This is a genomic window from Pedobacter sp. TM02 (assembly GCF_059705275.1).
The window spans coordinates 748,212-805,882 of record NZ_AP046530.1 but is presented as its reverse complement, the minus strand read 5'-3'; the positions used below and the strand labels follow the sequence as shown (position 1 = coordinate 805,882).

47 protein-coding genes and 1 tRNA gene (2 of these 48 cut by a window edge) are annotated in these 57,671 nt (G+C 45.1%); 25 read left to right on the top strand and 23 right to left on the bottom strand.

The genetic code is table 11. The features are described 5' to 3' along the window. The 3 genes from AC6H1S_RS03510 to uvrA form a co-directional block, all read right to left on the bottom strand. Window positions 1-1,193, bottom strand: the 5' portion of a protein-coding gene (locus tag AC6H1S_RS03510) for a TlpA family protein disulfide reductase (RefSeq protein ID WP_497565130.1). Its footprint begins 220 nt before the window's first position; the window shows 1,193 of its 1,413 coding nt (coding positions 1-1,193); the start codon lies at window positions 1,191-1,193; its stop codon lies off the left edge, out of view. A 113-nt stretch (window positions 1,194-1,306) separates the two neighbouring features. Beyond that, window positions 1,307-1,921: a LysE family transporter gene (locus AC6H1S_RS03505; protein ID WP_497565129.1), complete on the bottom strand. Its 615-nt coding sequence runs from the start codon at window positions 1,919-1,921 to the stop codon at window positions 1,307-1,309. A gap of 57 nt (window positions 1,922-1,978) precedes the next feature. After that, window positions 1,979-4,780, bottom strand: a complete 2,802-nt coding sequence (uvrA, locus tag AC6H1S_RS03500; protein ID WP_497565128.1) for an excinuclease ABC subunit UvrA — start codon at window positions 4,778-4,780, stop codon at window positions 1,979-1,981. Window positions 4,781-5,049: 269 nt separating this feature from the next. Here uvrA and AC6H1S_RS03495 point away from each other — a divergent pair, with 269 nt between their 5' ends. Continuing rightward, the gene (locus tag AC6H1S_RS03495) at window positions 5,050-5,637 is read left to right on the top strand and encodes an RNA polymerase sigma factor (protein WP_199141906.1); all 588 of its coding nucleotides are present in this window, start codon (window positions 5,050-5,052) and stop codon (window positions 5,635-5,637) included. A 173-nt stretch (window positions 5,638-5,810) separates the two neighbouring features. Next, the gene (locus AC6H1S_RS03490) at window positions 5,811-6,002 is read left to right on the top strand and encodes a hypothetical protein (RefSeq protein ID WP_199141907.1); all 192 of its coding nucleotides are present in this window, start codon (window positions 5,811-5,813) and stop codon (window positions 6,000-6,002) included. Window positions 6,003-6,108: 106 nt separating this feature from the next. On the opposite strand, the gene AC6H1S_RS03485 is transcribed toward AC6H1S_RS03490, so the two are convergent. Both AC6H1S_RS03485 and AC6H1S_RS03480 read right to left on the bottom strand, forming a co-directional pair. Continuing rightward, window positions 6,109-6,648 carry a hypothetical protein gene (locus AC6H1S_RS03485; RefSeq protein ID WP_497565127.1) on the bottom strand — a complete coding sequence of 180 codons (540 nt, stop codon included), beginning with the start codon at window positions 6,646-6,648 and terminating at the stop codon, window positions 6,109-6,111. Between the two features lie 22 nt (window positions 6,649-6,670). Next, window positions 6,671-7,255, bottom strand: coding sequence for a hypothetical protein (locus AC6H1S_RS03480; protein ID WP_497565125.1), 585 nt, complete (start codon window positions 7,253-7,255; stop codon window positions 6,671-6,673). Between the two features lie 209 nt (window positions 7,256-7,464). Between AC6H1S_RS03480 and AC6H1S_RS03475 the strand changes: the two genes are divergently transcribed. The 3 genes from AC6H1S_RS03475 to recA all read left to right on the top strand — a co-directional run bounded on the left by AC6H1S_RS03475 (window position 7,465) and on the right by recA (window position 10,278). Continuing rightward, window positions 7,465-8,421: a helix-turn-helix domain-containing protein gene (locus AC6H1S_RS03475; RefSeq protein WP_497565124.1), complete on the top strand. Its 957-nt coding sequence runs from the start codon at window positions 7,465-7,467 to the stop codon at window positions 8,419-8,421. Between the two features lie 51 nt (window positions 8,422-8,472). Beyond that, on the top strand, window positions 8,473-9,117 hold the full coding sequence (nth, locus tag AC6H1S_RS03470; protein WP_497565122.1) for an endonuclease III: 645 nt from the start codon (window positions 8,473-8,475) through the stop codon (window positions 9,115-9,117). Window positions 9,118-9,261: 144 nt separating this feature from the next. After that, window positions 9,262-10,278, top strand: a complete 1,017-nt coding sequence (recA, locus tag AC6H1S_RS03465) for a recombinase RecA (RefSeq protein ID WP_330107712.1) — start codon at window positions 9,262-9,264, stop codon at window positions 10,276-10,278. A 325-nt stretch (window positions 10,279-10,603) separates the two neighbouring features. On the opposite strand, the gene AC6H1S_RS03460 is transcribed toward recA, so the two are convergent. Both AC6H1S_RS03460 and tsaD read right to left on the bottom strand, forming a co-directional pair. Continuing rightward, window positions 10,604-10,819 (bottom strand): hypothetical protein, encoded by a 216-nt coding sequence (locus AC6H1S_RS03460; protein ID WP_199138992.1) that lies wholly within the window; start codon window positions 10,817-10,819, stop codon window positions 10,604-10,606. 11 nt (window positions 10,820-10,830) lie between these two features. Continuing rightward, complete coding sequence (gene tsaD, locus AC6H1S_RS03455; RefSeq protein WP_497565121.1) at window positions 10,831-11,832, bottom strand: tRNA (adenosine(37)-N6)-threonylcarbamoyltransferase complex transferase subunit TsaD; 1,002 nt, start codon at window positions 11,830-11,832, stop codon at window positions 10,831-10,833. 87 nt (window positions 11,833-11,919) lie between these two features. Here tsaD and AC6H1S_RS03450 point away from each other — a divergent pair, with 87 nt between their 5' ends. Continuing rightward, on the top strand, window positions 11,920-16,320 hold the full coding sequence (locus AC6H1S_RS03450) for a translocation/assembly module TamB domain-containing protein (RefSeq protein WP_497565120.1): 4,401 nt from the start codon (window positions 11,920-11,922) through the stop codon (window positions 16,318-16,320). A 104-nt stretch (window positions 16,321-16,424) separates the two neighbouring features. Here the strand turns inward: AC6H1S_RS03450 and AC6H1S_RS03445 are convergent, their stop codons facing one another. The 3 genes from AC6H1S_RS03445 to AC6H1S_RS03435 form a co-directional block, all read right to left on the bottom strand. Further along, window positions 16,425-17,633 (bottom strand): bifunctional 3,4-dihydroxy-2-butanone-4-phosphate synthase/GTP cyclohydrolase II, encoded by a 1,209-nt coding sequence (locus AC6H1S_RS03445; RefSeq protein WP_199138996.1) that lies wholly within the window; start codon window positions 17,631-17,633, stop codon window positions 16,425-16,427. 125 nt (window positions 17,634-17,758) lie between these two features. Then, window positions 17,759-19,201, bottom strand: a complete 1,443-nt coding sequence (locus AC6H1S_RS03440) for an LptF/LptG family permease (RefSeq protein WP_199138997.1) — start codon at window positions 19,199-19,201, stop codon at window positions 17,759-17,761. 31 nt (window positions 19,202-19,232) lie between these two features. Next, entirely contained in the window at window positions 19,233-19,613 is a 381-nt protein-coding gene (locus tag AC6H1S_RS03435; protein WP_199138998.1) for an START-like domain-containing protein, read from the bottom strand. Window positions 19,614-19,740: 127 nt separating this feature from the next. Here AC6H1S_RS03435 and AC6H1S_RS03430 point away from each other — a divergent pair. Next, window positions 19,741-19,814, top strand: a tRNA-Met gene (locus AC6H1S_RS03430). A gap of 443 nt (window positions 19,815-20,257) precedes the next feature. Here AC6H1S_RS03430 and AC6H1S_RS03425 read toward each other — a convergent pair. From AC6H1S_RS03425 to AC6H1S_RS03415, 3 genes are all read right to left on the bottom strand, one after another. Next, the gene (locus AC6H1S_RS03425; RefSeq protein WP_497565119.1) at window positions 20,258-21,673 is read right to left on the bottom strand and encodes a recombinase family protein; all 1,416 of its coding nucleotides are present in this window, start codon (window positions 21,671-21,673) and stop codon (window positions 20,258-20,260) included. Continuing rightward, window positions 21,576-21,827: a recombinase family protein gene (locus tag AC6H1S_RS03420; RefSeq protein ID WP_497565118.1), complete on the bottom strand. Its 252-nt coding sequence runs from the start codon at window positions 21,825-21,827 to the stop codon at window positions 21,576-21,578. Before AC6H1S_RS03420 ends, AC6H1S_RS03425 begins: the two co-directional genes overlap by 98 nt. An 85-nt stretch (window positions 21,828-21,912) precedes the next feature. Continuing rightward, window positions 21,913-22,557 (bottom strand): SEC-C metal-binding domain-containing protein, encoded by a 645-nt coding sequence (locus AC6H1S_RS03415; protein ID WP_497565117.1) that lies wholly within the window; start codon window positions 22,555-22,557, stop codon window positions 21,913-21,915. Between the two features lie 690 nt (window positions 22,558-23,247). Between AC6H1S_RS03415 and AC6H1S_RS03410 the strand changes: the two genes are divergently transcribed. The 5 genes from AC6H1S_RS03410 to AC6H1S_RS03390 all read left to right on the top strand — a co-directional run bounded on the left by AC6H1S_RS03410 (window position 23,248) and on the right by AC6H1S_RS03390 (window position 33,818). Beyond that, the gene (locus AC6H1S_RS03410) at window positions 23,248-27,252 is read left to right on the top strand and encodes a DUF5977 domain-containing protein (protein WP_497565116.1); all 4,005 of its coding nucleotides are present in this window, start codon (window positions 23,248-23,250) and stop codon (window positions 27,250-27,252) included. 13 nt (window positions 27,253-27,265) lie between these two features. Continuing rightward, window positions 27,266-30,472: a DUF6443 domain-containing protein gene (locus AC6H1S_RS03405; RefSeq protein ID WP_497565115.1), complete on the top strand. Its 3,207-nt coding sequence runs from the start codon at window positions 27,266-27,268 to the stop codon at window positions 30,470-30,472. An 83-nt stretch (window positions 30,473-30,555) separates the two neighbouring features. Next, window positions 30,556-31,011, top strand: coding sequence for a hypothetical protein (locus AC6H1S_RS03400; RefSeq protein ID WP_497565114.1), 456 nt, complete (start codon window positions 30,556-30,558; stop codon window positions 31,009-31,011). Window positions 31,012-31,420: 409 nt separating this feature from the next. Beyond that, entirely contained in the window at window positions 31,421-33,196 is a 1,776-nt protein-coding gene (locus AC6H1S_RS03395; RefSeq protein ID WP_497565112.1) for an RHS repeat domain-containing protein, read from the top strand. 31 nt (window positions 33,197-33,227) lie between these two features. Then, window positions 33,228-33,818, top strand: coding sequence for a DUF416 family protein (locus AC6H1S_RS03390; RefSeq protein WP_497565111.1), 591 nt, complete (start codon window positions 33,228-33,230; stop codon window positions 33,816-33,818). Here the strand turns inward: AC6H1S_RS03390 and AC6H1S_RS03385 are convergent. Then, on the bottom strand, window positions 33,805-33,963 hold the full coding sequence (locus AC6H1S_RS03385; RefSeq protein WP_497565110.1) for a hypothetical protein: 159 nt from the start codon (window positions 33,961-33,963) through the stop codon (window positions 33,805-33,807). The genes AC6H1S_RS03390 and AC6H1S_RS03385 overlap by 14 nt on opposite strands. A gap of 128 nt (window positions 33,964-34,091) precedes the next feature. Further along, a complete protein-coding gene (locus AC6H1S_RS03380) occupies window positions 34,092-34,418 on the bottom strand; it encodes an ImmA/IrrE family metallo-endopeptidase (RefSeq protein WP_497565109.1) in 327 nt (108 codons plus the stop codon). A gap of 45 nt (window positions 34,419-34,463) precedes the next feature. Between AC6H1S_RS03380 and AC6H1S_RS03375 the strand changes: the two genes are divergently transcribed. From AC6H1S_RS03375 to AC6H1S_RS03355, 5 genes are all read left to right on the top strand, one after another. Then, a complete protein-coding gene (locus AC6H1S_RS03375) occupies window positions 34,464-34,961 on the top strand; it encodes a hypothetical protein (RefSeq protein WP_497565108.1) in 498 nt (165 codons plus the stop codon). A gap of 174 nt (window positions 34,962-35,135) precedes the next feature. Next, window positions 35,136-35,933, top strand: coding sequence for a hypothetical protein (locus tag AC6H1S_RS03370; RefSeq protein ID WP_497565107.1), 798 nt, complete (start codon window positions 35,136-35,138; stop codon window positions 35,931-35,933). A 155-nt stretch (window positions 35,934-36,088) separates the two neighbouring features. Further along, entirely contained in the window at window positions 36,089-36,694 is a 606-nt protein-coding gene (locus tag AC6H1S_RS03365; RefSeq protein WP_497565106.1) for an AbiV family abortive infection protein, read from the top strand. A gap of 1,136 nt (window positions 36,695-37,830) precedes the next feature. Next, the gene (locus AC6H1S_RS03360) at window positions 37,831-38,739 is read left to right on the top strand and encodes a hypothetical protein (protein ID WP_497565104.1); all 909 of its coding nucleotides are present in this window, start codon (window positions 37,831-37,833) and stop codon (window positions 38,737-38,739) included. Window positions 38,740-39,522: 783 nt separating this feature from the next. Beyond that, window positions 39,523-40,254: a YoaK family protein gene (locus tag AC6H1S_RS03355; RefSeq protein WP_497565103.1), complete on the top strand. Its 732-nt coding sequence runs from the start codon at window positions 39,523-39,525 to the stop codon at window positions 40,252-40,254. Between the two features lie 404 nt (window positions 40,255-40,658). Here AC6H1S_RS03355 and AC6H1S_RS03350 read toward each other — a convergent pair whose 3' ends face one another. Both AC6H1S_RS03350 and AC6H1S_RS03345 read right to left on the bottom strand, forming a co-directional pair. Next, the gene (locus AC6H1S_RS03350; RefSeq protein WP_199139000.1) at window positions 40,659-41,153 is read right to left on the bottom strand and encodes a glycosyl-4,4'-diaponeurosporenoate acyltransferase CrtO family protein; all 495 of its coding nucleotides are present in this window, start codon (window positions 41,151-41,153) and stop codon (window positions 40,659-40,661) included. A 205-nt stretch (window positions 41,154-41,358) separates the two neighbouring features. Then, a complete protein-coding gene (locus tag AC6H1S_RS03345) occupies window positions 41,359-41,772 on the bottom strand; it encodes a VOC family protein (RefSeq protein ID WP_199139001.1) in 414 nt (137 codons plus the stop codon). A gap of 313 nt (window positions 41,773-42,085) precedes the next feature. On the opposite strand from AC6H1S_RS03345, the gene AC6H1S_RS03340 reads away from it, so the two are divergent. The 8 genes from AC6H1S_RS03340 (at window position 42,086) to AC6H1S_RS03305 (ending at window position 47,482) form a co-directional block, all read left to right on the top strand. After that, a complete protein-coding gene (locus AC6H1S_RS03340) occupies window positions 42,086-42,901 on the top strand; it encodes a helix-turn-helix domain-containing protein (RefSeq protein ID WP_497565102.1) in 816 nt (271 codons plus the stop codon). 40 nt (window positions 42,902-42,941) lie between these two features. Beyond that, window positions 42,942-44,504, top strand: coding sequence for an FAD-dependent monooxygenase (locus AC6H1S_RS03335; protein ID WP_497565101.1), 1,563 nt, complete (start codon window positions 42,942-42,944; stop codon window positions 44,502-44,504). A 77-nt stretch (window positions 44,505-44,581) separates the two neighbouring features. Further along, a complete protein-coding gene (locus AC6H1S_RS03330; RefSeq protein ID WP_497565100.1) occupies window positions 44,582-44,905 on the top strand; it encodes an ArsR/SmtB family transcription factor in 324 nt (107 codons plus the stop codon). A 6-nt stretch (window positions 44,906-44,911) separates the two neighbouring features. Then, entirely contained in the window at window positions 44,912-45,379 is a 468-nt protein-coding gene (locus AC6H1S_RS03325) for an SRPBCC family protein (RefSeq protein ID WP_497565099.1), read from the top strand. A gap of 6 nt (window positions 45,380-45,385) precedes the next feature. Then, window positions 45,386-45,763, top strand: a complete 378-nt coding sequence (locus AC6H1S_RS03320) for a DoxX family protein (RefSeq protein WP_497565098.1) — start codon at window positions 45,386-45,388, stop codon at window positions 45,761-45,763. Window positions 45,764-45,800: 37 nt separating this feature from the next. Further along, entirely contained in the window at window positions 45,801-46,301 is a 501-nt protein-coding gene (locus AC6H1S_RS03315; RefSeq protein WP_497565097.1) for a hypothetical protein, read from the top strand. 1 nt (window position 46,302) lies between these two features. Then, complete coding sequence (locus AC6H1S_RS03310) at window positions 46,303-46,881, top strand: YdeI/OmpD-associated family protein (protein ID WP_497565096.1); 579 nt, start codon at window positions 46,303-46,305, stop codon at window positions 46,879-46,881. Between the two features lie 34 nt (window positions 46,882-46,915). After that, the gene (locus tag AC6H1S_RS03305) at window positions 46,916-47,482 is read left to right on the top strand and encodes a DUF4256 domain-containing protein (protein WP_497566017.1); all 567 of its coding nucleotides are present in this window, start codon (window positions 46,916-46,918) and stop codon (window positions 47,480-47,482) included. A gap of 253 nt (window positions 47,483-47,735) precedes the next feature. Here AC6H1S_RS03305 and AC6H1S_RS03300 read toward each other — a convergent pair whose 3' ends face one another. The 6 genes from AC6H1S_RS03300 to AC6H1S_RS03275 form a co-directional block, all read right to left on the bottom strand. After that, a complete protein-coding gene (locus AC6H1S_RS03300) occupies window positions 47,736-49,445 on the bottom strand; it encodes a hypothetical protein (RefSeq protein ID WP_497565095.1) in 1,710 nt (569 codons plus the stop codon). Between the two features lie 27 nt (window positions 49,446-49,472). Further along, window positions 49,473-50,765 carry an MFS transporter gene (locus AC6H1S_RS03295; protein ID WP_497565094.1) on the bottom strand — a complete coding sequence of 431 codons (1,293 nt, stop codon included), beginning with the start codon at window positions 50,763-50,765 and terminating at the stop codon, window positions 49,473-49,475. After that, a complete protein-coding gene (locus tag AC6H1S_RS03290; RefSeq protein ID WP_497565093.1) occupies window positions 50,755-51,813 on the bottom strand; it encodes a glycoside hydrolase family 130 protein in 1,059 nt (352 codons plus the stop codon). Before AC6H1S_RS03290 ends, AC6H1S_RS03295 begins: the two co-directional genes overlap by 11 nt. Window positions 51,814-51,961: 148 nt before the next feature. Beyond that, a complete protein-coding gene (locus tag AC6H1S_RS03285; RefSeq protein ID WP_199139022.1) occupies window positions 51,962-53,446 on the bottom strand; it encodes a RagB/SusD family nutrient uptake outer membrane protein in 1,485 nt (494 codons plus the stop codon). Between the two features lie 63 nt (window positions 53,447-53,509). After that, window positions 53,510-56,581 (bottom strand): SusC/RagA family TonB-linked outer membrane protein, encoded by a 3,072-nt coding sequence (locus AC6H1S_RS03280; protein ID WP_497565092.1) that lies wholly within the window; start codon window positions 56,579-56,581, stop codon window positions 53,510-53,512. A 183-nt stretch (window positions 56,582-56,764) separates the two neighbouring features. Beyond that, a protein-coding gene (locus tag AC6H1S_RS03275; RefSeq protein WP_497565091.1) for a two-component regulator propeller domain-containing protein crosses the window boundary here: on the bottom strand, window positions 56,765-57,671 show its end. It continues 3,191 nt past the right edge of the window; the window shows 907 of its 4,098 coding nt (coding positions 3,192-4,098); its start codon lies off the right edge, out of view — the gene reads right to left on this strand; the stop codon is at window positions 56,765-56,767.

Below are 57,671 nucleotides of genomic sequence, written 5' to 3'. Positions count from 1 at the left end.
GCATCAAAAGCCGCAATGCTGATGACCTGAAGCTTATCATTACCTTTATATTGATCGTATATTTTTTTGAGGAAAGGCGTTTCCTGCTTGCACGGGCCACACCAGCTGGCCCACAAATCAATGTATACAACCTTGCCCCTAAAACTTTCCAAATGGTGCAGCGTGCCACTGGTATCGGGCAGATTGAAAACCGGCGAAACATTTCCAGCTTGCAGCCCCGTGGCCGTTTTGACCCGATCGGCCTCTAGGTCTTTAAGTTTTTGCTTCAAGCTACGGTCGGTTATTTTTTCAATGTAGGGACTTAGCTTGTAGATATCGTCGAGCTTGTAAACAGACGACATATTCCGTTGTAAGGTTTGCGAAGCCACATAATCGTATACATTGCCCTTAAACAACTTAGCGGTAAGGTACAATGTATAATTGCCTTTTTGCTTCTGCGTGCTGTCGGCCGGAAAGGCATAATACTCGCTGCAATAGAAAGGATATTCGGAAACAAAATAGGAGAAAGAGCTGCTCGACAAATTGGCCTCGTTGTTCAGCTCTTTTTCCAGGGCTTTAAACCCCAACTGCTTCACCATTTTTTGAAGCTGCGCCCATTGTAGCTTATTTACATAGGCATATGAACTGAACAGCCCGATAAGTGGGCCAAACTTTTTGTCGAGCAAAAGCGATTGCCTAAAATAATCGGCATAGGGTTCGTGGTTGTTGGCATCGAATATTTTATCGATTAGCGTATGGTCGTTCGCAAAGGAAAGCTGGTGTGCCAGGTAGGTCTCAGCATCTTTTTTGTTCCAATTTATGGTATCAGGCTTGGCTTTGCCATTGCCTTCTTGCCAGTAGCTGTTGGTTTTAGCGCCAATTCCGGTATAAGCAAGCGTTGATTTGGCCGTTTGATAATCTTTTACATCAGCATTGAGCTGCAAATTGTAGCCTGGCGCCAAAAAGAGCTGCACCTGGATTTGTTTCCGGTTGGTGAGGTTAGCGCGAAAAGGCTCAGTAATTTTAGCGGTTTCATAGCTGAAACTGCCATCGGCATTAACCAGAATACTGTCTTTAAAATCGCCAGTACTAGGCACCAGTTCCAATACCTTGTCTTGGCAGTTGATGAGTTTTCCGGTAATCCGGGTCTTTTGTTGCGCTTTGCTGGCCATGGTAGTCAGGCACAGCAACATCAAATAGATTGTCTTTTTCATTTTCGGCATTGTTGATGTTTCAAAATTCATCAATCTACCTTTGCCAAAAAAGCTAAAAACAGTATATGGGCCGTCTGTAAAAGTATCTGATCCGCTACCAACAGTATTTGAAACTACCTCAAATAAATAACGGCTTGCTTAATGATCAGGTACAAGGCCAATACCCACAGAAATATGGCAATCGATTTATTGATCAAATGGCTGCTCAGCGCAAATTTTTCCTGGATGTAGCGGGCAAAATGAGCATAGCCGTAAAGCGCCAGTGCCGAACCTATACCCGAACCCAAGCTGAAAATAACGAGCGACAGGTAGTCGGTCCTGATCCACTCGTGCAGGATAACATAATTGCCAAAGAAGAGCCAAAATGGAATTTGAACCGGATTTAAAACCCCGAGCAACATGCCATAAAATACGCTGCCTCTTTTGCTGGTATCATTGCTGTCTTTGGTTTTGGGCAACTTATTGCGGTTGATCCAGGTAATGGTACCCATCACCACAAAAAGCAGGATCATAAAGGCATCTACATAAGTGCCCAGCCTTACTTCGTTGATATTGGCATCGAGGTTTACATCACTCGATACCCAGCGCGCAAAACGCATCATGCCAAAGGTAAAAAGAACTTCAACACAAGAGAAAGCCAGGATAAACGACCACGCTTGGCGCATGCCCTTATTGATAGTGAGCTGTGCAACTGTCAGGTTGATGTTTCCAGGCGGTATATAGCCCATGGCATTTAACAATATGCCGATAATTAAGGTCAAAAAGAGCATAAGTTCGCTAAGATACTATTTCAAATGAGCTTTTAAAAATTGACCTGTATAAGAATCCTTTGCCTGGCGCAAATCTTCTGGCTTGCCTTCAAATACAACGTTTCCGCCTTTATCGCCACCTTCGGGCCCGATATCGATTACCCAATCGGCGCATTTGATCATGTCCATGTTATGTTCGATCACTAAAATGGTATTGCCTTGTTCGATCAAGGTATTCAGGGCTTTCAGCAATTTTTTGATATCGTGGAAATGCAAACCTGTGGTAGGTTCGTCAAAAATGAACATGGTTTTTTGCGCATTGTTGCCTTTGATTAAGAAGGAAGCCAATTTGATGCGTTGCGCCTCCCCGCCCGACAGCGTATTTGACGATTGCCCCAGGTGTACATAGCCCAAGCCCACATCGACCAGGGGTTGCAGTTTTTGCAGGATTTTGGGTTCCTTGGCAAAAAACTCGACGGCCTGATCGATGGTCATATCCAAAATATCGGATACATTTTTGTCCTGATAAGTAATATCGAGCACCTGTTGCTTAAATCTCCGGCCTCCACAGGCTTCGCAAGGCAAAAAGATATCGGCCATAAACTGCATTTCAATCTTCACCTCGCCTTCGCCCTGACAAACTTCGCAACGGCCGCCTTCTACGTTAAAAGAGAAGGCCGCAGGTTTAAGTCCGGCAGCCTTTGCCGATGGCAATGCCGAAAACAAGGCCCTGATATCGTCCCAAGCCTTTACATAAGTGACCGGATTAGAACGCGACGAACGGCCGATCGGGTTTTGGTCTACCATTTCTACGGCACTAACCAGGTCGATATGCCCAAAAAGTCCGTCGTAAGCACCCGTTTGCTCGCCGGCATAATTGCCTATGGCTTTTTGCAGGGCGGGATAAAGTATTTTTTTAACTAGGCTGGTTTTGCCAGAACCCGATACGCCCGTTACACAGGTAAATACACCCAAAGGAAACTTGACGTCGATATTTTTCAGGTTGTTTTCGCGGGCACCTTTTACCAGGATATGGTCGCGCCACTCCCTTCTTTTGGCAGGGACGGCTATTTCGTCCTTGCCGGCCAAATACCTACCGGTAAGCGAGTTTTTGTCTTTAATAATTTCTTTATAGGTGCCGCTAAAAACCAGGTTGCCGCCATGTGTACCTGCTTCGGTACCAATATCTATAATATGATCGGCGGCCTTCATCATTTCTTCTTCGTGCTCAACCACCAAAACGGTATTACCCACATCGCGCAATGATTCGAGTACCCCGATCAAACGGTGCGTATCTCTTGGGTGCAGACCAATGCTCGGTTCGTCGAGCACATACACCGAACCCACCAAACTGCTGCCCAACGACGTGGCCAGGTTAATGCGCTGGCTCTCTCCTCCCGACAGGGTATTCGACAAGCGGTTGAGGGTGAGGTAGCCCAAACCTACGTTGTTGAGGTAAAGCACCCGATTGGAGATTTCGGCCAGCAAACGCTTGGCAATTTTTGCCTGTGTGGCGCTAAGATCGAGCTGCTCGAAAAAGGGCAACAAAGTAGACAAAGGCATCAGCACCATTTCTAAAATAGACTTGCCTCCTATTTTCACATAAGAAGCATCTTTGCGCAGGCGCGTGCCTTTGCAATCGGGACAAACCGTTTTGCCACGATAGCGCGAAAGCATTACGCGGTACTGTATTTTATAGGTTTGTTCTTCCAATTCCTTAAAAAACTGATCCAGACCCGCAAAATAGCTATTGCCTGTCCATAACAGCTGCTGCTGTGCCTCGGTCAGTTCGCGGTAAGGCCTGTGGATGGGGAAGTCGAATTTCTCGGCATTTTTAACCAAGCGTTTCAGCCATTCGCCCATTTTTTCGCCACGCCAGGGGGCAATGGCATTATCGTAAATGCTTTTGCTCTTGTCTGGAACAACCAGGTCTTCATCTATCCCGATTACATTTCCATAACCCTCGCAGCGTTTGCAGGCCCCATAAGGGTTGTTGAAACTGAAGAAATTTGGGCTAGGCTCTTCGAACTTCATGCCATCCAGCTCAAAGCGGTCGCAGAAGAAGGTCTGTTTGCCATCATGTTCTACATAACAATCGCCTTTGCCTTCAAAAAATGCGGTCTGTGCCGAATCAGCCATGCGGCTTAGAGTTTCTTCCTCTTCGTTAACCACAATGCGGTCTATCAAAATCTTGATGGTATCGCTATCGGCCAGTTTAACGTCTTTGATGGATTGATCTTCGAGGATATCCTCTATTTTGGTGATCTTGTTATTGAAATAAACCCGCAAGAATCCTTTTTGCAACAATACAGCCAATTCTTCTTTAATGGTTCTATTGTTGTGTGGATGCAAAGGGCAGAATACCGTAGCTACACTATCGGTACCCAGGCTTACGATAAAATCGACAACCGTACTTACGGTGTCCTTTTTAACCACCTGACCCGAAATGGGCGAATAAGTGGTACCGATACGCGAATAAAGCAGTTTGAGGTAATCGTATATTTCGGTTGAAGTACCTACGGTTGAGCGCGGATTGGAGGTAATTACCTTTTGTTCGATGGCAATGGCCGGCGCAATACCTTTGATGTAATCTACATCGGGCTTGTTCATCCGCCCCATAAACTGGCGCGCATAGGCCGACAGGCTTTCTACATAACGACGCTGGCCTTCGGCATACAAGGTATCAAAGGCCAGAGAAGATTTTCCGGAGCCCGACATGCCGGTAACCACCACGAGTTTATTCTTCGGAATGGCTACGTCGATGTTTTTGAGGTTGTGTACCCTGGCGCCTTTGATAATGATATGATGGTGTGGATCTTTCTCTATTTCCTTGCTCATGTGCCGCTTGCTTAGCTCTGATTTAATATAACCCCAAAATTACGATTTTGGTTTCAACCCCTCTAAAAATAAGCGGCCTTTTATAAAATTTTACAAATTTTAGCAGATTTATTGTTGGATATTCAAAAAAAAGTCTTTCTTTTGAATTTATAACTCACACGAATTAGGAACTGTATTTTAAAAACAAGGAGAGCTGCTATAGATTAAAAAGCTACTTATTTATTATTTTAATTTAATAAAACGAGAAGAATTTTAGTATACGCACTCCTATGAAATTACAGCAGCATAGTGATCAGGATTTGGTGAAGCTATATCTTAACGGAGAAGAATCTGTATTAGAAGAATTACTTCGTAGGCATAAATCCAAAATATATACCTCCATTTATTTATTGGTAAAAGACCAGTACCTGGCCGAAGACATCTTTCAGGATGCCTTTATCAAGGTCATCAATACTTTACGCAGTGGACGCTACAATGAAGAAGGCAAGTTTTTGCCTTGGGTAATGCGCATTGCGCACAACTTGGTAATCGATTATTTCCGCCGCGAGAAACGCGCACCGGTCATTACCAGCGCCGACGGCACAGATGTGCTCAATCTTTTGCAGATACACGAAGAAAGTGCCGAAGAACGCATGTTGCGCGAACAAACCCACCTCGATCTAAGAGCAATGATACACCTGTTGCCCGACGAACAGAAAGAGGTGCTCATTATGCGCCATTATGCCGACCTGAGCTTTAAGGAGATTGCCGACCTCACCGACGTAAGCATCAATACCGCCCTGGGACGCATGCGCTATGCACTCAGCAATTTGCGCAAAATGATGAAGGTGAAAGAGGTAAGTCCGCGAGGACTTTAAGCAGGCTGAGTACTAATCTTTTAACAGCCAGGTAGTGTATAATTTTGCCCATTGAGCACATGTGGGCCTCTTGGAAAATTTAATTTGGAAAATGTTAAAATTTTCTGAAAGGCCACGAAATAAAACATACGCAATTACGTTTACTTTGTAAACATTAAATAAATGCACTGCGTATGACAAAAACCTCTACACTAAATGATCTTTCCAACTTCTCGAGTCTGCAACCTGTAGAAAAGGCGGTTGATGAGGGCGACCAACAGAATCTGTTGTTCTACAACAGCATCAGGTCTAAGCTTGACCAATTGGTTAAAGAGCCTTCCAACGAAACCATCCAAAAAATTTTGGATTACTCGAAGAAAAAGTAATTAAAAGTCCCGCGCAAGAGCCGGGACTTTTTTATTGGCCCAAAGCTATATCCCAGCAGTGATATAGCTTTCATAACCATATTTTAAGTTAAAAAATCGAACTTTTTCAACGTTTTAAGCTGTTTTTCCTTTCGCGCAAAAATCCAAAAGCCAAACCTGCAGTAATGGCGTTATAGCTTTTTAGCTTATTGAAATTATGTTGAAAAGACAGGGAGAATCCAGCTGTCCAACCAATCATATAGCAATATTTCACTTCTACGGGCAAGCCGATCGTTTCTTTTTTGATGGTTTCTCCATAGCCTATATCAAATCGGTAATGGGTTAGCGCCAGGCCCGTACCTAATTTAAAATTATGGTACTTGCCCAAGGTATAGCTTTTGCCCGTGATAAGCGCAATATCGCCAAAACCAGGCAGGGGCTTATTGCCGAAGTTGAGCTGAAAAACGTCAGATCCCTTTAGCCTGAGGTAGTTGTTGTTTTGTTGTACCGCCAGCGAAAACTGCCAATACACATCGCCTTGCGAACCTCCGAGTTCCAGGTCGGCATAAGCGTAAAACCGCTTGGGCAGGTGCAGACTATCTGTTTGCGCCCGGACTGTGCAGGCAAAGAGGAAACAGCCCAACACGATAAAAAAAGATGATTTCATGTAATTTTGGCTTGAAGATTTGTTAATACATACCTATGGCTATCCCTGCGGAAACGGCAGCATAACTTTTAAGAAAATTGGCATTGCCGGTTCCTGTAACGCTAAAAGCAAAGCTTCTGCCGAACTGAAACGAATACCTGAGCTCGGCAGGCAAGCCAACCGTGAATCTGGTCTTGAAGCGGTCGGGCTGATAGGCCTGCTTTCGGCTATTGAAAGCCTCGTCTTTATCCGTCTTGAAAAAAGCCGACAGTCCAGCGCCAAATTGGATCTGATGGCGCTTCGGCGACCTATAGCCTTTGCCCACCATCAAACTGACATCTTGAAAGCCTACGTTTTCTTGTGGTGGACCGCCATCGTAATAGTATTGCTGGTACAGCTGCTTCTCGGCATCCGTATTGTAGCTGAAGGCACTTACCGACTTTATTTTGAGGTAAGAACCTTCTGCCTGCAGGTATACGCCACCCTGGAACAGGTGCTGGTAGCCTTTCGTTTGCCCATACTCTGCATAGAAGTAAAGGTTGTTAAAGGTTGTTTCCTCACCGGTTTTCTGTGCTATCGCCCCATGGCACGCAAACAGGCCGGCTATTAATAACAATTTGCTTTTCATGTGTTTTAAGTTTTAATGGTTTGATCGAAATTAACACATCCAAAACTGTCAAATTAACCTTAAAAGCACCTTTCAAATCAAAAACAAATCTTTAAAAGAAATACATAGCATTAAAATTCAAAATATTAATCTTAAAAATTATTTAAATCATATCAAGAGAGCCAAAAAATTATTAAATTAGTGGAGATTAACTTTATACGGGATTTTTTATGCCAGATTTTCAGGTTTCATTTTTCGAAAGACTCAGGGCAGCCATCCCTGATTACCAAAATTTGGCCCAAAGTGTAGCCGATGCCTTAAATATCAGCATGAACGAAGCCTACAAAAAGATAAGAGGCGGCAGTGCGCTCAGCCTGCAGCAGGTGGTTCAACTGTCTGATACGTTTAATGTACCCTTCATTTATAACCCCAACCAATCATCTAGCGTAACCTTCAATTTTTTGAGCGTTAACGAAGATCTCAACATGGTCAATTACCTTGGCGATTTGCTGGCCAATCTCAAGCTCATCCAGCAAAGCAAAACCAAGCATATCACCATTACCACCGACGACATCCCAATTTTCCATTTTTTCAAATACCCTGAGTTAACGGCATTCAAGCTGTTTTTCTGGGCCAACAACGCCAATAACAGCGAGCTCAAATTCGACGGTTCTACCCTTACCGACGAAATTATGGCGCTTTCGCAGGAGTTGCATCAGCTTTACCTCGAAATACCGAGCACCGAAATCTGGGCCAAAGACACTGTTCATGGCACCATCGAGCAAATCAGATATGCTTACGAGGCCGGCTACATCAGCAACAAGGCACTAGCCGAAAAAGTGGTAGAACAAGTGCGTTACTGCCTAACCGACATGAATATGTATGCCATCAGCAGCAAAAAAACCATCGATCCCGACCATACTTTTAACTGGTATAATTGCGATGTACTGGGCAGCATTGCCTACCTGGTCGATTTTAAGGAAAGCATGCTTTGCTTTAACCGGTTCAATACCTTTAACTACCTCAAAACCAACGACCAGTTTTATTGCGAGCAAACCAAGCGTTGGATGCAGGGCCTCATCAATAAATCGATTGCCTTTAGCGGTCAGGGCGAAAAGCACCGCAACAAATACCTCTACGAATCTTTTGCTGCCTGCGATGCCTTGATCGGTGAAATCAATGTATAGGCCAATGGCCATTAGTCTATGGACTATGAACTAACATACCTATATTTGTACATGCTCAAAAAAGAACGCTACCAAGAATTTGTGGCCCACTTTGCCACCAAGCAGCCGAATGCCGAAACAGAGCTGCACTACAACAACCCGTATCAGCTTTTGGTGGCCGTTATTCTTTCTGCGCAATGTACCGACAAACGCATCAATCAGGTTACACCCGCACTTTTTCAGCGTTACCCTCATCCTAAATCGCTGGCTGAGGCTACACCAGACCAGGTTTTTGATTACATCAGGAGCGTGAGCTACCCCAATAACAAAGCCAAACACCTGGTAGGCATGGCCAACATGCTGGTCAACGATTTTAACAGCCAAGTGCCGTCCGACGTGAAAGAACTGCAAAAAATGCCGGGCGTTGGCCGAAAAACGGCAAATGTAATCGCTTCGGTAGTTTTCGATGCGCCCGCCATGGCCGTTGACACGCATGTTTTCAGGGTAGCCAACAGAATTGGGCTTACCCGGGGCAAAACGCCTTTGGCCGTAGAAAAAGACCTGGTGAAACATTTGCCCGAGTATACGATTGCTACTGCCCACCACTGGCTTATCCTGCACGGCCGTTATGTTTGCGTGGCCCGAAACCCAAAATGCAGCATTTGCGAAATTACGCACTTCTGCAAGTATTTTGAGCAACATTTCAAAGCTAAATAATTTAGCTATTCGGCAATGTTGAAAAAATAAATCGAATTTTATTTGTACATATTAAATTTAAATTGATATGTTTGCTAAAGTTATTAGCATTACCGCTTTTTATTAGCCGATATTTATTTTACATTTACTTTCAGATTTACAGACATGAACCCAAACACAGAAAAACTTAAAGCGTTACAGCTTACCTTAGATAAATTAGAAAAATCGTACGGCAAAGGCTCAATCATGAAATTGGGCGACCAAGCCGTAGAAACCATGGATGCCATCTCTACCGGCTCCATCAGTTTAGACATTGCCTTGGGCATTGGTGGCGTTCCTAAAGGCCGTGTCATAGAAATTTATGGCCCAGAATCTTCAGGTAAAACTACCTTGGCCACCCACATCATTGCCGAAGCCCAAAAGAAAGGTGGCATTGCCGCTATTATCGATGCCGAACATGCCTTCGATAAATTTTATGCCAAAAAACTAGGCGTAGACACCGACAATCTATTGATTTCGCAACCAGATAATGGCGAGCAGGCTTTGGAGATTGCCGATAACCTGATCCGTTCGGGCGCTATCGATGTGATCGTTATCGACTCGGTGGCAGCCTTGGTGCCAAAAGCCGAAATTGAAGGCGAAATGGGCGACAGCAAAATGGGCTTACAGGCCCGCTTAATGAGCCAGGCCTTGCGTAAGCTAACCGGAACCATTTCAAAAACCGGATGTTGCTGTATTTTCATCAACCAATTGCGCGAAAAAATCGGCGTGATGTTCGGTAATCCGGAAACCACAACCGGTGGTAACGCCCTTAAATTTTATGCTTCGGTACGTTTAGATATCCGTAGAACTTCTCAAATCAAAGATTCTGACGAAGTATCTGGAAATCGTGTTAAGGTAAAAATCGTTAAAAATAAAGTGGCTCCTCCTTTCCGTATTGCCGAATTCGACATCATGTTTGGTGAAGGCATTTCGAAAACCGGCGAAATCATCGACCTGGGCGTCGACTTCAACATCATCAAAAAAGCAGGTTCTTGGTTCTCTTATGGCGATACCAAACTGGGACAGGGAAGAGATGCCGTGAAGCAATTGCTATTAGACAATCCGGAATTAGCCGAAGAAATCGAAGCTAAAATCCGTGAAGAGGTAACCGGAGATAAGCTGGAGGACAAAGAAGCTTAGGCTTAAAATAATTTACAGCCAATGCCATCAGCTCGTATGAGCGAACGAAGGGAGATCAATCTATATGTTTGCCAAGACAAGATAACTCTTTGTTCGCTCAGTCGATAAGATGGCTTTTTTGTTGCCCTTGCCTTGATTAATCTCCCCGATCAATCCATGGAAGATGAAAAGCAAATAACAAGACAGATGGGCATGTTCAACCCTTCGCCACGGCGAAGCCAAAGTAACGAGGCCATCTTTTTTCCGGCGAATTTTCAGTTTTTACCCATCAACCGCCCATTGGCCAATTCAACAATCAATCAGCGAATAAGCATTCTGGCCCAACCTATTTAAAACTTGAAGACTTAGGCGCTACTTGGCCATTGTTCTCCATAAAGTTTTTATCCAGTTTGATGATGGTATAAAGGGCGATAACGATGCCGAACAAAAGAAAAAACAATCCCAAATAGTTTTTCTTTTTGTCTTGCTTAATCATCCAAATCAAAAAGACAATCAATGGAATAAGCAGCAGACCAAAAAACACATAACTCGTCGTTCCCATAATTTTATTTTTTAAAAGTTCATTCTCGCCATCGGCGAAACTTCTTGCCCAACAAATTCGCCAGCCAAAAACTTATGATAACCAGCAATAGCAATCATCCCTGCATTATCTGTGCAATACTGAAACGCGGGAATGTAAACGTTCCAGCCTAACTCCTTCTGCATGTCCTGAAGTGCATTTCTTAATCCAGAATTGGCCGAAACACCTCCAGCTATGGCAATATCCTTAATTCCGTACTCCTTAGCCGCTTTTTTTAATTTATTTAACAGAATGCCGACAATACTAAATTGAACCGACGCACAGATATCGGCTAGATTTTCCTCCACAAATTGGGGGTTCTCTTTTTGCTGATCTCTAACAAAATACAAAATAGCTGTTTTAAACCCGCTAAAACTATAGTTTAATCCGGGAATTTGCGGTTCAGGAAATTTAAAGGCTAAAGGATTGCCGTTTTGGGCATATTTATCAATCAATGGGCCACCAGGATAAGGCAGATTGAGAATTTTTGCAGTCTTGTCAAAAGCCTCTCCCGCTGCATCATCCAGGGTTTCGCCCACGATTTCCATATCAAAATAATCTTTCACCAATACAATTTGGGTGTGTCCGCCAGACACAGTCAGGCACAAAAACGGAAACGGAGGCTTCGGATCATCGATAAAATGAGCCAAAATATGTGCCTGCATATGGTTAACCGAAATAAGCGGTAGATTGAGTGCCAATGCAAACGATTTGGCAAAAGAAACACCTACCAACAAAGCCCCCAACAAACCGGGTCCTTGTGTAAAAGCAACCCCATCCAACTCGTTTTTGTCAACTTGAGCAATGGCCAAGGCCTGCTGTACCGCTGGCACAATGTTCTGTTGATGAACCCTTGAAGCCAATTCTGGAATTACGCCACCATAATTTTCATGAATTGTTTGGTTTGCAATAACATTGGCAGTAATTTTGCCGTTGTTACAAACGGCAACTGAAGTTTCATCACATGAGGATTCTATGGCAAGTATGATAGGCACGGTTAAAGATTATTAAGCTACAAAATTATTAAAAAACTATTAAAAATACTGCTTTGGGTTGTCGCATCAATTATATTGTTGCTTGGCGTGTTGCTATTTTCGCTTCAGTTTAAGCCCGTACAGACCTATGTAGCCCAAAAAGCAGCCGCTTATTTATCCAAAGAACTTCATACCACCGTTTCGATCGGTGGACTCTATGTAAAGCCATTTAAATCGGTAGTGCTCGAAAAACTGGTCGTACTTGACCAACAAAAAGACACTTTGGCCAATTTCCCCAAGTTTTTGGTCGACATTAACAAATTTTCTTTAAAAGAGAGAATACTGGATGTCAACACGGTTCAGGTTAACAACGGCGCTTTCTTTTTAAAGGACTATCCAAACGGCACCTCTAACCTCGATTTCATTATCGATTACTTTGACACACCTAGCCAAAAACCAAAGCCCAAAAAGAAGAAAAAGAAATTCCAGTTCTTGTTTAACCGGGTTATCCTCAATAATGTAGCTTTTAAGTACAAGAACCTTAAAATCAACACGGTTGTGAAAGGCGTAAACTTTGAGGACATCGACCTGAAACAGCTCAATGGCATTTTCGAAAAACTGAACACCAACAACCATATTATCCAGGCCAACATCAAGAACCTGACCTTCAGGGAAAAAAGTGGCTTTTATCTCAAAAACCTGAGTGCTTTTACCACCGTCGATACCAACCAGATCGAATTGCAAAAACTATTGCTGGTAACCAACCAAAGCCGATTAACCGATTACTACCAGATGAAGTTCAGCCGGTTTAAAGACTTCAACGATTATGTGAACAAGGTAAGGATGAAGGCCAATTTTAAGGGAAGCCATATTTCTTCGAGAGACGTAGCCTATTTTGCTCCCGAACTGGATAAAATGAAACTCGACCTTGATATTGACGGGCAGATTACCGGTTATGTAAGCGACTTAAAAGCCAAAAAGCTTGCCCTCAAAGCGGGCCAGGCCACTTATATTAAAGGCGATTTTACCATGAAGGGCTTGCCAGATTGGGAACAGACCTTTATGGACATGAAAATAGAACTGGCCGGCACCAACAAAAAGGACCTTGAAGCCATCCTCACCGATGTAACCGGCAAACCGATGCGTTCTATTCCGCAAATCGTCAGCAAGTTCGGCAACGTAAACTTCAATGGTTCGTTTACAGGTTTCCAGAACGATTTTATTGCTTATGGCGAATTCAAGACTAACCTCGGGCGCTTCAAGTCTGACGTGAACATGAAAATCGACAAGAAAGGCACTCCATCCTATACTGGAAACGTACAGACTTTTGATTTCAACCTCGGCGATCTGCTCAATGAAAAAAATCTTGGGCGCATTACCTCTGCACTTTACGTGAAAGGCAAAGGCGATAAAGTGAAAGAACTAACCGAACAGCTGAACGGCGATGTAACTTATATCGATTTCAATGGCTATCGCTATCGCAACATTAAAATTGATGGCACTTTCGACAAAAAATATTTCGACGGCAGCCTTAAGATCAACGACAAAAACATACAGCTGACTTTTGATGGCGGTGTGAACCTCAATCCGGCATTGCCTGTATTTAATTTCAAGGCCAATATCCGCAATGCCCGTTTAAAGACTTTAAAACTGTACAAGGATTCGCTAAAAGTAGATGCGGATTTCAGCACTAACTTTTCAGGCAATAACCTCGACAACATCCAAGGCAATCTGCTTGTGCAGCACATTACGCTGAACAACAAAAAGGGAATATACCATATCGATTCCGTGCAGCTGAATGCCAAAGGCATTGGCCAGGAACGAAGTTTGGCCATTAAATCCGATATTTTCGACGCGAGTATCAAAGGCCAGTACGACCTCAACACTATTGTGTCGTACTACAAGGCCATTGCCAAAACTTATATTCCTTCACTTAAGGCCGATATTATCAACTATAAAACGCAGATTTTCGATTTTAACCTTCGGGTGAAACGATTTGAACCGATTGCCGAACTGGTGGCACCGGGCTTGACCATCGACGACCAGGCCATTTTGATCGGCTCTTTCGATTCGAGAAACAACACGGCAACGCTTAACGGCAGCATCAGGAAGCTCACTTACAAAGGCATTACTGCCAACAACATCATCCTGGAGGAAAACACTACGGCCAAGCAGCTACAAGCCATTATCACTTCCGACCGTGTTGACCTGAACGACAGCCTGTACATTAAAAACGTGAACATCGCCAATGTGTTGCGAAACGACAGCTTGGCGCTCAACTTAAAAATGTCTAATGCCGACGACGCCAATCAACTCGATTTGAACGGATTGGTAGAGTTTGTAAATGACAGCGCGAAAATCAGCATCCTGCCTTCCATCCTCAAAATCAACAGCGAAGATTGGAACATCCAGGAAAAGGTACGCATCAATTTCAACAAAGGCAAAACGGCCATCGACAATTTCTCGCTCAGCAATGGCGAGCAGATGCTTTCGGTTGACGGTGTACTTTCTGAAGACCCCAAAGACCTTTTGCTGGTAGGCTTCGAAAACTTCAACCTCAAAACGCTCAATCCATTTGTGAAAGCCATGGGCATCAAATTGGCCGGAAAGGTAAATGGCCGAACGCGATTGTACGACATTTTGAAAACGCCGCGAATTACGGATAGCCTGAGTATCGATTCTTTGAATTTTAACGACACTTACATTGGCCGCCTAACCGACACTTCGGCCTATGATCAAGCAAAAAATGCGGTAAACGTGTATACGCAGATCATGACCGACAATAGAGAAACCTTTAAGATAACCGGTGGTGTTGACCTGAAGGAGAAAAACATAGACCTAGCCATAAAGATGGACGGCAGCAAGCTTACCGTGCTCGAACCTTTTGTGAAAAAGCTGGTTTCTAACCTTAAGGGCAATATTTCTGCCGACCTTACGGTAAAAGGCCCGCTCAGCAAGCCCCGCATTAACGGCGATGTTTCTTTTGATCGTGGCGAAGTGACTGTAAACTACCTGAAAACTCCTTACACCCTCAACGATAAGATACAGATAGACAATAGTGTAATCCAAATTAACGATTTGGTGCTGGAAGATGCCGAAGGCAATGAAGCTAAAGCCAACGGAACGGTTGACCTGAACAACCTCGACGACCCTACGATCAGGGTTCAAATCAATGCCACCAACTTTATGGCACTCAATACTACTTCAAAAGACAATTCGCTTTACTACGGCAGGGCTTATGCCACAGGCGACTTTTCTTTTAATGGTCCAACCAGCAGCATGCTGATTAACATTGATGCCAAAACAGAAAAGGGGACCATCTTTAACCTGCCGTTAAACAGTTCTGAAACCATTTCGGATAAAGACTTTATCACTTTTGTAAGCAAAGACACCACCAAAACCGTGAAGAAGCAGACGAGTTTTGATGGCTTGAAAATGAATTTCAAACTGCGGGTAGACCCTAACTCGATAGCCAATATTTATACGGTGCTCGGCAAGCTGAGTGGCAAGGGAAATGCAGAACTGGAGCTGAACATTACCAGCGGCGGCGATTTTGAAATGAAAGGCGATTATATCATTGAAAGCGGTCTTTTCGATTTTACAGCCCAGGAAGTCATCAACAAGCGTTTTGAAATTCGACAGGGCGGAACGATCCGATGGACAGGCAATCCAGCCAATGCGCAAATCAACCTCAAAGCCATTTATGCCCTGAGGGCCAGCACTGCCGATTTGTATACCGCAGCCAATCAGGATCAATCGTCGAGCACGAATGAGAGGGTACAAACCGAGGTAGAAATGGGGCTCAGCGGCCTGCTTTTGCAACCCGACATCAAACTGGATATTTTCTTCCCGGCCAATCCTGCCATCAAAGAAAAGCTACAGTCGTATTTTAACGACGGCAACAACCTGAATACGCAGGCCTTGAGCTTGATTATCCAACGCAGGTTTGCACCGGGTACGGGAAAGGAAAATCTGGGCCAACAATTGGGTTCTGTGGGCACAAGCACTGCCAGCGAGCTGATTTTTAACCAGTTCAACAACCTCCTTTCGTCTTTAAACCTCAACTTTGTCGACATTAACATCCGTTCTTTTAACGAAGCCAGCGCTTCATTTAAATTCTTTAACGACCGTATTATTGTTAATGCAGGCATCGTAGATAATACCAAAAGCTCTACCGATTATTCGGTGGGCTTGTTTAAAGACAATGTGGGCAAAGAGGTGGAGATTTTAGGCTTGATTAAAAAAGACGGAACGCTAGTGGGCAAACTGGCCAACAAGCCGCCAACGCAACAAAGCATTTTTGCCAATCCTGGGGTCGATCCTAATGCCAACGTTACTTCTTTTGGCCTGATTTACAGTCAGCAGTTTGATTCGTTTAGGGAATTCCTGCAAAAAATAACCGGCAAATACCGTAAAGAACAGAAGAAAAAGCAAGAACAGGCTCAAAAAGAAAAGGTGAACAAGGAAGCCATTTTGAACGAGAGCAAGAAAAACAATCCGAAAAGATAGTTTACGGTTCGCGGTTTTCAATAACCAGTTGGCAGTTTAGAGCTGCTACTTGGCCGACCAATGAGCATAAAAAAATCCGAAGCTTAGGCTTCGGATTTTTTGTTTTATTTCATGATTTGGTGACCCATTTTATCGCGTTTGGTCCTCAAATAGGTTTCGTTATGCTTATTGCTTTCTATTTCGATGGGCACATTTTCCATGATTTCCAAACCATAGCCAATTAAGCCTGCTCTTTTGGTAGGATTATTAGACATCAAGCGCATTTTGCTTACGCCCTGCGCCCTCAATATCTGTGCGCCCACGCCATAATCGCGTTCATCGCCTTTAAAGCCCAATTTAATATTGGCCTCAACCGTATCAAAACCTGCATCTTGAAGGTTATACGAACGCAACTTGTTGATCAAGCCAATGCCCCGGCCTTCTTGGTTCATGTACACGATGATTCCTTTCCCTTCTTGTTCAATCATCTGGAAAGCCTTGTGCAATTGCGGACCGCAGTCGCAACGGCAAGAGCCGAAGATATCGCCAGTAACACAAGAGCTATGGATGCGGGCCAAAATAGGTTCGTCTTCTTTCCATTCGCCTTTGGTAATGGCCAAGTGGGTCGCATTATTACTCAATTGGGTGTAAGCGGTCATTTTAAAATCGCCCCATTCGGTTGGCAAATTTACGGTAACTTCTTCCCTGATAAGGCTTTCGGCCGCCAAACGGTAGGCAATCAAATCTTTGATCGAGATGATTTTCAGTTCGTGCTGCGCGGCGATTTTCATCAAATCGGGCAAACGTGCCATCGTACCGTCTTCGTTCATGATTTCGACCAATACGCCAGCAGGCTCAAAACCTGCCAAACGGGCAATATCGATGGTGGCTTCGGTATGCCCTGTTCTTCTCAATACCCCTTCCCTACGCGCCTTAAGCGGAAAAATATGCCCTGGCCTACCCAAATCCTCAGGTTTGGTATCCGGATTAATCAAGGCCTGTACGGTTTTGGCCCTGTCGTGAGTAGAAATGCCGGTTGTACAGCCGTGGCCAATCAAATCGACCGATACGGTGAATGGCGTTTGATGCAAAACGGTATTGTTCTGTACCATAAGGTCGAGCTTCAAATCATTGCATAGATCCTCGATTAAAGGTGCACAAATAAGTCCTCTTCCATATTTAGACATGAAGTTAATTACTTCTGGCGTTACGTTTCTGGCAGCTGTGATAAAATCGCCTTCGTTTTCGCGATCCTCGTCGTCTACCACAATAATGATTTTGCCAGCCCTGATTTCTGCTAGTGCTTCGTCTATGGTATTTAATTTTATTTCCATTTTATATTTGATCAAAAAATTGGCGGGGGCAGAACATTTAACCGGCTCCCGCAATACAAAGTTACAACCTTTGCCGACAATAAATCGGCTTAAAATATCATTGATAAGTAAGGAATAGCGCTGGTTTAGTCTGATTTTTTGCTTTCTTTCTTTTTAAACAGGCCCACGATCAGCTGTTTGTAATAGTCTATATCGAACAAAGCCGAGTCTACCGTTGCCTTATAAGTCAGGAAAATGCCTAAAGGCGTTAAAATGATGATGGCCACCCACATGCCAAAATTTGGATCTAGCGACCCTTCCTTAGCCGATTTTTCGGCCACGGTAGAAAGAATATGGTAAATGAGAAAGAAGACAATGGCTATAACCACCGGCAGGCCCAAGCCACCTTTTCTGATGATGGCACCCAAAGGAGCACCAATAAAGAACAGCAACAAACAGGAAACGGCCAAGGTGTATTTACGCTGGTATTCGATCTGCGCCCGGATAATTTCTTTCGATTTGAAATCGAAATCCAAAATACGGTTAATCACAATCTGCTTGACGGTTTCGGCCTGATCGTAGCCACTTTGCACCGCTTGTATGCGCAGGTTTTTAGGAATAGCATTTAAGATAGAGCCTTTGATGACTTTAGCCGACACCTTAACCTTGGTATAGCCTTTGGCCATTTCGTTTTGCTTAAAATAGGCAGAGGCATTTATCTTGGTGGTTTTATTAAGGCTATCGAGGCTTTTCCTGATCGAATCTTCGCGATGCAGCAGCTCTCTCCTATTCAGCATCGGGGCATTGTTTTTGAAACTGGCCTCCTGGGTACGATTAAATCCGCCAAAGCTGCCCAGGTCAAACTTCACTTCTGTTTGCTTAAAGCGCATGCGGGTTAAGGTTTGGTGCGGATTAAAGGAACCGTTACCTGTATTTTCTTCGTAGCGTACGCCATTTACCAAGCTCAGCACCAAGTATTGGTCGTCGCTGGTTTTGGCCATCCTGCCTTTTTCGGCTAGGATAATTTTAGGAATGCCGTTGGTTCCGGTATGGTCGTAGATCATGATGCCATACAAAGAATCGATTGCGCCTTCGCCTTTACGCTCTACGCGCATGGCATAATTCTGTATGCTGTTGTTAAAAACGCCAGGCTTAATCAGAAACGAAAGTTTTTTATTGCGTATATCATACAGCAACGAACCATATTTGAGGTTGGCTTTAGGCAGCATGTAATCTGAAAACAGAAAAGAGGCAAAAGAAAGGCCGATGATAAAGACAAACAGGGGCCGCATGGCCTTTTGCAGCGAAACACCGGCCGATTTGATGGCCACGAGCTCATAGTTTTCGCCCAGGCTGCCAAAGGTCATGATAGAGGAAAGCAGCACGGCCAGTGGCAAAGCCATAGCCACATTGGCGGCTGAGGCATAAAGCATAACTTCGGCAATGGTATACCACTCGAAGCCCTTTCCGATCAAATCGTCGATGTACTTGAACAGGAAGAACATCAACAGGATAAACATCACAATAAAAAATGTGACGAAAAATGGCCTGATAAATGCCTTGATCAGCAGTAGGTGTATCTTTTTCAATATACAAAGATAGGCAAAGCCGACGAAAAAATTAGCCTCCGATAACGCTAACTAGGTAAGTGATCTGGTTATCCCAGATTTGTTTTTTTTCGGCAAGGGTTTCGTCGGTAGCAAAATCGGTAATGGCAAGGGCAACATCGTTGGTCAGTTCATCCTGAACGATTTCCATTTCGAAATAGCAATGCGGATCATCGTCAACCCATTTAAACTTAACAAGTTTGTTTTCTTTTACGCTTAGCAGCTTGGCTTTTTGCACTTCTCCATCCCAGGTAAAGGTATAGGTTTGGTCTCTGAAAACTACATCGTCTGCAAACCATTGCGACAGCCCATTAGGCTCGCTGATAAAGCTGAACAGTATACGTGGAGAAGACCTCAATTCATATTCTAGATTAAATTTTTTCTTTTCTGACATCCTTAAACACCGCTATCTGTAAAAATAATGGACTATTTTTTTAATTTTTGTTTCTAAAGAAAAGTAATTTATTCTATATTTGCAACTCTTTAAAAAATAGTATTCAACATTTGATATTATTTTTCCCGGCGGGGTAGCTCAGATGGTTAGAGCGCAGGATTCATAACCCTGAGGTCGGCAGTTCGATCCTGCTCCCCGCTACTTTTTTCCGAGGGCTGGTATTTCTTAATATCAGCCCTATTTATTTATATATATTGCTAAAAATCAACAAATTGACGATAACTCTTAGCTAAAAAAGCCATTTTTCGTCTTTTTGACCACAAAAAGCAATCAATCAATTGACAATCAGAAACTTACACCACAAAACATTATGGTTAGGACGTAAAAAAACACATCCTTGTGCACTACCCCCGAGAAGGATCGAACTCATAATAAACTAAAAATCAAACACTTAAAAAATGTCTGTTTCCGTATCTTCTCGATAAACGATAAAATTTTAAGGACACATCGAACCCATATTAATCTGTAATTTCTAATTGGATACCCTGAAAACGTCAATGACCTCACTATCACCATACTTAAAACAGTTCCTGAATTGGTGAAGAGAGCAAAGTCACATTGTTGACGGCAGAGCAAATTAAAATCTAGGGAATCCGTACTCTCTCAACAGAATATTGTTCCAACAAGACTTCTGCGATGCTATTTAAAATTTCTCTGGCATCCTCATCTGCCATGTTGTTATGAAAAAAATTACTGCTGTGAGACTTCGAGATAAAAATCCGTTTAAAACATTTATTGCCATATGCCCGGATATTTTCGTCGACTGGCAAAAAAGGTTTTGTAAAAATGATACGGAGAAGCCTCTTTTTTGTTTGTATATCGCACTTCCGGTAAAACGTGCCGAGATCCGTAAAGGATGACATTACTTTTTTGAGCTTTCCTTTTAAATTGGACAGAGCAGCAACCACTTCTTCAAATTCCGCCACAGCCATATCTAAAGTCCTCTTGCATTCCTTTTTTATGCAGACAAAATCGTCTAGGTCTATTTCTCCCTTGTCCATTGCAGCCTTTGCCCTCGAAATTCTTTCTACAATCCTATCTATGTTTCTGGAAAGTTCTTTTTGCTTAGCTTTATATTTATTCATCCTTTCGGAACTTTTTTGCTTTAGGATTTCGCCGAACATATAGCAAAAATGCTCTGCAGGGCGAAGCTGTCGAAGTTCATTGACGATGGAGTCGTTAATTCTCTTTGCAGATGTGCGAAACCTACAGGGAGCCTGGCAGTGGTAATAAAAATAGCTCTGTGTGTTTCCCTTGGATTTGCTGCCCGTAAGACACCTTCCGCACTTTGGACAGACCAGCAAGCCCCTAAGGGGCAGAAATTGATCGAGATCATATCTGGTTTTGGGTTTGTTTTCACGGCTTTTCAGCATCTTTTGAACCCGAGAAAACAGGGCGATGCTTACAATTGGTTTGTGAATCCCCTTGACGGTATACGAATGGTATTTTTCAAATGGAGGAACCGTAACCATCCCGCAATAAACGGGGTTTCTCAACATATTCCAGAAATGGCTCTCACTGCAAACCAGACCACAAGAAACCATCTGCCTGTATATTTCATAGGTTGTTTTCTCTCCTTCTGCTACTAATTCGAATGCCTTTTTTATTAGGTCCGCCTCGGCAGCCACTGGAACTATGGTCTTCCGGCCAGAATGGTCTGATTGGTTACGGTACCCCTTGGGGGCAAGGCCGGTCCAACGTCCTTCTTGCTTCGCTTTTCGGATTCCTTGCTTAACGGTAATCGCACGCCTGTCGTTTTCGACTTCGGACGAGGCAAGGTACATTGCCAACATTATCTTGTTTTCCGGAATGCTTAGATCAAGCGGCTGTTCTATAGCCTGGAGCTGGATGCCCATATCGCTAAGACGCCCAATAACAGCATAGGCATCTGCAATGTTCCTGCTAAACCGGTTCCAATGGGTGAAGAGAAGTATGTCGGGGACGGCACTTTCTGTTTTTTTGCCATTCTGAAAAATGCTTTTTCCAAACAGGCCTATCAAATGTCTTCGCTGAATGGTCTTCGCTTATTATAGACCCAATAACGATGCCATTAACTTGGCAATAATTAGACAACCTGTCCTCTTGACTTCTCAACGAAAAGCCTTTTGTCGCCTGTTCATCTGTGCTAACTCTGATATAAAGGTCAGCGTTCATCTTAATAGATATAGGTACGCTTTAATAAACGTTCCAAATCCCGATTTAGCATAAAACATCTATCATAAATGCATTAAATTATATTTCACATTGACGATTTTATAAAATCGATGAACCAGTCCAATATATTGATTGGCAACATCTTAAAAGACCTATATGCTTCTCGATGGCATTTCCTATACTTTATGCCACTTCCACAGAAACAGTTTTGTACACGTCCGGGCTCACTGAAATCTCTAATATATGTGAGACATCTAACAATCAGGAATAAATTCCTAGTTTTAAATGCATCAAAAAAATACTCAAGGTTTCCCATATTGCCGTGAGATCTTTCATTCAAAAAGAAACCATTCAGCTCCCTGTATTTTTGATTGAAAAAATAAGGCTTAACGTGTTCGTCCATAAATTTTTGCAACGACAAGCCCGCATTACATATTATCAGTTCTTCAGGTATTGAGCAGATGCAACAGTGTCCATCGGCGTGAACATGCCAATCAATATTTACTGGAACTCTTCCGCCTGTTTCGAATACATGCGGAAACCATAATGGGTAATCTTCTACACCAACAACCTTTATGTTATAAGTATCTACTATTTCACCAGTTACATCGGCTAATGGCAGTTCACCCGAAAACTCCGGCACGCCATTTACTTCGATATAACTAAAGCTGGGAGATCTGCTACAGAATTCTATCGCCTCTTTTTTGAAAAATGCAAACCTATCGCTCACCTACCCCATGGTTTTGAAGCTGAAGCACCGGCAGCTACTGCTGAAACTAACGTGAATTCGTTTGCTGTTTTTCATCTTTGCCTAAAGGAAAGCGATCGCCCAAATGTTTCCGCCATAGCTTGCTTGAACTTAGTTCGTTTTCATCTTTTAACGCCTTCTATCTCCCTGGTTTTTTGGGTACAATTAAAAAAGCGAATCGGACTTCCAAAATTCCTTGGTATTAATGTCCATGATCTTCAAGCGTGCTGAATTGCCGACACCGGCATTCAGATTGAAGATGTTAAAGCATTTTGGGGCTTGTCCCTGCCCTAATTTATGGTCGGTCTATGGTCAATATGGATTTCTCTGAAACGGGTACAGAACTTAAAAGTGGCTCTGTCCTCATTAGGTCACATCGCTCTGTCCAATAGTAGTCCTTGTCCCGTTATTCGTAGCCTGTCCTGTCGTTTGTAGAAAAGACAGGCTCTTATTTTTTTGTTTCATTATGGAATCTGCCTCTGTCTTCCATCATTATGTAAAAAAACTGACCGACAGCTAAGCTTATGAACACTACTGCCGATACATCCTGATCTGCCTCGGCAACAAGTTTTAAATAAACTTGCAAATCCGAACCCGAATTGTCAAATTTATCAGGTTTCAGCGCTTTCCGGAATATGAAGGCCGCGGGAACCACGACTATAAACCCATCTGATGAAAACACTCTACCCAACCAGGGGCGTGGACACTGTCCTTCGCCGCCTGCTTTTCAGCATAACAAAATATGCGGCAGCCTATCCAGGCCGCTTTGCCACGTTTTTGATGCTGTGCGCGCTCCTTCTAGGCCTTCCAACCAGCCTCCTGGCCCAGAAAACATCCGAAAATCCGATGAACTACCTTCGCACGGACCTGATCAGCCCATCGGCTACGGCCGGAAGCCTGGGCCGTTTCGGCGATGCATCTGTTAACCAGTCTAGCGGAGCGCCCAATCTTTCCATCCCGATCTACACGGTGTCCGGGCACGACCTGAGCGTTCCCGTTACGCTGAGCTACAGCTACGACGGCTTCAAGCCCGCACAGCCCAATGGCTGGACGGGACTAGGCTGGAGCCTGCAGGCCGGCGGGGTCATCACCCGCCAGATCAGGGGCCGGGTCGACGATATTGTTGATACGGAAAACCAACGGTTCGGAAGCAGCTATGTGCAGGGCAAGATTGTAGCCGCGGGAGGCTACGAATCCACCGATATGCAGAGCTTCCTGAAAGGTGTAATGGAGGGGGGCTATGACGGCGAGGCCGACATCTTCAGCTTCAACTTCGGCGGCTACTCCGGCAGGTTTACCTTGGTAAATGGCGTGTTTACCCTGTTTCCCTATTCCAAGCTGAAGATCAGCGGATCGGCGGCCGGCTTTACGATTACTACCGAAGACGGCACGAAATATAGTTTCGGAGATGTGGAACATACCAGCCCGAAGTCTACCTACAGCGGCCCGGGCAGCTACAACATCCCATACCACGTCTCGGCCTGGTACCTCACCTCGATTACCAACGCGGCCAATACCGAGGCCATCCGGTTCCTCTATACGACCGACACTTCCTACCCGCAGCTGGGCACCAACAGCCAGACCTACAAAAAGGTAGAAGACGTTTCCAGCGGAGGCTCCTCGCAGCTCTATGCACCCTATTTTGGCTTTTCGTCGTATATAGAGCCGGTCAGGCTGACAACGATCATTTCGGAGAAGCAGACGGTGGACTTTTCGGGGGGTGCCTCCCGCCAGGACATCCTGACAGGCCCGCCGGTCCTTGGCAGCATTACGGTTACCGACAACAACTCGGGAGAGGTTATCAAGAACTTCAGGTTCAGGTATGGCTACTTCGGAACCGGCACCTATCTGGAAAAATACCTCAAGCTGAAGAGCCTGGAAGAACTGCCGGGCTGGAAGGAGGGAGAAGTGCCGGACACGACCAAAAAACAGGTCCATACTTTCGACTACATAGCGGAGACCGGTTCCTATCCAAACAGGACGGAGGCCTTTGTAGACCACTACGGCTATTACAAGGGAGGCTCTTTCGGCAACATCATGATCCCGGACTATATCTATCCCAATGGGCCCAATCGCGATCCGAGTCCGCTTACGGCGCAGTTCGGGGCGCTCAAGAAAATCACCTATCCGACCGGTGGCAGCACGAGCTTTGACTACGAAGGCAACGTGGGCTTCAACGGAAAGGACTATGTCAAGATCCCAGGCAACCTCACCAGCTATGTCTACCGGCCAACTGGCGCCCCGCCACTGGACCACTTCGAGTCCGACTTCGAGAGCGGGAAGTTTACGATCAACTACGACCAGCGCGTAGGCATCAACCTGATCCGATATCCCAAATCCCTGACAGGAGACGGTATCGTTAAGGGCTCTTTTGATGTTCGTCTATACAAGGAGGTAGAAGACGGAATATACGCTTTCATAGACACGTGGAAGATATTAGAAGACACGGATAATGGTGGCATGATGAAATATTTCGACCTGTCGGCGGGAACGTATTACGTGCAGACCTTCATAGACGAAAACGAGCTGTCGATGACGGCGACCCTCGGCTACAGCAACAACAGTACTACGCCCATCGAAGGCAAGGCCGTCGGAGGCATCCGCATCAAACGGATCACCAACGATCCGGTTATTGGCCTTCCTACGGTGAAAAGCTACCGCTATACCGATGCCGCCGGCTTTTCGAGCGGTTCTGCAATGTCGGCGGTATACGACGAGAAGCTGCTTACGGAGATAACGGCAAGCCAGCTGAACCAGGTAACGACGGTAAATTCAAGGAACGTGAGCTCCTTCATTTCGGAAGGGGTCAACGGCGGGCACCCCAACTACTACCATACGGTGTTCGAAGACCTGGTGGCCGGCGCCGATACGCTGACCACCCGGAGCGACTATGTCTCTTTTGCAGGCAGCTTCAACGGCGTGCAGCCCCAAAGCGTCATAGTGTACAAGAATACGCCTACGGGATTGAAGCCTGTTAAAAAGACCGAGTACGAATACGACGAAAAGGCTACGGGCGGAACAACGGGAGTCAAGGCCTACAGGGACGTCGTCGTGACGATACTGCCCGGCGGGCAGTATCCGCCTCCCTTCGAGCACTATACGGCCGAGCTTTCGATGATGAGCTCCTACTGGCTCTACACGAAGAAGACGCGCGAGGTGAGCTACGAAGGCACCGACTCGCTGGTTACCGTTACGAACAACAGCTACGACCTGGCCGATACCAAGAACCTGGTGATGACAAGGACAACCGCATCCAATGGCGACCAGCTCATCAGCAAATTCAAATATCCAGAAAATTATACAACCGGAGTAAGTGGCAACTTTGTGTCCGCACATATCCTACGTCCAGCCTGGGAACAGCAGGTCTGGCGGAAGACAGGTGCCGATTCGGTGCTGGTGAGCGCGGGCATAACGGAATACAGCGCCTCCAATTTCAAGCCCGTGAAGCAGTATGCATTGGCCACGAAGGGAATAGCCGCGCTCAACGGCGAAGGGATGTCTGGAGGAAAATATAATAGCCTGCTCAGCGACAGCCGCTACGAGGAGCGCGTGGCCTACGGCTACGACGGCGCAGGGCGCCTGGTCAGCCAGCAGCTGGCCGGAGGAATTCCTGTTTCCTATCAATGGGCCTATCCGGCCAACACCAGCTATTCGACGGCGCTGGGCCAGAAGAACTACGTAATTGCCGAAGCGAAGAACGCGCTGCCGACCGAGTTCTACCACGAGAACTTCGAGGAATACAGCGGCGCGAGTTCGGGAACGGCGCATACCGGCGGCAGGTTCTACAGCGGCGACTTCTACGTTTCGTGGAGCATCCCGAACGCGCGCGCCTACGTGCTGAGCTACTGGTACCGCGACGGGGGCACCTGGAAGTACCGGGAACAGGCCTATACGGGCGCTGTTACGCTTGCCCTGGGCGATGCCATAGACGACGTGCGGATCCATCCCAAAGACGCCCAGCTGGGCACCTATGTGTACAGGAGCGGGGTAGGCATTTCTGCCTCCACCGATGCCAAGGGGCTGACCGCGTACAGCGAGTTCGACGAGTTCAACCGGCTGAAGAACGTGAAGGACCAGGACGGCAACATCGTCAAGAGCTACGAATACAACCTGGCGCACGAAACCTTCTATAACGATGCCGTGAGCGGCAGCTTTACCAGGAACAACTGTTCTTCCGGCACGGGTACCTCGGTAACCTATACCATACCTGCCAATACCTATTCGGCATATTCAAAGGCCGCTGCCAATGCGCTGGCCAATGCGGCCCTGGCCAACGGGGGGCAGGCCTATGCCAATGCCAACGGCACCTGCTCTGGAGTGGCCACAACGGCCATCAGCTACCTGAACTGGACCACGCCCTATACGCCGGGCGGCACGCCTTCGGCCTACATCTCTTCGCTGGCGGTCAGGGACGGCAGCGGCACCACGCTTTATACCTACAACACGGCGCAGCTGCAGGCGGGCATCACCGTTCCGCAGGGCGCCTACAGCTTCGTGATCACGGTATCGGGCATGGCCTGGGACCCGTGGACCGACCTGGGCTGGGCCAGCTGCTATGTGGTATCCGGCGCCTACTCGGCCGGGTTCGACAATACCACGTCCACCTATACGCTCACCGGCGTAACGCTGAACGGGGCCACGGCCACCATCAACCTCGACAACATCGCCTACCTCTAAACGAAACGCATCCATGAAAACAAGATATCTATTCCTCAGCATACTCCTGCTTGGCGCGCTCAGGGGCCTTGCCCAGAGCCCCAGCGGCGACAAAAACTACACGATGGAAACCATCGTCAGGGTGGCCGGCAAAACCGATGCCTCCATGCTCACAGGCCTGCCCGTGGGGCAGGCGAACCGCACCGTGCAGTACCTTGACGGGCTGGGAAGGCCCGTCCAGACGGTGCAGTGGAAGGCCAGCCCCCTGCAGCGGGACCTGGTACAGGTAACCGAGTACGACGCCTTTGGCCGCGAGACCAAAAAATACCTGCCCTATGCCGAGCAGACGGCAAGCGATGGAGCCTATAAAACGGGCGCCGTCGCGAACCAGGCGGGCTTCTACGGTGTTTCGACGGGCTGGGACGCCAATGTGGCCAAGACCCCCTATCCGTATAGCATTTCGGTGATGGAGCCCTCGCCTTTGGGCAGGGTGCTGGAGCAGGGCGCCCCGGGCGCGGCATGGCAGCCCTATAATGGAGCTATACCTAATTCTGGCCATACCGCAAGGCCCGGCTATGCCATCAATGCGGCGTCCGACGCCGTAAAACTCTGGCGGGTCAATCCCTCCGGGGCCTCCGCGTCGGCTAACTACCCTGCGGGCACGCTCTACAAGAGCATTGCCAAAGACGAGAACTGGAGCAGCGGAAAGGCCGGTACCAGCGAAGAGTACAGGGATACCGAAGGCCGGGTGGTGCTGAAGCGGGTATGGGAAACCGAAGGCACGGCGCTTGACACCTACTACGTCTACGACGCCTACGGCAGCCTGGCCTACGTGGTTCCCCCGGCTGTAACGGCCGCCAGCTTTACCGAGGCCGATGCCGTGTTCAAAAACTACGTCTACGGCTACCACTACGACGGCCGCAAGAGGCTGGTCGAAAAGAAGATCCCGGGCAAGGGATGGGAATACCTTGTATACAACAGGCTCAATCAGTTGGTGCTGACCCAGGACAGCGTGCAAAGGAACAACGGCCAGTGGTCCTTTGTTAAGTATGACGCGTTAGAAAGGCCAATCATAACAGGGATCTTAGGGAGCACTTCTACTAGGACAATGTGGCAAAGCGGAATGGATAGTCAGACGGTTTTCTGGGAAGCAAGAGACGATGTAAACTCCAATGGTAGTGGAACAGGTTACACCAATACAGCCTTGCCCTTGACAGATATAACGAACAGCCTTACTATCAGTTATTACGACGATTACGGTTTTTATGGCAACAGTTTTGGCCTGCCCGTGGCTTCGCAAGCCGGAATTGGGCGAACTATTGGACTGGCTACCGGTGCCAAGGTGAACATATTCGGGACCGGTAGTATGATACTTTCTGCCAACTATTACGATGTGGAGGGTAGGCTTGTGCAGTCGAAGAGCCAAAACCATCTTGGCGGAGCCGATGTTGTGGATAATACCTGGAACTTTGCTGGTGAGTTGACGGGCACGGTGCGCACCCATACCAAGCCAGGGACTACGGTGTCTATTGCCAATGCCTACGCCTACGACCATATGGGACGCAAGTCTCAAACCAAAGAAAACATCAACAGCCAGGGCGAAGTGGTGCTGAGCGAGATGCTGTACAACGAGATCGGCCAGCTGAGGGAGAAGAAACTGGCAAACGGCCTGCAGACTACCGGCTATGCCTACAACGAGCGGGGCTGGCTCAGAAGCAACCTCTCTCCGCAGTTCGACATGCAACTGAAATACGAGGACGGCACCGTTCCGCAGTACAACGGCAACATCTCGAACCAGCTATGGGGCTCGGCGGGCACATTCCCGAACAGTTTTGCGTACGGCTATGACAAGCTGAACAGGCTGGCCAGCGGGAGCAACTCGAGCATCGGCATGAGCGAAATCCTCACGTACGATGCCATGGGCAACATCGCCACGCTGACCAGGGACGGCAGCACAGGCAACTACAGCTATACGGGCAACCAGCTGAACAGCGTCAGCGGAGGCAGCATGGCCACGGGCGCCTATGCCTACGACGGCAACGGAAACGCGACCACGGCCACGGTAGGGCCTTCGAGGACTTCGGTGAGCCTATCGTACAACCAGCTGAACCTGCCGGCCACGGTATCGGGCGGGGGCATCGGTCTGGCCTATCTCTATGACGCCACCGGCAACAAGCTGAGAAAAACGAACAGTGCAAATGGTACGGTAACCGACTACGTGGACGGCATACATTACACCAATGGAATCATAGACTTCATCCAGACCGAAGTGGGCATTGCCCAGAACAATGGGGACACCTACAGCTACCGCTACCACCTGGCGGACCACCTTGGAAACGTTCGCTACGTTTTCGATACTTATGGAGGAGCTGTGCGTAGGCTCCAAGAGGACAACTACTACCCCTTCGGGCTACGCAGATCGGCAGGAAGTCCCGTATCGCTGGAAAACAAGAGCCTGTACAATGGCAAGGAATTGCAGGAGGAACTTGAGCAGTACGATTTTGGCGCCAGGTTCTATGATCCGATAATTGGAAGGTGGAATGCTGTAGACCCATTGGCGGAAAAATTCAAAAAATGGAACCCGTACAATTATGCAATCAATAATCCCATTCGATTTATAGATATTGATGGGAGAGAAATAAAAGCCATTCCAAATGGAGTTTATTTAAATGGAGAAGATGCACAATTGCTTTTTGCTTCTGTACAAAATCAAGTTAGGGAGACAGGAGAAATAAAAGGGATACATTTTGTAAGTGAAGCTTTGACGCCCAATATCTTTAAAAACACAATAAACGCATTAAAAAGGGGTAAACCATCAACACTACATTATGATCCTTTGAAAGGTAGAAGAGAAGAAGCCCTAAAGGGTTACCCACCGGAAAGCCGACAGCTTCAAAGAGATGAATATCCATATGCATCTACGAGAGAGGGAGGTCTAGGTGCTGTAGTAGCTTATGTCCCTGGCATGGAAAATGCTATACAAGGTGCACAACTTAAAACACTATATAGTAAACTTCAAAGAGGTGATGCGTTTTTAGTTGTTCCCCTTCCAAACAATGACCCACAAAAAGAACCAGTTCCAAATCCTAATCCATTTTTACTTCCTGAGTCATCTAAGGAAACAACAAAGAAAGTGGCTACCGGGGCAACGGTATTAGCAACGCTTTATGTTATTTATAAGGTAATTGTTGGTGTTGGAACTTGGGAGTGTGGTGGATGTGGTATTTTAGTAACTCCTTAATAATGGTTAACAAATTGAAATACATAAATATTTTCTTTATTTTATGTTGCATTTCATGCAATATATATAAAAACAGAGTAACAATGAGTAAGTATAAATTTGATTTTAGAACTGATTATTCACAGTTCTATATTGGTGATAAGACAACAAAGGAAGAAATTGGTATGGCTAATTTTTGGAACACGGAATCCTTTATGGATAGACTTGCCATAGCACATGACATTATGGGCGTCGGTATTGAAAGCTATGACCATGCCAAAGGAGAAATTGATGTTTTATCCAGTGAGACAATCAATTTTGATCCTTCCCTATATGACCATATAGTTGAAGGGTCAATTACTTTGCATTCAGGAACATTACAAATAAAAAACTGCACTGAAAATAAGGTAATACTAGAAATCAATATCAAACCTGGAGATTATCGGGTTCGTATTTATTCATCAGGCCTTGAAGACAATGACAAGAAAAATGAATTTTATAAAATTGAAATATGGCCAGGGGATATTAAAGGCCGGAAAGTAATTAAAAGATATGAATAACCGTGCAATTTAAAAGGAGTTCTGCATTGGTTGCGGAACTCCTTTTGCTTACAGACTGTTCAAAAGTGTTATAATGCCTTTCGGGGATGCCGGTATCTTTACTGTAACTTTCATTCGGTAGCTTCATCAATTATAAGTCCCGCAGGTCCAGGAATTGCCCTGTTTCATTCTCGGGAAAACAATATTCAAAAATCTTAGGTCCCTCCAGGGACTCATCGACCTTGGCAATGAGCTCGATATTAAGCTCCGCCGGCCTCGAAAAGACCAGGGCTATCTGGCCATTGAAAATATCGGCGAATGTTCCTTTCTGCTTTATACGAAGGGCTGTTCGGACCGGGCGGTGAACATCTAGAACTTTGCGGGCGAGCTGACCGGCTCGGTCAGCGCCCACGCCAAGCCGGGTACTTCGGTGTCCATTGCCAATGCCTATGCCTACGACCACATGGGGCGCAGGGTGCTGGCCAAAGAGAACATCAACAGCCAGGGCGAGGTGGTGCTGAGCGAGATGCTCTACAACGAGATCGGCCAGCTGAAGCAAAAGAAGCTGGCCAACGGCCTTCAGGCCACGGCCTATACCTACAACGAGCGGGGCTGGCTGAAAGGCTCAACCAGCGGAGAATTCAGCATGGCGTTAAAATATGAAGACGGTACCATGCCCCAGTACAACGGCAACATCTCCAACCAGCTGTGGGGCTCGGCAAGCTCTTTCCCGAACAGTTTTGTTTACGGCTACGACAAGCTGAACAGGCTGGCCAGCGGCAGCAACTCGAGCATCGGCATGAGCGAAAGCCTTACCTACGACGTAATGGGCAACATCGCCACGCTGACCAGGGACGGCAGCACGGGTACCTATGGCTATACGGGCAACCAGCTGAACAGCGTAAGCGGAGGCAGCATGGCTACGGGAACCTACGCCTACGACGGCAACGGCAACGCCACCACGGCCACGGTGGGGCTTTCGAGGACTTCGGTAAGCCTTTCGTACAACCAGCTGAACCTGCCGGCAACGGTGTCGGGCGGGGGCATCGGGCTGGCCTACCTATACGACGCCACGGGCGCCAAGCTGAGGAAGGCGAACACTGTCAGCGGAACCGTTACGGACTATATAGACGGCATCCAGTATACCAACGGCTCCATAGATTTCATCCAGACGGAAACAGGCACTGCCCAGAACAACGGGGGCACCTACAGCTACCGCTACAACCTGACGGACCACCTTGGCAACGTACGCTACACCTTCGACATCTACGGCGGTGCGGTGCGCAGGCTGCAGGAGGACAACTACTACCCGTTCGGCCTGAGGAAGTCGGCAGGGAGCCCCGTATCGCTGAACAACAAGTACCTGTACAACGGCAAGGAGCTGCAGCAGGAGCTGGAGGCTTACGACTACGGGGCGAGGTTCTATGATCCGATAATTGGAAGGTGGAACGTGGTAGATCCTTTAGTCGAGGTAGGGCAAGAGAGCACCTCGCCTTATATCTATGTGTTTAATAACCCCATCATGCTTACCGATCCGGATGGAAGGTTGCCTGATCCACCAGAGAAAGATCAAAAACTCTCTTTTTTGCCAAAAGAGGATCCGGATGGAGATCAGGTTGGAATTATTCGACAATCAAGAGCAGACCAACGCCTTTATTCTCCAAGAAAAGCAGCCATAGTAGACTTTACATATAAGTTATTAGATGGCCTTGGGTTTAATACCATTGATAATGCAATCTTCTCAAAAGAGAAACTAACGGCAGGAGATAAAGTTAACCTTGGATTTGCCATCCTATCAGCATTAGACCCTCCGATAGGTGGACGAGGAGGAAAAGCTAGTATACATGAGCCCGATCTTGGAATTAGAGCGGCAGAAATACATGCAGAAGTTTCTCCAGCAACACAAAGAAGAACAACAATTGCAGTAGGCAGTGCTACGGATGCCGCAGGAAATCCTGTTACTATTGTTGGTTCTAGTGAAGTAAACCTAAGAGCTCAACAGATAAAAGCATTAAAACCCGGAGAAGTTGCTGCTTCAGGTATAGGTCATGCCGAAGTCACCGTTATGAATTATGCAAAGGCAAATAATATGACGGTCACTAACATCGGAGCTAGCAGACCGATATGCTTCAACTGTGCATTGCAAATTCAGGCAAATGGAGTAGTTGCTGTTACTCCATACAAACCTGTTAAGCCCTCGAAGTAAATAAACTTATTTGTAATTTTGGATAAATATTATGGAAGTCTTTGAAAATGAAATAAAAGAGAAGCTGACATCGTTGACTTACGAAAAGAAATTGTTGTTTGCCTTGTTGACTTGTGAAAAACTCTATCCCAATTATCTATATTTCCAGAAGCGATGTAATTGGGGAAATCCAAATGCATTGCTTGAGGCAATAGCAGCAATGTACCAATCATTGTTCAGAAGCAATCCGCTTAGTCTATCGGAAATACATCATTACACCAAAGCGGTTGACTTGGCAACACCGGATACAGAAGACTTTTCAGACAGTTGGGTGTCGCCAGCTTTGGATGCGTGTACCGCTGTTTATAGTTCGTTAAATTTTATGATTGATCAGGATATGGAACATATTATAGATGTCGCAGTTTATGCCAGGGATACTGTTTATATGTATATTGTTAATAGAGATAACCTTGACATGAACATAAGAGGAATGGATGACAAAGTTTCAAACGACCCTTTGATGCTGCGAGAAATGAATAGGCAGGCCTCAATAGCAGATATGCTCAAAATATTGAAAGATAGCGATATGAGTGAAGAGTTAATACGGAATCTAAATCAGGGTTTGCCGATTATAGATATTTAATAATTGGCGGAATTAAAGCTGATAATGCAATCGTTTGTGGTTTTTCCAGCCTAGCACGTAATTCGTGGTGTTCAGGACTTTCGTCCTTGACCTGCATGTCGGTGGATACGCGAATCCAAATCCCAACTTTAATCAGTTCTTCCATTTTTTAGGCCAAGTTATCGAATATTATGGACCAAAGGGAATTGGCTTGGGCCTGTTCAATATCAAACTATTTTCCAATATTGGAATAAGAATAATATTTGGAGAAGCGTACACACAAAAAAAGAGCTTTTAGGAATCTAGCCAAATCTTAATAGGCCTGAATTTAAAATGCGATAGTACATGGGCCTGTGAGGAAACATCAAAAATCTTCGCCAGGTTTTTGATATCATCTTCGCTTCCCAAATCAAAATCAATTTTTTCGATAGCTTCTTTAAGCAGATGATCCGGCATAACAATATATGCGGCAAATGTATTTGCCTCTCGTTTCAAAATTTGTGTATGTTCGGAAAGGCACAGAATGTGCACTCCTGAAAATTGCATTGAAACCCTTGTCCATGAACATTGATGATTGTTCTCGATGCAGCGCCGGGTGGAGCAATAAGTAATTATGGTCATATAACATTTTCAAGAACTGACCCGCCAATAACTGTCGTTAAATAGATGTATAGATTAATAATTATATTGTTCTTAAACTTTGTTCTAGGAACATGCTTAAGAGCCCAAGAAAACAGAAAACCTGTTGTTTTGCAAAAGCCAATAAAGCTAGTAACTGCACCACCTATATTTTTAGATAGTCTGAAATTTCGGGAAAATCTTAAAAAATCAGACTTGTTAAAAGATATATTTAGGAACCTAGAGAAAGATACCGTAAGTCTAGTTTTCCAATATAGCTTCTCATTGGATAAGTCAGGTAATTTGAAACTGAATGTGCCTGATGAAAGACAAAGCTTAAACAATATTAATCGTTTTGTCGAAAAAAATCTTGCTGGTTCGAAGTGGAAAGCAGGCTATAAATTGAATTGTAAAAGTTGCAAGATAGGATATAAAGGAATGGTAGATATCATCTTTGATACAGAAGATCAGGAAATAACCTGCGAACTAAATGTATTTTTTTCAAATACATTTAGAGTTTTTTCATACATTATAAATATGAAGTAGCTTTTGCGGAATGGGTAATGTAGGTAGTGTGGAAAAAACAATTTGATTGACCCCTTCCGGCCAATTTCGGGACGTCACAAAATAGCTTGGTTACCACCTGATTAGCTATTGGATCATTTTTGGCGAAGAGGGGTCAATAGCTTGTAGTTTTTCCAACTCGATTAAATTATGAATATGAGATTATTAGTTTTTTTGATGTTGGTTTCTTTGAGCAATAACCTGTTTGCACAAAGCGAGCTAAAAAGGATGTTTGGCGCAAAAAACAGTGCGGAATATGAACAGTACCTGAAGAGGATAAGCGGTGGCACCTACGGCAATCCCCAAAGCGAATTCAGGTCTGATTTAAGCGCAATCATAGCCGGTTTCCTGGATCAGCATGTGAAATCGGAATACGCGAAGCGCAGGGAGACGGTTAGGGACAAATATTTTATTATCCAGCCCGATCTGTTGTGCGCACTGGTTGAAAACATCGATGTCGATAGCGTCAGGAAATCAGAAATGATGATGAATGAGGATTATGGACTGCTTACGATGGTGCCGGGAGGTTTTGGATTTTATAATTTTTCCAATATCCACAAGCAGGAAAATGTTGCAAATCCTGCCGACGTATCTGTAGGCTACGCCAATGGCATGATGGCTTTGAAATTACCAAAGGTGTATATTGATCAGTTCAACGCATTCCTGCGTGGCAACAGCTATCTGACCGGTAAACCAGACCGTTCATATGGAGACAGGAGCGCCTTTTTGCAGACAAAGCTGGCCCCTAACAATCCAAGCCGCACGCTTTTGGCTGGAGGCAGGGAATACATCGTCCGCTACGACTTTTATATCGATCGCGTGGTTTTCAATTTAAACAAAGATAAAGCGGTTCTGCAGTGCAGTTATTCGAACGGATCGACAGAATTCTATTTTGTAAAGCAGGGCAGCCAATGGAACCTGGTGAAGAAGTGGGATCTGATGATTTTCGATTGAGGTTGCCGAAAGTAATGTTGCCAGAAAATCCGGTAATGCCTTCCAAGGCAGAGCGCAATCTTGCCTGCCTCTGCAAAATACGCATGCTGCCCATCCATTTTTTAAAGGAATGGGAGAGGCATGCACGAATAAAATAAAACGACAACATTATTTATATGGACGACATTACATTTGGCCAGCTTACCAAAAAGGGTCTTTACGAAGGCTTTCTACACTGTCGAAAGAGTGCAGAGGAGCATCGGCTCTGTGCCAGGCTTATGGCAGAAAAGGAAATATTTGGCATAGCCAACTCGCACCTTATTCTGGGGGCTGAGGAAGCTATTAAAGCTATACTTATGATCCTGAGATTCTCTGGGACAACGTTAGATATATCTTCTATTAAGCCGTTTTTTCACAAACATGGTGCTAAGCATAAACAGGGTTTAAAAATGATGTTGGATGTTGCAAAGGTTAAAGGTCTTCCGGATTTGCTAATTATGGCCAGCCAGCTTATCAAATTAGCCAAAAGCAAAGCAACGATTGATGATGCCATGAAAAGCCTCAATTCATTGCTCCGCCCCATAGGGAACATGGACCAATGGTGGGCTGACGCGAACGATAAAAAGAATAATGGTTTTTATGTAGGGTATAACAAAGGATGGCAACCAACGACAATAGTTACAAAAGAGCACTATGAAGAAAGTGAAGCGCATACTACCTATATTTTTGAACTACTTGATCTGAGCTGGTCATTAAACGCCAATGATTTAAAGTACATTTAAGAGTATCGATAAATTTTTGCAATCTATCCCGAATGAATTGATTATGCTTTTTCAAACCATTCCATTAGCGGACGTCCAATAATAGTCATATTTTTAAGCGTATATGGGCGAACAAAACAACAACGAACTTTTTGAGCAGCAAAGGGCCAGCGTCGAGCAGGTATATCTTGCGCCTACCAAAAGCTTTATCGAGAAGTTAGCACAAGAACGCCAGTTCAAAATCAGATCTCCGTATCCGACGATTCACGAAGTTTATTTCAATATGCATAAATAGATTAAAAGAACTTTTAGGGTGCAAAGCAGTATGTCAATTTCACTAAATCTTCTATAAAAAGGTTCGATACTTCTATTGCCCAGGCTACTTGAGCACGAATAGGCCTTGAAACAATCTTCAAGGCCTATTTCTTTTAAAAAACTAATAAAGCGCAATAAATCAACGAGTTAACTAGTTCAACCCTGCTCAAGTCACCTCAAGCAGGAAAATTTTAAAAAATATCACTTCCTCTAAGAAAACAAGCAAATAACCGCCTAATAACAAGCAATTACAACCAAACAGACACACAATATCCGTTCGATATTAACTTCCCCTCTTCATATTTGTTCGATAGTTAAACGTGAAAGTCCTTTCAAGAAGTCCAAAACTAACTTGGCTTGCGATAACGAAATTACAGAACCGTGCTTCTTATAGATATTAACAACCTCTTCTGGGGTATAGCTTCTTCTTTTCTCTCTTGTTTTCATAAAATTAGCACATGATAATCCCAATTAACAATATCAGTAACTGTTAAATACCATAATGGTTTGCCAGCTCAACGCCTTTCTCCAGTGAGTATCAGAATTATACTGATTTTCCACCAGATGAAATTGCATTAATTTCTTTTTGAATGCTTTCACGAATTTTCTTCTTTTTTGAGCGCTTAACATTTCATCAAGTGATAGCAAAATACATTCCTTTACAAGGTTAAAATAAGAACGACAGGTATCTTAGAGATAGAAGAACAAATACTGGTCGAAAAGTTGATTGCAATAGATGAAAACCAAGAGTCAATTTTAAAAGAACTACTACGCAGGACAACACAGAGGTTAAAACTGAATGAAAATAAACCGTATCTTACTAACAATATTTAATCCTCTCAATGAATAAGCATCTTTACATAATTGTTGCCATCTTGGCAGCATTCTTAGCATTAGCAATTTTAATAATTAAAAAGCTAGAATTAAAACCTTTACATATCATTTTCATCGGGGCTGGCCTCGCAATAGTTGCCGCAGTAGTTACTGCTTGGGGAACTCTTTTGCAAAATGATCGATCCTCCCAAAACACTCAAGAACTGAAAGATCTGGGCAATAAAACGCTTAACAATACCACCTTGCAATTGAATATAGCTGGAAATCTGAAAAAGCAAAACGATAAGCTTAAGTCCGATTTGGAACGAAGAGATGCTAAGATTGCAGCTCAGAGTATAAAGATTCTTGAACTTAGCGATAAGCTAGTTGAAAAATCCGAATATATAAGCGATCATCTTACTGGAGGTAAAGGATATCCGTTACTGGTTACAAAAACATTAGGATCATCTGATTCCAATGTACCCCTTAAATATTATTTTGAAATTATGAACGAGGGCGACCTACCACTATACGACATAACTATAAATGTGTTTGACTGGGATTACCTTAAATCTAAGTTTATCGATTCGGGTAACCCGGATAAACCATACTTGAATAGAATAGATTTTGAGATAGCTAATCTGTCCGTTTTAAATGAAAATCAAATGTCACCTGGAACTTCAATACATGATCCTCATCAATATGAATTTAAAAATTCATCTCTGTTCATAAAACTTAAATCACGAAGTTCTTTCTTATTTGAGAAAATGGTATTTATTGAACATTCGGGTAAGGTATACAAGGGATTCGTTGTTTATAAAGAGGGCAAGGTGATTAAGGAATGGGTGCAAGACAACACCCCAGCTACAGTAAGAGATGCTATAAAAAAGAAACTTGACTCGATTCCAGATAAAGTCAATTGGATATTGATACAATAATGGATAAACCAATTCAATTGACACTATCTGGCCAATACTGGAATATCTTGTAAAATTTAGATCATAAGACTATTAGCTGTAGGATTGTTTTTGACGAAGAGGGGTAAAAGGGTGTATGCTGGTCGATTCCGCGTCCCTGACCACCTTGGCGAATGGTCTGGCACAGGGGTCTTATCCTTGAACGATCGACATATTCTTTAAATGTTATGTTATAGCTTAGCCACCATCTGTATTGCGTTGAAATATTTATGACATCCGATCATGGCATATTGTACGTTTCATCATTGCAGACCATAAATTTTCCCACGCAAAATGAATAGGTCCGAAGTATATTTTTACCACTATGGCAATGATCATGAGCAATGCACTTCACCATATCAAAATGTGCATAACTATACTGGCATCAGCATGTCCTAAAACATCCCTGATTATTGATCAAATAAGATTCTTTAACCAGATGGCTCACTTTAGCCATTCCATTGGAATATCGTGTTGATAAATGAACCTATTGGAGATTTCTTTTTTACTTAGTTTTGCCGAAACGAAAACTTCTTTGTAAAAAAGAAACGACTGGAATTAAAGTTGTATTAGTCCAGCATATTTAAAATATCGCATTTAAAAATTATGCAAATGGCGGGATCGATAAAATCAGTCCAAAAATGGATTTATATATCGTGCTTTTTTAACAATACGACAACTGTTTTATAGATTTATCAGATGCTCAATAACAGCAATGTCACAAGGGCAATGATTATATAATTGAATAATGCTGAACTTTTGTATATGTTGCGTCATATAGGCCATAAAAGAAGTTTTACCCATAACCTGCGTTTAGCTATATTGCTCTGCCTGAACGCAGGATTTATCAATGCTGCAGGGTTTATAGCATTTGCTGTCCTGACCACTAATGTAACCGGTCATGCAGCTTTATTGGCGGTTAACCTGGCAGAAGAACACTGGCGTTCGGCACGGATGGTTGTCCTTTGGTTGTTTCTTTTTCTGGCAGGTGCATTTTGCTCAGGATGGCATATAGGCCGGAATGGACGAAATCAAGCTGCTGCATATTCTGCACCGATCATTGTAATTATGCTCATCGTAGGCTTTGTTGCGCTCTATGGGCCACATTATCAACAAACCCTTCCTGAAACCGAGTACTTCGCAGGAAGCTTATTGTTCGCAATGGGCATGCAGAATGCATTAGTTTCGATGATCTCGGGTTCGGTTGTGCGTACTACGCACCTAACAGGGATGTTCACAGACCTTGGAATTGATCTCTCCGCTTTAGCCATTTCGGGATTTAAACCGGAAGCCACACTCAAGCGTCGTATCCTGTTGCGTATTTCCATTATTATATCCTTCCTGGCCGGTGCTGTCGCCGGTGCACTTTGCTTCAACAACATGTCTTTCAGCGCTTTTTACATACCAACGGGGTTGTTATTCATCGCGCTGTTCTATGATTACCTGCGGGTCAAATTGCGTCGGCTATTGAGTTCCCAGCACGATAAAAAACCGTAATTTCATATCTGGCAACCTTTAAATTCTACAAATCACCATATCAAAGCAACAACAATTAGAGTTCATCATAAGGCATATTCTTTTCGCGAAACTGGTGGGTACTGCCATAAATGTGCTTGACCAATTTGTTGTCTTTCCATATGCCTAACACTTAATTTCCGAACTTGTCGGTAACCTTGCTTCACCGTTAAGTTTGCCATTTTTAATCCCGCCTCCATATTTACTTCCTTTGACAGTTGGGCGTGCGGCGTAAGATCTTCCATCTGGTCGGCGACATTGAAAGCCGCCCTATCGCTGGCAATAATTCTTTTCCTGATGGGGCTAAACAGTTTGGAACGAAGCGAAGCGGATACTTTCGCTGAAATATACAGGTTAAACGTAAAAACCTTTTTGTTTGTTAACGGCTAAGCCCTTACCTGTTGCTTCGGCTGTTTTGAACGGATTTTTTCCCTGAACCGATCGATCCGCCTTTTATTGTCTTGTTGCAGCAGCAAAGGATAAAGGTTCATCAGGATATTCACTAACATCATGATCAAAGCGAATAGCCAATCGCCCTTGAAGAGCTTTGCCCCTACAAACGGCAGCACAAACAGAAACCCGCACAGGTGCCCGATTTCTGCCACTGTCATCTCCTGGCGCAAGGAATCCAATTCGCTTGGCCTGATCCTCTTTTTCATGGAAAGCTTCGGGTTGAAGTATTTGAAGAACGAATTTTGGACAATCCACCTGAATGCGTCAAGGCCAATCATCCTTCCCAGCCATTCGTTCCTGATCAAAAAGAGGTTCGTTAATCGTGTTTTGTAAAATTGGGTGCTGACCAAAAGCGCGTTGGCCATAATGCCGATAATCCAAGAGATGAAGGCGATGGATAGACTGAACGTAAAATACTTGAGAACCATAGCTTATTTTAATGGAGGCAAATGTAAGGAGATTGGTCCATTTTGTTTCTAAGCACGCTTCTGATTTTTAGGTCCTGCCCTGTTGTTTATAGAAACCCTACATGACAATGATCAAAAAGACCAACCTGGGTAAAGGTTGGTCTTTTTGATTTTCAGTGAACGTCCATTATTTGATGCAGGACGTGGTCGAGCTTAAATCAAGCTCCTAGCTTTGATGTTCAGGCATGCCATCGGGATTCATCCATACAAATTCCCAATGGTGGCCATCGAGGTCTTCAAAACTGTGCTGGTACATAAAGCCATAATCGCTGGCCGGGTTAGGCACGGTGGCTCCGGCGGCCACGGCCTTGTCTACCATTTCGTTAACAGCTTCCTTGCTGTCGGCCGAAAGTGCGATGGAACATTCTATTGCTTTATGCGCATCAACAATTTCTTTTTTGGTAAAAGTCTGGAAAAAAGGCACGGTAAGCAACATCACGTAAATGGTATCGCTGATGACCATGCAGGTCGCTTTCTCGTCGGTAAATTGCGGATTAAAAGTATAGCCCAGTTTGGTAAAAAACTCCACGGATTTGTTGAGGTCTTTAACCGATAGGTTTACAAAAATTTGAGTTGCCATAATTGCTTTGATTTAGTTTATCCAAAACTACGGCAATACCGTCTACCTTCAAGCGTGCAAAAGGGACAAGTTAAGGGGCTAATTGCGACTCGTACAACCTTCGATTGCCTCAAGCAATAGTTGCTTGATACATGAAAAGTGAATGCCCGTTATTTTCAGCCAAAAAAAGAGATATTGAGCTAAGCAACGTTACAAACAAGAGCCAACCTTACGGTTCGCCTCAATCAGCACCACATCGACAGCATCGCCTACTCTAAGCCATTGCACACCTTCAACACGCCTGGGATATTTCCCAAAATTGCTATCTTTCCACATGCAGCACCAAGAGTTTGAAGCTCCAGCAGCCTTACGCGACACTATCAAGTGCTTTTGGCACAATAAAAGAACATTTGAAACGGCCGAATCGAGTTTTGAAGTAGTTCCCGACGGCTATGCCGAAATTATCTTCTACTTTGGCAACCTCTACCAAGCTTATCCTAGAAATCTGCAGCGTTTACCCTCGCCATTCGTCATGGGCTTGCTCAATCAGCCTATTATCTTTTACACGGATGGTCCTTTGGAAATTATTGGCATCCGATGTTTTCCATGGACTGTATTCGACTTGCTCGGTTTGCCATCGCGCAAACAGGGTGTACACTTGTTTGAGCATCCGATAGCTGATATCCAAGCCACATTGGCCAAACAGGTAAAAACCGGCCAAATTGATGAAGCAATTTTTACGCTGATTCAATATTGCTTAGCTATGCGGCAACAGATTGCTGTTGACCATACGCTTGCAAAAGCCGGCATGGCCATAAGGAAAGCCAATGGCGCCATGTCTGTGGGTAAGGTAGCTGCCGAAGCCCATGCCACGGTGCGTACCTTGGAAAGAAAATTTAAGCAGGCTGCCGGTCACACGGTTAAAGATGTTTCGGCGCTCATCCGTTTCGAGCAGGTGCGAAACCGTTTGTGGCACCTTCCAGATTCGAATCTTGCCGGCTTGGCCCATGAGCTGGGCTACACCGACCAATCCCACCTCAGCAGGGAATTCAAACGCTTTACGGGCACTACGCCAGCGGCATTCGCCAAAAAAGCCAAACAAGGCAAACAAGCCATAAGCGGCGATTTTGTCGCATTTGTACAAGCCTAGCCCTTAAACATTGTCGAATTTTGTGTTTCAATCATTCAACATGAAAACAACACGACAAGACCATAAATCTATAAAAAACCAAGCCATTTACGATGTCGTTATTGCCGGTGCGGGGCCTGTAGGTCTTTTTTTAGCCTGCGAACTGGCCCTGGCCAAATGCTCGGTCCTGATTCTCGAAAAAACCGCAAATAACCAGTCGCCTTTAAAGCAGCTCCCTTTTGGCATCCGCGGCCTTTCGGCTCCAACCATTGAAGCCTTTTACCGTCGTGGCCTTTTTGATGCCTTGGAACTCCATAAACAACTCAAAAATCCCCACCAAAACGCCAAAGGGGGCAAGCATAGACAGGTCGGACATTTTGCGGGTATTCCATTAGCCGAAGGCAACATCCATAGCTCAAGTTGGAAATATCGCCTGCCAAGCGCTACACCAACCAGTCTAATCACCGAGATGCAGGAAATCGAAACCGTACTGGCAAAGCGTGCAACAACTTTGGGCGTAACAATTAAACACGATCAGGCAATTACCGGTTTCGAACAAACCGACAACGCAGTAACGGTATGTAGCAACCAACAGTCTTTTAAAGGCAAATGGCTGGTAGGCTGCGATGGTAGCCGAAGCGTGGTGCGTAAAGCTGGCGGCTTCGAATTTGAGGGTACCGAGCCCGAATTTACCGGTTATTCGACCAAAATAGATCTTGTTGACCCAGAAAAACTCCAAACGGGCCGCATCATGACTGCAAGAGGGATGTACATGCAATCGCAACCTGGCTATTTGCTGCTCCAAGACTTTGATGGCGGCGCGTTCCACAACTCGGGGCAAGCCCCTACTTTAGCACACATACAAACAGCGCTACGCCGGATATCGGATACCGATGTAACCATTAGTGCTTTGCATACGGCCACTACATGGACAGACCGGGCCAGACAGGCTAAAACCTATCGCAACGGACGGGTATTTTTAGCTGGCGACGCGGCCCATATCCACTCGCCCTTAGGTGGGCAAGGACTTAACCTTGGGCTTGGCGATGCCATGAACCTGGGCTGGAAACTGGCTGCCACCCTTCACAATAGAGCGCCTGAAGACTTATTAGATACTTATGAGGCCGAACGGCATCCAATAGGCGCACAGGTACTGGACTGGTCGCGGGCGCAGGTGGCCATCATGAACCCAAACCCGGCTTCGCGCGCGCTACATGCCATTATGCGCGATCTCATTGCCACACCAGATGGCGCTACTTATTTTGCCAGCAGGATTTGGGGCATTTTTACGCACTATGAACTTAATGGCAACCACCCGCTTACGGGCTACAGTGTTCCGAATTTTGAATTTGAAGACGGCACCACTATTGGCGATTTTATGCACGATGGCCAAGGCATATTGCTCGACTTTGCAGACAACACTTCGCTAAAAGCCTTGGCACTTCCATACAGCAAACAATTAAAATATATTTCACATCAAGCAAAAAACCGGCTTGGTCTAAACGCCGTATTGGTTCGTCCAGATGGTTTTATTGCCTGGGCCTGCGAAGGCGAGCCAGATGGGAATGAGCTTAAAAAGGCCATTGCCAAGTGGTTTATGAGCCATTCGGGAACCGAGCAATAAATCATTCGCGAAGTTTTTTCAGAAAAAATTGCGTAGTCAAATAACTACATTTATATTTGTAGTCAAATAGCTACATAATGAATTTACGAAGAGATGTATTCCAAGCCATAGCCGATCCGACCAGAAGAGCCATCCTGCTCTTGGTAGCCTCGCAATCGATGACTGCAGGCGCCATAGCCGCCAATTTCGATACCGCCCGGCCAACGGTTTCCAAACACCTCCAAATCTTGACCGAATGCGCCTTGCTGCAACAAACACCAAACGGCAGGGAAATCCACTATCACATCAATGCCCAAAAAATGAAAGAAGTAGCCGATTTTATCGAACCCTTCCGCCAAATGTGGGACGATCGCTTCAACAAACTGGAAAGCATCATGAAAAACTATCAAGCCCAAAAATAGAAGCATATGGAACTCAAAACAAAAATAGATGCCCAGGAAGGCAAACAGGAGCTCACCATTACCCGCGAGTTCGACCTTCCCCTTCAATTGCTCTTTAAAGCTTATGAAGAACCCGAAATTGTAGCACAGTGGATGGGTACCAAGGTACTGCAGCTCGACAATAAAAAACATGGCAGCTACCGTTTCGAAACCAGCGACAAAAATGGAAACGTGGTATTTAGGGCCAATGGCACCATCCACGATTTTGTGCCTGACCAAAAAATTACGCGAACCTTCGAAATGGAAAATACGCCCTTTGATGTACAGCTGGAGTTTTTGGAGTTTGAAAAACTGACTGAACAAACCAGCAAGCTTACCATGCATGTAGTTTACCGATCGGTTGAACTGAGAGACAACATGCTCAAGCTACCTTTTAAACAAGGCATTAACATGGCGCACAACCGATTACAGGAGGTTGTTGGTCAACTCAACTAACCGGCCATGAAGAAAAGAAACAAAATCATTTATTGGGTGGCCACGCTTTGGTTGGCTTTAGGCATGACCTCCACTGGCATCGTACAGCTGCTCAGATCGAAAGACGAGGTTGCCAACATTAGCCATTTGGGCTATCCGCTTTATTTGCTTACTTTATTGGGCATTTGGAAAATATGGGGTGCGGTGGCTATCCTTACTCCTAAATCCCCCTTATTGAAAGAATGGGCCTATGCCGGTTTTTTCTTTGCGATGTCGGGAGCTATATTTTCACATATTGCGGCAGGCAATCCGCTTAGCAAAATATTTCCCGCCCTGCTTTTATTGATGCTCACTTTAGTGTCGTGGTATTTCAGGCCCGCCGATAGAAGACCAGCGTTGACCTAGCTTTTAATTTTAAATCCTGTTTCTTAATTTACATCAAATGGATGCTGTTGAATACTTGAACAAATTTAAAAAAGCCACCGAACAGCTTGACCCAAAAAGGATTCACGAAAAACAGCTGGAAGTAGCAGTTGGCGAGGTCTTGGATTCGTTTTTTTTAAAATTGTATAAAAAATCGTGGGCAAGTCCGTTTCAAGAGCCATTAACAGCCCAATCGAGAATTTTCTTTTCTGTGTGGATCAACAAAGAGGCCATTGAAGAACAAAAAATCCTGTACAATATCCATGCTTTTAAACTAAGGCATTTGCAGGGTTATAAGATCCAAAGCAGAAAATTTGCAGAACTTTTTAGGACTAGCTTTACAAATTTCGAACATAAATGGCCAAATGTAAGCGTTGATTTCGGACCGCTCACCTTAATGGAGGGCTGGTTAAAATTAGCTTTAGAAAACATGGAGGGTGATATCCTGAAATTAGCCAATGGCTTTTTAGAGATTGAATATTTGATTGATGATACCTTAGCCCACTTTAAAACGAATTGACATGAATCCTAAAGTTGACTTTTATTTCAATAAGAACAAAAATTGGCAGGAAGAAGTGGAACGTCTGAGATCAATCGCGCTCGACTGTGGTTTAGTTGAAGAATTGAAATGGGGCTGTCCTTGTTATACTCATCAAGAAAACAACATTGTACTGATCCATGATTTTAAGGAGTACTGTGCATTTCTCTTTTTTAAAGGTGCCTTGCTCAGCGACCCCAATCATATCTTGATCCAACAAACCGCCAACGTACAGGCGGCGCGTCAAATCCGCTTTACCAATATCATAGAGATATTAGATCAGGAAGCTACCTTGAAAGCCTATATCCACGAAGCCATTGAGGTGGAAAAAGCCGGCCTGAAAGTGGAGCTTAAAAAGACAACCGAATTTAAGGTTGCCGCAGAATTCCAGCATAAGCTGGATTCAATTCCTGCCTTAAAAAAGGCTTTTGAGGCTTTAACGCCTGGTCGACAAAGGGCGTACCTTTTGCATTTTTCTTCGCCCAAACAATCGCAAACCCGTACATCGCGGGTAGACAAATGCATTCCGCAAATTTTGAACGGTAAGGACTTAAACGACTAGAATGAAAAACGACAAAAATCAACCGATTAATGATATGAAAAGCAATAAAAAGAGCCTATCTCCTCAACAAAACGAAGAATTGCTCAGCCTTTTAAAAGAGCGCTTCGAGAAAAATGCAAACCGCCATAAAGGCCTCGAATGGGCCAAGGTGCAAGCCAAATTAGAAGCTGATCCAACTAAACTTTGGGTACTCGACGAAATGGAAAGCACCGGCGGTGAGCCTGATGTAGTGGATTATGACCAGAAGACCGATGAATACATTTTTTTTGATTGTTCGACAGAAAGCCCGAAGGGACGCAGGAGCATTTGCTACGACCACGAAGCCCTGGAAGCTCGGAAAGAACATAAACCGGCCAACAGTGCCATTGAAATGGCCAAAGACATGGGCATTGAAATTTTAACAGAAACACAGTACCGGGAACTGCAGCAATTGGGCAATTTCGACACCAAAACCTCAAGCTGGGTATTAACCACTCCGGAAGTGAGAAGACTGGGAGGTGCGCTTTTTTGCGACCGACGCTACAATACTGTTTTTCTATACCACAACGGTGCCGAATCTTATTATGCCGCACGTGGTTTTAGGGGCTCGCTGAGGGTTTAGTTGAGCAAAAACACGATTTAGAGTAGACCTCAAATAGCAGATTTCTTGCCTATCTGACTAATGGCATGTGCATCAATTAAGATCGAGGGCACATCCTGAGCGTCTTAGCCCTGTAGCTGTTAAAGGGTTGGCGAAGTAAATCCGCTGTTAATTGGGAAATGCCTGCTCGACTGCCCTAGCTGCAGATTTTTAATCCACTTCCTATTGCAAAACCGATGCTCAAGGCATCCCAACCAATTTAAATTGAAACCTACTATTTTTTCAGGTAATCGATTACCACATTGTTGGCCAAATAACCTTTAGGGCTTCGCATTAACTTGGCACCGGCTGGTACTTCCACAAGCAGCACCGAGTTTTGCGCAGTGATATTGATTCCAACCTTACCGCTTACATTTCTGGCCAAGAATTTTTGGCTCACGGCATCATAAAGATCTCTTTTGCCTTTTGAGCTGATCACATAATTTATACTCCGAGCCACATTAAAAGGATTGTACACCAAATAGCTTGGATAGGCTTTATTGCGATAAAAATCTGTAGCCAATACATCGAGTTTCAAAATCCCGGCCACATTTGTAGGCTGGATAATGCTTCCAAAAATGCCTACATGTCCGCTGCCGTAAACACTGAATTGCGATACATCCGGATTTTTTCCGGGCACCCATTTTGGCCCGTCGCCTTGGGCCACCGGGGCTTTCAATTGTGTATACAAGGTATCGAAGGTAGAAGCCTTGGCCATGCCTTCGTAGGCAATTACTCCTTTGGTTAACTGGGCATATTGAGGCAAGGTTTGGTGCTGGGCCGGCATGTATTGCGGATAAAACAGCCTCGAGGCATTGGCGGCATTGAGCATCCATTTGCCAATGGCATTGGCATATTGCGGATCGTAACGCACCAAAGGCACTATGGGCCAGGCCATATCGAAAGTATTCATCAAAAAGCCATAACCACCATGGTCAACCGTACTGCCAACAATACCCGAAATATCATAGCCATTCCAATTGCCGGTTAGTACGCCCCAGCCCTCACGGCAAACCGCAGTCCCATCAAACGTCCAGCTCAGCATTTTAGCTACATCAAAATGGGTACCTACCTCGGCATTCATGCGCGCTGCCAAATAAGCGCCAAAAGGCATCAGCAACTCATAGGTTGGATTGATGGGCTGGGCTTCTAAGGCTTTCATCGCACTGATGGCCCCTTTGAGGTATTTCTTATCGCCAAATTTTTTCCAGGCACTGTACAGCACATAGGCATGGCCTGCCGCAGCATCGGGTTGTGCACAAATTTGGTTTTTCATGGGCTTGAGCTGTCCATAATCGAAGAAGGAATAATCGTAATTGCCGTTCAGTATCGAATCGGCTTTGTAAAATTTATCGGCAATGCTTTTGGCCATCCAATCGAAATCCTTTTCATGCGGATATTTTTCTACAATGGCATAAAAAAGCACATTGGGCCAAACATCGTACCACCAATCGCGACCATAACCACCACCGAGCAAAGCTACTTCGGGTGCCGTGTTGTTCATCATGATATTCCATTTGGTATCGCGGTTGAAATAGTTTTTCAGCATCGCCACGTAATTGTACTCCTGTTTACTTTTGTCGATACCCACCAAACTGGCCCCCAATACAGCTCCCATGTTGGCTACCGCCTCATGAAACATGCCTTTGTTGTTGGTGCCCTGCCTTACATCGGCCATTGCGGTATACATACCCAAGGTGGGCTGGTCAAAATTTTTGCGTGTATTGTCTATCCAAACCATTGGCCAATATTGTTCCTTAGCTTTAAAATCGTAAACGGTTTGGTCAAATTTGGCAGCCATGGCCTTCCAATCTATTACCTGCAAAGGCTGGGGCACGTTAGCCATTTCGTTAACTCGTTTCAGTTCAATTTGTTTCACCTGTGCCCCAGCGCCGAGGGCCGTAAGCAAGAAAAGGACAATAAATAGCTTAAAAGAATGTTTCATGACAGTAAAAATAAAAATTGAACGGCTTTAATTGGCTAAGGGATTGGTAATGGTTGGTTCTTCGGTGCTCAATGGCGGGGCATCGTCTATATTTTCGATCTTGCCTTGCCTTACAATATCTTTGGCTACCCAGTAAGAGGCAAGCTGCACAATGGCCACAATAATAATGGCATAACGCAGGGCGGCTTCTACCGATACCCAATAAGCAATGAGCAAGAACATGCCGGCTCCGGCTAAACGGCCAACATACAAACCCGCTTCGTGGTTCAGGATATAGGCAAATTCGCTTCTCTTTTCTTTTTTGGTGAGGATATCGATTACGCTAAACTGGATTGGGAAATAAGCTAAATCGAGCAACGGTTTGGCCAGCAGCAAGAAAAGCATAAACAAAATCACGCCCAAACTGCTAAACAATACCCCATTGATAACCGCAGCCAAAGCAAATAGGCCTAAACCTGCACCAAATACATATAAACGATGTTTTGGTGAAGTATTTCTGCCAATAATGTACATGGCAACCGCAGCAATAACAGCCCCTACCGACTGCGCCGTGCCCAAGGCTCCTTCCTTGCCTACCAAACGCATAATAAGCATGGCCGGAGCGGTGACCAAAAATCCTTGTACCAAGCCTTTTAGCGAGGCCAAGCGTAAAAGCTTGTACCAGTAGGGATCGAATTTGAAATACACGAATTTTTTATGGGTAGGGTTGTTAAAATTACCTCTAAAACACATCAAAGAAGCAAAGATGGTTACTACAAACACAGCACCGGTTACAATTTTGTAGGCCATATGCACATTGCCGTTGCCGGCATATAGCTCAATAAACCAGCCAATAAGCACCGGTACTACCACGGCAATAATGGTATAGAAAAAGGTTTCGAGGCCATAGTAATAATTACGGTTGCTATCGTTGGTAATGGCCAGGGCCAGAAAATCGCGGTTGGCCCAATAAAAACCGAAAGACATGCCCATAATCAGGCCGGCAATGCCAATGCCTGTGTTGTCGAGCGTGGTAAGCGACATCATCACCATCATCGATACGCCGCTGAGCATCATGCCTAAAGCGTATAGGGTTTTGATCGATACCCTGCTCAGCAAGAATCCATTCAGGAAAAAGGTTATGGGAATACCCGTATAAATGGTTAGCTGATAAATAACCACCTTGGTAGGGTCGTTAGAGCTCCGCATTACATATGCGGCTACAAAAATATCAATTACAGGCAGTACAATGCTATAAATGAGGTTGGTTAACGTAAGCACCCTAAAATTATACGACTGCTTGCGAAAATGCGAAAGTTCGGCCTTAAGTTTACTCAGCATGGTTATACGTTAAAGTGGATAAGATTTCTTGAATTGAAAATTGGGCAGCGCATACAAATTCGTCGGCCGCGCCATAGTAAACCGTAAGCTCATCACCTTTTACAGTGTGGCCGTTGGTAAAAACCACATGCCCGAAAAAACCTTTCAGTTCGTATTCTTCCAAAGGCCTCATTATGGGTTCGGCATTTTGGGCAATAACTTGATAGGGATCGTTAAGGTCCATTAAAAAGGCGCCCAAACAGTATTGGTGTTTTTCATTGGCGCCGTGGTAGATTTCGAGCCAGCCTTTTTCGGTTTTGATCGGGGCAGCCCCTGCGCCCACCCTAGCGCTATCCCAACTGCCTTTGCGGGTTTTGATCAGGCATTTATGTTTACCCCAATGCGTACCGTTTTCAGATTCGGCAATCCAAATGTAATTGCCCCCCAAGTCAACACTGCTCGGACGATGCAAAGCATAATATTTGCCATTGATTTTTTCTTCGAAAATGGCGCAGTCTTTATTGTGCGGTGGCAAAATCAGTCCGTGCTTTTCGAAGGTTTTCCAATCTTTGGTAGTCCGCATGCCCACGGCCACCCCATGCCCCGATACGGAAGTAAAAGTGAGGTAATAGGTATCGCCAATTTTTGCCACCCGACAGTCTTCTATGCCGAAAGCCTCATCTTCGCCTTCGCCCTGCAGCAAGGGATAGCCTTCGGGTTCGTAAAAATTAATACCATCTTCGCTGCAAAGCAGGCGCAGGTGCGAAAGCGTGGTTAAATAGTCGGCCAACTGGTAGTTGATTACCCTTGGATCGGTGGCAATGAGTTCGGGGTGGTTTTCTTCGATTTCTATGATTTCTATTCCCGTACCCGTAAGCACCGGAAAGGAAATCATTCCCGCTTGTTGCGCCGGTCTTTCGGCTACGCGCACAATGAGCCAGGTTTTGCCTTCGAAGGTAAATACACCCGGATTGAGCAAACAGGTAATTTCCAGGCCTGCCGTACTGGGCTTTAAATCGGCTGGTGCCAATAACGGATTTTGAGCAAAACGTTGGGCAAGATCTTTCATGATTTTGGGTTTTAGATTAACGATTTTTAGCCTGGAATGCTTAAAAGCCCCCAATGCCATAGCCGTTATTTTAGTGACGATTTAGATTGACGAGTTACGATTGAATGAATGCGCATCAATCTGAGACCGTAACCCGTCAATCGTCCATTTAATAGCCTGGGTTTTGCGTAATGGTGCCCCCCGACTTATCGATATCTCCCTGAGGAATTGGATAAACATAATTTTTATCCTGGAAATTCTTACCCAAGGCTGTCAGCACAGACTTAGCCAATTTCCAGCGTTTCAAATCATTAAAACGATGGCCTTCCATACCCAATTCTACCCTGCGCTCCTGTACAATCCAGTTCTTAATGGTAGCTTTGTCTGTAGAGGCCGGACGATCGGGCAAAGTACCCGCTGGTGCGTTTCCGCCCGAAATGGTGGTACTGGTTCTGGCCCTGGCTCTAATTTGATTAATAATGGCAATGGCGCCTGCATAATCGTTGGTTTCGTTCAGGGCTTCGGCTTTCCACAACAGTACATCGGCCATACGGATATAGATTTTGTTGCTGCCCGCATCGTCATTGCCTTTGTTGGCTCCGGTTTTATCGCCCAACAGCTTAAATATATTTTGGTTTGGCACATCAACGGTTAGCCCCAAGCGTGGGTCGTTGGCTTCGAAAGCGTTGATAAAGTTGGTCGTAGGCGCAAAGAAACCCCAACCCAAAGGTGCGCAGATGCCATTGCCATTTTGTGGCGTCTTGCCCGATTGATGATCGTAAACAAAAATGTCTTCGTTCTCGGCAAACTCCTTGGTTTGATCAAAAGCATCGAAATAGTTGGGGTTCAGGCTGTAAAAATTCAGCGTCTGCAAAGCATTGACGTGGGTAATAACATCGGTCCATTTTTGGTTGTATAGCGCCGACTTGGCTTGTAAGGCAATAACTGCGCCTAAAGAAACGCGCCATTTGTCGGTGGTACTGCTAAACTTGGCACTTGGCAACAAGGTTCTGGCTTTGGCCAAATCGCTATTGATCTGGTCCCACACTTGCGCAGCAGGTACGCGCTTAGCCACTTCATAAGCTTCAGCAAAGCTTTTTAAAGGTTTGAGCAATACAGGCACATCGCCAAAATTGGTTACCAGGTCGAAATAATAGAAGGCGCGCAAAAAATAAACCTCGCCCAAAGAGCGGTTGCGCAAATCGCTGGCCAGGCCAACTTTGGCAATCAGGGCATCGTCGGTAAGGTAGTTGATGGCCATGTTTGTTCTCGATATGCCTTCATAATCGTACACCCAAATTCCGTTGAAAGCCTGATTGGTGGCAATAAAGCTGAAATTGTCTATCTGATCCATCCAAGCCTGGTCGCCATCCGGGTTCCATTTCTTTTGGGCATCGTCAGAAGCAACATCTTGTACAATGAGGTCGTTTCTAAAAACCGTACCGCCATCCCAATTCCAAGTGCCCATGATATTGAGCGTGTTTGACAACAATTGGTACGAAGTGGTAACCGACGAAGTTACGGTATTGGCCGTTGGATCGGTATTCACCTGATCGGGCGTAATCAATCCGATCGGGTCTTTGTATAATTCTTTTTTACATCCAGCAACAAGGATCAAGCCTGCCACTAAAGCTGATGCATATCTCTTTTTCATCTTTTTATTTTTTTAATGGTGATGAAGCCCGCCTACAGTAGGCAGGTTCCATAATTCAAGCAATTAAAACTTAACATTTACGCCAAACAAGAAGGCTTTCGATTGCGGATAGGTACCATAGTCGATTGCATCAACTGTTTCCGGATCCAGGCCGGTATATTTGGTTTTGGCCCACAGGTTTTGGCCCGAAACATACAGGCGGATGTTTTGTACGCCGATGTTCCATTTTTTAACCAGCGCACCAAACGAGTAGCCCAACTCTACGTTTTTTAAGCGCAGGTAAGATGCATCTTCCACAAAAATGCTGGATACTTTGCTGCTGCCATTGTCTGATTGGCTTACACGAGGCATGGTATTGGTGCTGCCTGGGCCGCTCCAACTGCCCAGCGCGGCCGTAGTTTGGTTAAACGGACGGCTGTCGTAATCGATAATCTGTTTCAACTGGTTGTATTTATCAATTCCCTGTACGCCTTGAAACAATACCGAAAGGTCGAAACCTTTGTACGATCCGTTCAGGTTCAGGCCATAGGTCAACTTCGGAATGTTGCTGCCTATGTAGGTCCTGTCGTTGTCGTTAATTACGCCATCGCCATTCAAATCGGCAAATTTGATGTCGCCAGGTTTTTCTGTAGGGCTGTTGGTGCCGTGCAGGTAGCTGTTAATTTCGGCCTGGGTTTGGTAAATACCTACCATTTTGTAACCGTAAAACTCGTTTAGCGAATGGCCCACCTCCGTACGGCTTACCGAACCGATGATGCTAGGCAAATTCGGATGCAGTTTTTTCACTTCGTTGGTTAGCGTGGCCAGATTGCCGTTAATGGCATATTTGAAGGCGCTGCTGTTGTTGGTGTAGTTAATGCCCAACTCAAAGCCCTTGTTCTGTACTTCGCCGGCATTTACATAGGTTGGTTTTACGTTGCCCACAAAACCTGGCAACGAAATCGGCAACAAGATGCCCGAGGTATTTTTGATAAAGTAATCGACCGAAACATACAAGCTGTTTTTAAGCATGCCCATATCCAATCCGATGTTGGTTTGCGTGGTGGTTTCCCATTTCAGGTCTGGGTTGCCATAACGGTCGGTTACATAACGGTCGCCGTTTTTACGAATGAGGGTGAGGTAGGCATAATTATCTATTTCCTGGTTGCCCAATTTACCGTAGCTGGCGCGAAGCTTCAAATCAGATAGCCATTTCACGTTTTGCATAAACTCTTCTGAAGTAATTTTCCAGCCTGCAGAAACCGATGGAAAATAACCCCAACGGTTGTTTTCGGCAAAGCGCGACGAGGCATCGGCCCTTAAATTTCCGGTTACAAAATATTTATTGGCATAGTTGTAGGTGGCCGATCCAAACAGCGAAAACAGGCTCCACTCCGCTCCCGAACCGCCATTGTACAAATCGTTGGCTGTACCACCAAAATCGATGTATTGGAAGCTGCCCGAAGTATAGTCATATCTTCTGCGCGATGCAGAAATCGCATCGGCTTTATTGCTGATGAACTCTGAACCTATCAAGGCACTTAAATTATGCTGGCCAAATGCCTTGTTGTAGTTTAGGGTATTGTTCCAGGTTACATTCAGTTCCTGGCCACGCTCTTCATTTAAGCCGTTTGGCCTGTTGATACGCCCCTGACCTGCATCCAGCGCCGAACCGCCGCCATCATCGTCGCCAAAATTTTGCAAGAAGGCTTTGTTGTGCCTGAACAATAAATCAACTCCTACATTGGTGCGGAACTTAAGCGATTGATCTTCCAAAAAGCCATACTCGGCAAAAACATTTCCAAATGTTCTGAATTGGTTACGCTTGTCGTTGCTGAAATAGGCCAGTGCAATGGGATTTTGCGAGCGCTCAAAGTTCATGTCCCAACCATTGGTGGTATTGTTGTTTTTATAGAATGGCAAATCGGTAAACGGATTTGACGGACTATAAGTTGGATCGCTTGGCGATTTATACACCGGAATAACAGGCGGCCTTAAAAAAGCATGGCGGATGATCCCCGGCGCATCGCCTTTGGAAGAAAGCGCATCCTGCAGTTCGTTAGACAATTGCAGGTTGGTGCCCACTTTTAGGCGCTCGGTTAAATTGGCGGTAATATTGGCCCTAAAATTCAGGCGCTTGTATTGGTCGTTGTTAAAAATAACGATACCGTTTTGTTGATAATAGCCTCCCGACAAAAGGTAAGAAATCTTGTCGCCACCACCACTGGCAGTTAGCTGGATGCTTTGCGAGTGGCCGGTTTCAAACAGTTCCTTCAGCCAGTCGGTATTGGCCAAATCGGTTCTGGCTTTTTCGGCCGTGTACGGATTGGTGCCACTATAGCCCGCGTTCTTCCAGGCTTCTTCCTCTTTGGCCAAGTATTGCTGGGTATTGAGCATGGTGGGCAAATTACTCACCTTTTGGATGCCGTTAAAATAATTGATATCGATGGCCGATTTGCCTTTGGTGCCCTGCTTCGTGGTAATTACAACCACACCTGCCGAAGCCCTCGAGCCATAAATGGCGGCTGCCGAAGCATCTTTCAACACACTCATCGATTCGATATCGTTGGTATTGAGAAAGGAAATATCGCGAGAAGGCACACCATCTACAATAAACAGCGGACTGTTGTTGCCAATGGTTCCTTCGCCACGAATACGGATATTGATCGGATCGCCTGGTGCGCCTGTGCTTTGGGTCACGGCCACACCCGCCACCTGACCTTGCAAAATCTGCGCTACATCGGGCACGCGGCGTTTTTCGGCATCGGCCATATTTACCGTACCTACCGCACCGGTAAGGCTCGATTTCCTTTGCGAGGTATAGCCCAACACCACTACTTGGTTTAGCGATTGCGCCGAGGGCTTAAGCGAAACATCTACCTTGCCCGAACCCGAATAATCGATGGTTTGCGTGGCGTAGCCGATAAAAGTAAAAGTTAAGGATTTGGGGCTGCCCTCTTGCAGGGTCAACACATAGGTTCCGTTTGCATCGGTAGCCGTTTTGTTCTGTGTATTGGCTTGCGTTACCACTACGCCCGGCAAAGGCAGGCTGGTTTCGTCGGTTACCCGGCCTGTAACCTTTGTTTGTGCATAGGCGCTTGCGCCAGCAAAGGTAAAGCCAAGACAAACCAATAGAAATTGTAAAAGTTTGCTCATTTTCATCAGATTAATATTTGGTTTTTCGGGAATTAACCAGGGCCACATTGCCATGGCCAGCATTAAAACCCTTTTTTGATTGATTTTGATTGTAACAAATATAGACGGGCCGGTAGCACAAAACAGTGCACTATAGTTTCATTTTAGTTCACTATAGTTGCAAAACACAGGTTTTTAAACCTGCTAGGCTATATTTTCAGGTGTGCCACTGGCGGTATGCTGCGCTGCCCTGTAATCATTAGGAGCTTGGCCATAGATCTTTTTAAACTCCCTAAAAAAGTAAGACCTGTTGTTGAAACCGGTTTGGTAAAAGATTTCGGAAACGGTAAGCTTTGAGCTCCGTAGCAATACCGCTGCATATTTTAGCCTGATGCGTTTGATAAACTCCGAAGGTGTCATACCAGCCAGTGATTTGAGTTTGCGGTACAGCTGCATTTTGGAAATGCAAAGGATATCTTCGAGCTTAGCTGCATCCAAATCGGGTTCGGCCAGGTTGTCTTCTACCGCTTTAACCAAAGCGTTTAAAAATTCGCGGTCGCCCTGCTCCATGTCTACTTCGCTAAACTGGTTGTTGATGTGCTTATCCTTGAGCAGTTCGTTCATGCGTTTTTGGTATTCGAGCAGTTTTCTTACACGCAACAGCAGGTAATCGATGTGGAAGGGTTTGGGAATATAGGCATCGGCACCCAGCTCATAGCCTTCGGTTTTGTTTTCCTCTGTGCTTTTGGCCGAAAGCATGATCAAAGGAATATGCATGGTTGCCGGCGTGGTTTTTACCAATCGGCAAAGTTCGAGGCCATCCATATCGGGCATCATCACATCGCTGATGATGAGGTCGGGCTGTGCTTTTTCGAGCAGCTCCATTGCTACCTGGCCGTTTTCCGCTTCATAAACCACATAGGTATCGTCGAGCACGTTTTTAAGCAGGAACCGCAGCGAAACATCATCTTCCACAATCAGTATTTTATGTTGCTTTGGTCCTTGCAAGTCGTTCAATAATGCATTTTTATTGATTTCGGCCACCGGCTCGGCTACTTTTTTATCATAAGGCCTTAAAATCGATTCGTACAGGTAAGATGGCGCCGAGGTT

Excerpts from the sequence above, each read along its gene's own strand:
- AC6H1S_RS03370 (WP_497565107.1), top strand. The coding sequence starts at position 35,136 with ATGAGATTATTAGTTTTTTTGATGTTGGTTTCTTTGAGCAATAACCTG.
- AC6H1S_RS03420 (WP_497565118.1), bottom strand. The coding sequence starts at position 21,827 with ATGAACGCTGACCTTTATATCAGAGTTAGCACAGATGAACAGGCGACA.
- AC6H1S_RS03445 (WP_199138996.1), bottom strand. The coding sequence starts at position 17,633 with ATGGAAATAAAATTAAATACCATAGACGAAGCACTAGCAGAAATCAGG.
- AC6H1S_RS03360 (WP_497565104.1), top strand. The coding sequence starts at position 37,831 with ATGAATAAGCATCTTTACATAATTGTTGCCATCTTGGCAGCATTCTTA.
- AC6H1S_RS03355 (WP_497565103.1), top strand. The coding sequence starts at position 39,523 with ATGTTGCGTCATATAGGCCATAAAAGAAGTTTTACCCATAACCTGCGT.
- AC6H1S_RS03305 (WP_497566017.1), top strand. The coding sequence starts at position 46,916 with ATGAAAAGCAATAAAAAGAGCCTATCTCCTCAACAAAACGAAGAATTG.
- AC6H1S_RS03460 (WP_199138992.1), bottom strand. The coding sequence starts at position 10,819 with ATGGGAACGACGAGTTATGTGTTTTTTGGTCTGCTGCTTATTCCATTG.
- AC6H1S_RS03405 (WP_497565115.1), top strand. The coding sequence starts at position 27,266 with ATGAAAACAAGATATCTATTCCTCAGCATACTCCTGCTTGGCGCGCTC.
- AC6H1S_RS03365 (WP_497565106.1), top strand. The coding sequence starts at position 36,089 with ATGGACGACATTACATTTGGCCAGCTTACCAAAAAGGGTCTTTACGAA.
- AC6H1S_RS03315 (WP_497565097.1), top strand. The coding sequence starts at position 45,801 with ATGGATGCTGTTGAATACTTGAACAAATTTAAAAAAGCCACCGAACAG.
- AC6H1S_RS03380 (WP_497565109.1), bottom strand. The coding sequence starts at position 34,418 with ATGACCATAATTACTTATTGCTCCACCCGGCGCTGCATCGAGAACAAT.
- AC6H1S_RS03505 (WP_497565129.1), bottom strand. The coding sequence starts at position 1,921 with ATGGGCTATATACCGCCTGGAAACATCAACCTGACAGTTGCACAGCTC.
- AC6H1S_RS03325 (WP_497565099.1), top strand. The coding sequence starts at position 44,912 with ATGGAACTCAAAACAAAAATAGATGCCCAGGAAGGCAAACAGGAGCTC.
- AC6H1S_RS03310 (WP_497565096.1), top strand. The coding sequence starts at position 46,303 with ATGAATCCTAAAGTTGACTTTTATTTCAATAAGAACAAAAATTGGCAG.
- AC6H1S_RS03400 (WP_497565114.1), top strand. The coding sequence starts at position 30,556 with ATGAGTAAGTATAAATTTGATTTTAGAACTGATTATTCACAGTTCTAT.
- AC6H1S_RS03385 (WP_497565110.1), bottom strand. The coding sequence starts at position 33,963 with ATGGAAGAACTGATTAAAGTTGGGATTTGGATTCGCGTATCCACCGAC.
- AC6H1S_RS03480 (WP_497565125.1), bottom strand. The coding sequence starts at position 7,255 with ATGAAAAGCAAATTGTTATTAATAGCCGGCCTGTTTGCGTGCCATGGG.
- AC6H1S_RS03475 (WP_497565124.1), top strand. The coding sequence starts at position 7,465 with ATGCCAGATTTTCAGGTTTCATTTTTCGAAAGACTCAGGGCAGCCATC.
- AC6H1S_RS03350 (WP_199139000.1), bottom strand. The coding sequence starts at position 41,153 with ATGGTTCTCAAGTATTTTACGTTCAGTCTATCCATCGCCTTCATCTCT.
- AC6H1S_RS03280 (WP_497565092.1), bottom strand. The coding sequence starts at position 56,581 with ATGAGCAAACTTTTACAATTTCTATTGGTTTGTCTTGGCTTTACCTTT.
- AC6H1S_RS03485 (WP_497565127.1), bottom strand. The coding sequence starts at position 6,648 with ATGAAATCATCTTTTTTTATCGTGTTGGGCTGTTTCCTCTTTGCCTGC.
- AC6H1S_RS03330 (WP_497565100.1), top strand. The coding sequence starts at position 44,582 with ATGAATTTACGAAGAGATGTATTCCAAGCCATAGCCGATCCGACCAGA.
- AC6H1S_RS03490 (WP_199141907.1), top strand. The coding sequence starts at position 5,811 with ATGACAAAAACCTCTACACTAAATGATCTTTCCAACTTCTCGAGTCTG.
- AC6H1S_RS03435 (WP_199138998.1), bottom strand. The coding sequence starts at position 19,613 with ATGTCAGAAAAGAAAAAATTTAATCTAGAATATGAATTGAGGTCTTCT.
- AC6H1S_RS03375 (WP_497565108.1), top strand. The coding sequence starts at position 34,464 with ATGTATAGATTAATAATTATATTGTTCTTAAACTTTGTTCTAGGAACA.
- AC6H1S_RS03390 (WP_497565111.1), top strand. The coding sequence starts at position 33,228 with ATGGAAGTCTTTGAAAATGAAATAAAAGAGAAGCTGACATCGTTGACT.
- AC6H1S_RS03285 (WP_199139022.1), bottom strand. The coding sequence starts at position 53,446 with ATGAAAAAGAGATATGCATCAGCTTTAGTGGCAGGCTTGATCCTTGTT.
- AC6H1S_RS03295 (WP_497565094.1), bottom strand. The coding sequence starts at position 50,765 with ATGCTGAGTAAACTTAAGGCCGAACTTTCGCATTTTCGCAAGCAGTCG.
- AC6H1S_RS03320 (WP_497565098.1), top strand. The coding sequence starts at position 45,386 with ATGAAGAAAAGAAACAAAATCATTTATTGGGTGGCCACGCTTTGGTTG.
- AC6H1S_RS03410 (WP_497565116.1), top strand. The coding sequence starts at position 23,248 with ATGAAAACACTCTACCCAACCAGGGGCGTGGACACTGTCCTTCGCCGC.
- recA (WP_330107712.1), top strand. The coding sequence starts at position 9,262 with ATGAACCCAAACACAGAAAAACTTAAAGCGTTACAGCTTACCTTAGAT.
- AC6H1S_RS03495 (WP_199141906.1), top strand. The coding sequence starts at position 5,050 with ATGAAATTACAGCAGCATAGTGATCAGGATTTGGTGAAGCTATATCTT.
- AC6H1S_RS03290 (WP_497565093.1), bottom strand. The coding sequence starts at position 51,813 with ATGAAAGATCTTGCCCAACGTTTTGCTCAAAATCCGTTATTGGCACCA.
- AC6H1S_RS03340 (WP_497565102.1), top strand. The coding sequence starts at position 42,086 with ATGCAGCACCAAGAGTTTGAAGCTCCAGCAGCCTTACGCGACACTATC.
- AC6H1S_RS03300 (WP_497565095.1), bottom strand. The coding sequence starts at position 49,445 with ATGAAACATTCTTTTAAGCTATTTATTGTCCTTTTCTTGCTTACGGCC.
- AC6H1S_RS03345 (WP_199139001.1), bottom strand. The coding sequence starts at position 41,772 with ATGGCAACTCAAATTTTTGTAAACCTATCGGTTAAAGACCTCAACAAA.
- AC6H1S_RS03335 (WP_497565101.1), top strand. The coding sequence starts at position 42,942 with ATGAAAACAACACGACAAGACCATAAATCTATAAAAAACCAAGCCATT.
- uvrA (WP_497565128.1), bottom strand. The coding sequence starts at position 4,780 with ATGAGCAAGGAAATAGAGAAAGATCCACACCATCATATCATTATCAAA.
- nth (WP_497565122.1), top strand. The coding sequence starts at position 8,473 with ATGCTCAAAAAAGAACGCTACCAAGAATTTGTGGCCCACTTTGCCACC.